This window comes from Fibrella rubiginis (assembly GCF_017353185.1).
Lineage (GTDB): Bacteria > Bacteroidota > Bacteroidia > Cytophagales > Spirosomataceae > Fibrella > Fibrella rubiginis.
This window is the reverse complement of record NZ_JAFMYV010000015.1, coordinates 1-57,671: the sequence shown is the minus strand read 5'-3', so window position 1 is coordinate 57,671 and position 57,671 is coordinate 1. Positions and strand designations below refer to the sequence as shown.

38 protein-coding genes and 1 pseudogene (1 of these 39 running past the window's edge) are annotated in these 57,671 nt (G+C 56.0%); 26 read left to right on the top strand and 13 right to left on the bottom strand.

What is annotated here, in order from left to right:
• Together J2I47_RS23415 and J2I47_RS23410 are read left to right on the top strand one after the other, a co-directional pair.
• Positions 1 to 2,198, top strand: the 3' portion of a protein-coding gene (locus J2I47_RS23415; RefSeq protein WP_207367050.1) for a SusC/RagA family TonB-linked outer membrane protein. 1,039 nt of this gene lie to the left of the window's left edge; only the last 2,198 of its 3,237 coding nucleotides appear in the window; its start codon lies off the left edge, out of view; it ends in the stop codon at positions 2,196 to 2,198.
• A 13-nt stretch (positions 2,199 to 2,211) separates the two neighbouring features.
• Positions 2,212 to 4,071, top strand: coding sequence for a RagB/SusD family nutrient uptake outer membrane protein (locus J2I47_RS23410; RefSeq protein ID WP_207367049.1), 1,860 nt, complete (start codon positions 2,212 to 2,214; stop codon positions 4,069 to 4,071).
• A gap of 95 nt (positions 4,072 to 4,166) precedes the next feature.
• Here the strand turns inward: J2I47_RS23410 and J2I47_RS23405 are convergent, their stop codons facing one another.
• Complete coding sequence (locus J2I47_RS23405; RefSeq protein ID WP_207367048.1) at positions 4,167 to 5,489, bottom strand: PQQ-dependent sugar dehydrogenase; 1,323 nt, start codon at positions 5,487 to 5,489, stop codon at positions 4,167 to 4,169.
• A gap of 295 nt (positions 5,490 to 5,784) precedes the next feature.
• Complete coding sequence (locus J2I47_RS23400) at positions 5,785 to 7,545, bottom strand: sugar-binding protein (protein WP_207367047.1); 1,761 nt, start codon at positions 7,543 to 7,545, stop codon at positions 5,785 to 5,787.
• 357 nt (positions 7,546 to 7,902) lie between these two features.
• On the opposite strand from J2I47_RS23400, the gene J2I47_RS23395 reads away from it, so the two are divergent.
• The 15 genes from J2I47_RS23395 (at position 7,903) to J2I47_RS23325 (ending at position 34,331) form a co-directional block, all read left to right on the top strand.
• Entirely contained in the window at positions 7,903 to 9,000 is a 1,098-nt protein-coding gene (locus J2I47_RS23395) for an AAA family ATPase (RefSeq protein WP_207367046.1), read from the top strand.
• Positions 8,997 to 9,587, top strand: a complete 591-nt coding sequence (locus J2I47_RS23390) for a hypothetical protein (protein ID WP_207367045.1) — start codon at positions 8,997 to 8,999, stop codon at positions 9,585 to 9,587. Before J2I47_RS23395 ends, J2I47_RS23390 begins: the two co-directional genes overlap by 4 nt.
• Positions 9,588 to 9,737: 150 nt before the next feature.
• The gene (locus J2I47_RS23385) at positions 9,738 to 10,451 is read left to right on the top strand and encodes an SdrD B-like domain-containing protein (protein ID WP_207367044.1); all 714 of its coding nucleotides are present in this window, start codon (positions 9,738 to 9,740) and stop codon (positions 10,449 to 10,451) included.
• 287 nt (positions 10,452 to 10,738) lie between these two features.
• Positions 10,739 to 11,263, top strand: a complete 525-nt coding sequence (locus J2I47_RS23380) for a hypothetical protein (RefSeq protein WP_207367043.1) — start codon at positions 10,739 to 10,741, stop codon at positions 11,261 to 11,263.
• 3 nt (positions 11,264 to 11,266) lie between these two features.
• On the top strand, positions 11,267 to 11,836 hold the full coding sequence (locus tag J2I47_RS23375; protein WP_207367042.1) for a phage tail protein: 570 nt from the start codon (positions 11,267 to 11,269) through the stop codon (positions 11,834 to 11,836).
• Between the two features lie 12 nt (positions 11,837 to 11,848).
• Positions 11,849 to 12,382 (top strand): phage tail protein, encoded by a 534-nt coding sequence (locus tag J2I47_RS23370; RefSeq protein WP_207367041.1) that lies wholly within the window; start codon positions 11,849 to 11,851, stop codon positions 12,380 to 12,382.
• 14 nt (positions 12,383 to 12,396) lie between these two features.
• Entirely contained in the window at positions 12,397 to 12,927 is a 531-nt protein-coding gene (locus J2I47_RS23365; RefSeq protein ID WP_229374901.1) for a phage tail protein, read from the top strand.
• A gap of 119 nt (positions 12,928 to 13,046) precedes the next feature.
• A complete protein-coding gene (locus J2I47_RS23360; RefSeq protein ID WP_207367040.1) occupies positions 13,047 to 14,177 on the top strand; it encodes an ABC transporter substrate-binding protein in 1,131 nt (376 codons plus the stop codon).
• 4 nt (positions 14,178 to 14,181) lie between these two features.
• Complete coding sequence (locus J2I47_RS23355) at positions 14,182 to 16,317, top strand: DUF8696 domain-containing protein (protein ID WP_207367039.1); 2,136 nt, start codon at positions 14,182 to 14,184, stop codon at positions 16,315 to 16,317.
• Positions 16,254 to 18,419, top strand: a complete 2,166-nt coding sequence (locus J2I47_RS26910; RefSeq protein WP_207367038.1) for a T9SS type A sorting domain-containing protein — start codon at positions 16,254 to 16,256, stop codon at positions 18,417 to 18,419. Before J2I47_RS23355 ends, J2I47_RS26910 begins: the two co-directional genes overlap by 64 nt.
• A gap of 164 nt (positions 18,420 to 18,583) precedes the next feature.
• On the top strand, positions 18,584 to 19,366 hold the full coding sequence (locus J2I47_RS23345) for a helix-turn-helix transcriptional regulator (RefSeq protein ID WP_207367037.1): 783 nt from the start codon (positions 18,584 to 18,586) through the stop codon (positions 19,364 to 19,366).
• A gap of 106 nt (positions 19,367 to 19,472) precedes the next feature.
• Complete coding sequence (locus tag J2I47_RS23340) at positions 19,473 to 26,027, top strand: immunoglobulin domain-containing protein (protein WP_207367036.1); 6,555 nt, start codon at positions 19,473 to 19,475, stop codon at positions 26,025 to 26,027.
• A 141-nt stretch (positions 26,028 to 26,168) separates the two neighbouring features.
• Positions 26,169 to 28,037 (top strand): helix-turn-helix domain-containing protein, encoded by a 1,869-nt coding sequence (locus J2I47_RS23335; protein ID WP_207367035.1) that lies wholly within the window; start codon positions 26,169 to 26,171, stop codon positions 28,035 to 28,037.
• A 118-nt stretch (positions 28,038 to 28,155) separates the two neighbouring features.
• Entirely contained in the window at positions 28,156 to 32,868 is a 4,713-nt protein-coding gene (locus tag J2I47_RS23330) for a choice-of-anchor Q domain-containing protein (RefSeq protein ID WP_207367034.1), read from the top strand.
• Positions 32,869 to 32,885: 17 nt separating this feature from the next.
• Positions 32,886 to 34,331 carry a beta strand repeat-containing protein gene (locus J2I47_RS23325; protein ID WP_207367033.1) on the top strand — a complete coding sequence of 482 codons (1,446 nt, stop codon included), beginning with the start codon at positions 32,886 to 32,888 and terminating at the stop codon, positions 34,329 to 34,331.
• Positions 34,332 to 34,426: 95 nt separating this feature from the next.
• Here the strand turns inward: J2I47_RS23325 and J2I47_RS23320 are convergent, their stop codons facing one another.
• Complete coding sequence (locus J2I47_RS23320; RefSeq protein ID WP_207367032.1) at positions 34,427 to 34,717, bottom strand: YtxH domain-containing protein; 291 nt, start codon at positions 34,715 to 34,717, stop codon at positions 34,427 to 34,429.
• Between the two features lie 165 nt (positions 34,718 to 34,882).
• Here J2I47_RS23320 and J2I47_RS23315 point away from each other — a divergent pair, with 165 nt between their 5' ends.
• Together J2I47_RS23315 and J2I47_RS23310 are read left to right on the top strand one after the other, a co-directional pair.
• Complete coding sequence (locus tag J2I47_RS23315) at positions 34,883 to 35,920, top strand: aminopeptidase (protein ID WP_207367031.1); 1,038 nt, start codon at positions 34,883 to 34,885, stop codon at positions 35,918 to 35,920.
• A 13-nt stretch (positions 35,921 to 35,933) separates the two neighbouring features.
• Positions 35,934 to 36,719 carry a DUF3108 domain-containing protein gene (locus tag J2I47_RS23310; protein WP_207367030.1) on the top strand — a complete coding sequence of 262 codons (786 nt, stop codon included), beginning with the start codon at positions 35,934 to 35,936 and terminating at the stop codon, positions 36,717 to 36,719.
• On the opposite strand, the gene J2I47_RS23305 is transcribed toward J2I47_RS23310, so the two are convergent.
• Both J2I47_RS23305 and dnaA read right to left on the bottom strand, forming a co-directional pair.
• Positions 36,676 to 37,713 (bottom strand): GNAT family N-acetyltransferase, encoded by a 1,038-nt coding sequence (locus J2I47_RS23305; RefSeq protein WP_207367029.1) that lies wholly within the window; start codon positions 37,711 to 37,713, stop codon positions 36,676 to 36,678. The two genes, J2I47_RS23310 and J2I47_RS23305, sit on opposite strands and share 44 nt — an antisense overlap.
• Before the next feature lie 49 nt (positions 37,714 to 37,762).
• Positions 37,763 to 39,172: a chromosomal replication initiator protein DnaA gene (gene dnaA / locus J2I47_RS23300; RefSeq protein ID WP_207367128.1), complete on the bottom strand. Its 1,410-nt coding sequence runs from the start codon at positions 39,170 to 39,172 to the stop codon at positions 37,763 to 37,765.
• 149 nt (positions 39,173 to 39,321) lie between these two features.
• Between dnaA and J2I47_RS23295 the strand changes: the two genes are divergently transcribed.
• A complete protein-coding gene (locus J2I47_RS23295; protein ID WP_207367028.1) occupies positions 39,322 to 40,647 on the top strand; it encodes a methylmalonyl-CoA mutase family protein in 1,326 nt (441 codons plus the stop codon).
• 60 nt (positions 40,648 to 40,707) lie between these two features.
• Here the strand turns inward: J2I47_RS23295 and J2I47_RS23290 are convergent, their stop codons facing one another.
• A complete protein-coding gene (locus tag J2I47_RS23290; RefSeq protein WP_229374900.1) occupies positions 40,708 to 43,146 on the bottom strand; it encodes a TonB-dependent receptor in 2,439 nt (812 codons plus the stop codon).
• Between the two features lie 239 nt (positions 43,147 to 43,385).
• Here J2I47_RS23290 and scpA point away from each other — a divergent pair, with 239 nt between their 5' ends.
• Entirely contained in the window at positions 43,386 to 45,518 is a 2,133-nt protein-coding gene (scpA, locus tag J2I47_RS23285) for a methylmalonyl-CoA mutase (RefSeq protein WP_207367026.1), read from the top strand.
• Positions 45,519 to 45,534: 16 nt separating this feature from the next.
• Here scpA and J2I47_RS23280 read toward each other — a convergent pair whose 3' ends face one another.
• Positions 45,535 to 46,629 (bottom strand): glycoside hydrolase family 130 protein, encoded by a 1,095-nt coding sequence (locus J2I47_RS23280; RefSeq protein WP_207367025.1) that lies wholly within the window; start codon positions 46,627 to 46,629, stop codon positions 45,535 to 45,537.
• Between the two features lie 337 nt (positions 46,630 to 46,966).
• Between J2I47_RS23280 and J2I47_RS23275 the strand changes: the two genes are divergently transcribed.
• Complete coding sequence (locus J2I47_RS23275) at positions 46,967 to 47,479, top strand: DUF4890 domain-containing protein (RefSeq protein WP_207367024.1); 513 nt, start codon at positions 46,967 to 46,969, stop codon at positions 47,477 to 47,479.
• Positions 47,480 to 47,560: 81 nt separating this feature from the next.
• Here J2I47_RS23275 and J2I47_RS23270 read toward each other — a convergent pair whose 3' ends face one another.
• Positions 47,561 to 48,772 (bottom strand): sensor histidine kinase, encoded by a 1,212-nt coding sequence (locus J2I47_RS23270; RefSeq protein ID WP_207367023.1) that lies wholly within the window; start codon positions 48,770 to 48,772, stop codon positions 47,561 to 47,563.
• 136 nt (positions 48,773 to 48,908) lie between these two features.
• Positions 48,909 to 51,122 (bottom strand): tetratricopeptide repeat protein, encoded by a 2,214-nt coding sequence (locus J2I47_RS23265; protein WP_207367022.1) that lies wholly within the window; start codon positions 51,120 to 51,122, stop codon positions 48,909 to 48,911.
• A 116-nt stretch (positions 51,123 to 51,238) separates the two neighbouring features.
• Between J2I47_RS23265 and J2I47_RS23260 the strand changes: the two genes are divergently transcribed.
• Positions 51,239 to 52,126, top strand: a complete 888-nt coding sequence (locus tag J2I47_RS23260) for a DNA/RNA non-specific endonuclease (RefSeq protein ID WP_207367021.1) — start codon at positions 51,239 to 51,241, stop codon at positions 52,124 to 52,126.
• 79 nt (positions 52,127 to 52,205) lie between these two features.
• Here the strand turns inward: J2I47_RS23260 and lysM are convergent, their stop codons facing one another.
• Positions 52,206 to 52,673, bottom strand: coding sequence for a peptidoglycan-binding protein LysM (lysM, locus tag J2I47_RS23255; protein ID WP_207367020.1), 468 nt, complete (start codon positions 52,671 to 52,673; stop codon positions 52,206 to 52,208).
• A 228-nt stretch (positions 52,674 to 52,901) separates the two neighbouring features.
• Here lysM and J2I47_RS23250 point away from each other — a divergent pair, with 228 nt between their 5' ends.
• The 3 genes from J2I47_RS23250 (at position 52,902) to J2I47_RS23240 (ending at position 55,813) form a co-directional block, all read left to right on the top strand.
• Positions 52,902 to 54,257 carry an SGNH/GDSL hydrolase family protein gene (locus tag J2I47_RS23250; protein WP_207367019.1) on the top strand — a complete coding sequence of 452 codons (1,356 nt, stop codon included), beginning with the start codon at positions 52,902 to 52,904 and terminating at the stop codon, positions 54,255 to 54,257.
• 100 nt (positions 54,258 to 54,357) lie between these two features.
• Positions 54,358 to 55,167, top strand: a complete 810-nt coding sequence (locus tag J2I47_RS23245; protein ID WP_207367018.1) for a porin family protein — start codon at positions 54,358 to 54,360, stop codon at positions 55,165 to 55,167.
• Positions 55,168 to 55,387: 220 nt separating this feature from the next.
• The gene (locus J2I47_RS23240; RefSeq protein ID WP_207367017.1) at positions 55,388 to 55,813 is read left to right on the top strand and encodes a LytR/AlgR family response regulator transcription factor; all 426 of its coding nucleotides are present in this window, start codon (positions 55,388 to 55,390) and stop codon (positions 55,811 to 55,813) included.
• Positions 55,814 to 55,822: 9 nt separating this feature from the next.
• Here J2I47_RS23240 and J2I47_RS23235 read toward each other — a convergent pair whose 3' ends face one another.
• The 3 genes and pseudogenes from J2I47_RS23235 to J2I47_RS26690 form a co-directional block, all read right to left on the bottom strand.
• Positions 55,823 to 57,106: a hypothetical protein gene (locus tag J2I47_RS23235; RefSeq protein ID WP_229374899.1), complete on the bottom strand. Its 1,284-nt coding sequence runs from the start codon at positions 57,104 to 57,106 to the stop codon at positions 55,823 to 55,825.
• 177 nt (positions 57,107 to 57,283) lie between these two features.
• Positions 57,284 to 57,412, bottom strand: a pseudogene (locus tag J2I47_RS27060) (hypothetical protein); the annotation flags it as partial.
• Between the two features lie 34 nt (positions 57,413 to 57,446).
• On the bottom strand, positions 57,447 to 57,671 hold a 225-nt coding region (locus J2I47_RS26690; protein WP_229374897.1), incomplete at its 5' end, for a hypothetical protein.

Genomic DNA, 57,671 nt, shown 5'->3' with positions numbered 1-57,671 from the left:
ACCCCAACACCGACTGGTATAAGTCGACGCTGAAGACATGGTCACCTCAGTCGCGCCATAACCTGCAACTGCAGGGTGGTACGGATGATTTCAAGTACATCGCGTCGCTGGGGTATCAGAATCAGGATGCCTTCTATAAGAACTCGGCTACGGGTTACCAGCAGTATGACCTGCGCATCAACCTGGACGGTAACATCAACAAATACCTCCACGTGGCAATGGGCATATTGGGCCGCGAAGAATACCGGTATTATCCTACGCGGGGTGCTGGGGCCATTTTCAGGATGCAGATGCGCGGCAAGCCGAATCAGCCTGCTTTCTGGCCCGACGGCCGGCCTGGTCCGGATATTGAAAACGGCGAAAACCCGGTGGTCATCACCACCAACGCCACGGGCTATGACCGCGACAAGCGCGACTACATTCAGACCAATGGACAACTGGACCTGAAGATTCCGGGTGTGGAAGGCCTTAAGATTTCGGCTACGGCGGCCATTGACAAGCTAAACCAGAACAACAAACGCTGGGAAACACCCTGGACGCTCTACGAACGCGGCACGGGCGTAGATGCCAACGGCAATCCCAACCTGGTGGCCAGTGTACGCGGCCCGGCCGAACCCCGCCTCACCTTGGGCAACAATACACAACTCAACATTTTGCTGGGGGCCGTGGGTACCTACGAGCGCAAAATTGGTGATCATGGCCTGACCGTACTGGCGGGGGTAAACCGCGAGACCATCACGGGCGACAACTTTAATGCGTTCCGTCGGTATTTCATCTCGCCTGCTATTGATCAGTTGTTTGCCGGGGGTGACCTGAGCAAAGACAACGGCGGCGGGGCCTACAACCGGGCGCGTCTGAACTACTTTGGCCGACTTGCCTACAACTACAAAGACAAGTACCTGGTTGAGTTGCTGGGTCGCTACGATGGCTCCGACATTTTCCCGGCGGCTACGCGCTACGGTTTCTTCCCCGGCATCATGGCGGGTTGGGTTATTTCCGAAGAAAACTTCTACAAAGGGGCTACGCCAGTGGTCAATTTCCTGAAGCTGCGGGCATCGTATGGGCAGTTGGGTAATGACCAGATCTATTTCCCCGGTACCACCACCCTGGCCACCTACCAGTACCTGGCCACCTACGGGTTCAACACCTACATCATTAACGATGCGCAGCAGAAGACGCTATCGGAGAGCCGGATTCCTAACACCAGCATTACCTGGGAAGTGGCCAACAACGCCGACATCGGTCTGGAAGGGCAGTTGTTTAACGGCAAAATCAGCTTTGAATTCGACTACTTCAACAACCTGCGGACGTCGATTCTGTATCCCCGTAACGCCTCGGTACCCCGCACCACAGGGTTGACCCTGCCCCCGGAGAACATCGGCAAAGTGCGTAACAGCGGCTTCGACGGACAGATCAATTACAACGGTCAGGCCGGCGGCGTCAAGTTTACGGTAGGCATCAACGGCGGCTACGCCCAGAACAAGATCATCTTCTGGGATGAGGCCCCCGGCGCGCCTGAGTGGCAGCGCACCACAGGTCGTCCCATCAACTCGTATCAGGCCTACCAGTACGACGGCGTATTTGCTACCCAGGCCGACATCGACGCCAAAACGCTCGACTATTCAGCTATTGTGAAAACGCTCCGCCCCGGCGATATGAAGTATAAGGACATCAACGGCGACGGTAAGATCACACCCGACGATCAGGTACGTGGTAACCGCACCAACCTGCCCCTGTTCCAGGGTGGGGTCAACCTGCGGGCCACCTACAGCAACTTCGACCTGTCAATCCTGTTCCAAGGGTCGGCAGGGGCGCAGCAGTATATCAGCCTGGGTGAGTCGGGCAACATCGGCAACTACCTCCAGGAGATCTATTTCGACCGCTGGACGGTAGACAACCCCAGCAGTGTACACCCCCGCATTGCCAACCGCAGTGACCAGTATTTCTCTAGCAACAATACCTACTGGCTGCGTTCGGCAGACTACATCCGGCTCAAAAACTTCGAATTGGGCTACACCATCCCGGAAGCCATTGGCCGGAAAGTGGGCGTCAGCAGTCTGCGGCTCTACGTCAGCGCGCTCAACGCCCTGACGCTGGTAAACAAACTCGGTTCGTATGACCCCGAAGCCGACAACGCCACCGGCCAATATTACCCGCAGTCGCGTATCGTAAACGGTGGTTTGTCACTTCGTTTTTAATTCAGCACTCAACATGACACGAAATTTTAAAACCGTCAGCCTTACCCTTCTTTTTGCCTCGGCAATTGTGATGAGTTGTAAGGACGAATTTGTGAATACCCAGCCGCTGGATCAGGTGGCGGGCACGGCCGTCTGGTCAGATGCCTCCCTGGCCGAGGCGTTTGTCACGGGCATCTATGCCGGTTTGGGGCAGGGTGGTTTCAACGAGCAGCAGCTTGCTTCGCTCACCGACGAAACCATCTTTACCCACCCTGGCCGGGGTATCACCACCATTACAGAATCGCGCTCAAACCCGGCCGACCCCGGCTGGATCAACGAGACGATCAACTGGAATAACATGTACCTGCGTATCCGGGCGGCCAACGTGGCGCTGGATAACCTGGCCAAACCGGGCTTCACCAACACCAAGAACATGGTGGAAAAGCTGACAGGCGAAACCAAATTTCTGCGCGCCTATTATTACCAGCAGTTGATCCGCTACTACGGGGGGGTACCCATCGTCGATAAGTCCTACAACCTGGGCGAGGCCGATTATACCCTGCCGCGCAACACCATGGAGCAGTGCATCAACTTTATCGTGAAAGACTGCGACGAAGCCGCTGCGCTGCTCAAGGGCATGTCGATGCCAAAAGGCAGGGCTACGGAAGCCGCTGCCCTGGCCCTGAAATCGCGGGTGCTGACCTATGCCGCCAGTGATTTGTATGACGTGCCTACGGCCAAAGCCAAGTCGACAACCCATGCAGCCTTTGCTAACCCCGAACTACTGGGCTACGTGAGCGGCAGCCGGACAGACCGTTGGCAAAAGGCCAAAGACGCGGCCAAAGCCGTGCTGGATCTGACGAACTACGGTTCGCAGTTGAACCTGTCGGCCCCGGTGGCCCCGGCGGCAGGCACCCAGAACTACATGAACATTGCCCTGGCCCGTAACGGTGGGGAGAAAGACCTGATTTTCACCCGGTCGTTTATCAACGGCAAGCAGGAAGCGGGTGGACAGCAGGGCCTGTTCAACGGTCCCAACGGTTACCACAACTGGGCGGGCAACACGCCTATTTCGCTGCTGGTAGATGACTACGAAATGATGGACGGGTCGAAGTTTAGCTGGAGTGATCCGGCCAAAGCCACCACGCCCTACGCCAACCGCGATCCTCGGCTGTACGGTTCTATTCTGTATGACGGTGCCCCCTGGAAACCCCGCACGGCCGACGTGGCCGCCAAAGACCCCGTCAACCAGATCCAGACGGGTCAGTATGAAGTAACAGGCGCTAACGGCAAGGTATCGGTAGCGGGTCTGGACACCCGTAAGAGCACGGTAGAAGACTGGAACGGTAGCTACACGGGCTATTACATGCGCAAATTTGTTGACCCAGACCCAGCTATTGTAGACCAGAACACGTACCAGCAGATTCCCTGGCCGTTCTTGCGCTATACCGAGGCTGTGTTCAACTATGCCGAGGCGTGCATTGAGTTGGGGCAGGATGCCGAAGCTAAAGCCTGGCTGAACAAAATCCGTTTCCGCGCCGGCATGCCCGCCCTCACCGAAACCGGAGCCGCCCTGCGCGAACGCTATCGCAACGAACGGCGGATTGAGATGGTGTTTGAAGAGCAGCGTTACCACGATGCCCGCCGCTGGATGATTGCCCCCGCCACGCTGGGTCGTCAGGCCAACACCATCAGCATCACGGGCACGCTGAAACCTGGCAAGTCGGTATCGCTCTACCGCTATGACCCCACCAGCTACGATTACACCTACCGGGTGGTGAACATCGATCCCGGCAAGGAAAACCGCGCCTGGCTCGACAAGATGTATTACCTGCCCATCAGCCGCGACGAGATCAACCGTAACGCCAAGCTGATTCAGAATCCGGGCTATTAAGGCGTTTAGTGTTTACAGTTTATAAGTTGGGGTTGGTTGATGCAAGCATGATGCTTGCATCAACCAACCCCAACTTATAAATACCAGCTGAACAATTACTTCCCCGTTACGCGCCAGATGCGGTTACCCGAATCATCGGCCACGAGCAGCGAGCCGTCGGGGAGCATAGTCGTGCCAACGGGACGCCCGTAGACGTCGTTGTCGCCCGTTTTAGCGACGAACCCCGTCAGAAAATCTTCAGGTTTGCCGGGCTTGCCGTTGGCGAAAGGCACAAAAACAACTTTGTAGCCAGCCAATTGCGACCGGTTCCACGAGCCATGCTGCCCCACAAAAGCGCCACTGCGATAACGTTCCGGAAAGCCTTTGCCTCCCGCCTTCTGGTCATAAAAAGCCAGACCCAATGAGGCCGTATGCGCACCCAGCGGCACGTCGGGAATGATGGCTTTGGCTACCGACGAGGGGCTTTCGCCGGCGCGGCGCGGGTCTTCGTTTTGGCCGTAATAGCTGTAAGGCCAGCCGTAGAAACCGCCTTCTTTCACGCTCGTCAGGTAGTCGGGCACAAGGCCATCACCGAGTTCATCGCGCTCATTCACCGCCGTGTACAATGTCTGTGTGCCCGGCAGCCAGGCCATGCCCACAGGATTACGCAGGCCGCTGGCATAGACGCGTTCGCCCGTACCATCGGGGTTGATCTCCAAGATGTTAGCCCGACGCTTTTCGTGTTCGATACCATGTTCGGCCACGTTACTGCCCGACCCCACCGACACATAGATCTTTTTGCCATCGGGGCTAGCCAGCAGGTTGCGTGTCCAGTGGTTGTTGTAGCCACCAGCGGGGAGTTTCAGGATCGTGTCGGCCCCAGCGCGGAGCTTGGTGTCGCCGGTTTTGTAGGGGAAACGCAGCAGTGCATCGGTGTCGCCCACATAGAAGTAATCGCCTAAGACGAGCATACCAAAGGGCTGATTCAGGTTTTCGACCAGCACCGTACGTACGTCGGGTTTGCCGTCGGCGTTGGTGTCGCGCAGGAGCGTAATGCGGTTGGCACTAGCGTCGAACCGTTGCGAACCCGCCTGCCCGATCACCTTCGTTATGGCTTTGGCAACCCCTTTTTTCTCCGTGTTTGATTCAGCAACCAACACGTCGCCGTTAGGAGCCACGTAGGCCCAGCGGGGGTTAATCAGGTCGCGGGCGTACTCGCTCACCACAAAACCAGCCGGGGCTGTGGGCATTTGCCCGTCGGACCAACCCACCACTTTGCTGAATTTTACCGCCGATTTAGTACTGTAGGGCGCAGGTAAATCCAGCTCACCAATGGCAGTCTGCACCCTGGCAGGGCGACTATTTGTATTCTGTTTTTTCGAGCAACCCAGCAGCGAAAGGCCACAAAGGCTCATTAGGGCTATTTTTTGGATGTTCATGGATACCGCGTTTACCGTTTTCTATACGCTATAAAACGCATAGCATCGCCTTTGGTTAACATGAATTGAGTGGCGGATTGCTAGAGTGAAGTTGGCTTGGTCGCTTTGGTGGCTTCGCGCTCTAGGCCCTTCGACTAGGCGTCCCCGACAGGCTCAGGGTGACAGGAAACTAGAATTAACTTACCTGAATTGAATTAGGTGGGCTGTCACCCTGAGCCTGTCGAAGGGCACGTAGCGCGAAGCCAACAAAGCGCGAAGCCAACAAAGCGCGAAGCTACACCCACCTCATTCCCCACTACTTCAACACCAGCCTCGACCAGGTATAGGGCGCCAGATCGCGATTGCCGGAAATAGATTCGGTATACGTGGTGGAAGCGTCATCGTTGGTCAGGCCCAGGGTGTAGCCAATGCGGACGCCGGAAGCGGGTTTGCCACCCAGCAGCTTCCACGGAATAGCCATTTCTACATCATAACCATCGGCGCGTTTTTTCGTGGCTTTCCTGATACCGTCGGTGGTGCCGTCGTAGGCTACCCAGCTCCCTTTTGAGCCTTCCTGCACCAGCAACCGCCCGTCTGACGTCACATGAACGGCAAAGATCGAACGCGTCAACGCCTCCGCCGATTTGTTGGTGGCATCGAGAGCTACCCAGATGCCGTCGTCGTCCAGCGGCGAAGGCGAGTTGGCCACCATGGTTTTGTCGTTGACGGTGGCACCCACAAACAGGAATTCGTCACTGTAGGCAAAGCCGCCCCGGAGTTGCGCCGGGCCTTTACCACCCACAAAAACGGGCAACGTAGCTGGCCAGTTGTCATTGCTGAGGTCGCCGTCCACGGCCACGGTACGTACCGGAGCGGTTTGGTCGGGGATGACGTAGCCCTTAATCATCCATACTTCAGTGCTGGTATCAGCGTAGGAGTTGGTGGTCGTGAGGGCAATGACGGTGTTGTCGGTCAACACACTCAGCGAGTTCCAGAGGCCGCTTTTGTTTGCTTTTATGGTAAACGGTTCAGACCCCCGGCTGAAATTCCGGGCCTCAGTATCGCCCACGTACACCAGCATCCGCGACACGCCAATGTCGTTACTGACCCGCCCTTCGGTGCTTTGGCAACTCAGGATTGTTTCCCCACCCGTAAGCTGACGCAGGTAGGGCGCTCCGGCATAAATCGGGTCGGCAATAACCTCGCTCAGGGCGTAGTTGCGGTTGGTGCCGTTACCACTGACGGGGCCACTTTTCCAGTTGTCGGCCAGCGCATTACGGATGATGTAGGGTTTGAACGTCGTCTGGAAATTGTCTTCAATGGAAAAAGCAACCTCACCCTTGTCTTTCAGCAACACCGGCACGGGCATACCGTCGCGCCGACCGGCCCGGAACGACACGATTTCAGGCGTGGTGGTCCACGTCAGGCCCCCGTCCGTTGAGCGCATGAGCGAAATATTCTGCTCGTCGGAGGTGGTGTAGATGCCCTCATTGGAGAAGTAAAGGCCGATTTCGCCCGATGGCAACTGGATGGCGGCAGGTTCCCAGCAGCCGTTCTCGAAGGTGTTTCCTGCTTCATAAACGAGCCGGGCATCTTTCCAGGTCAGGCCGCCATCGTAGCTTTTGATGGTTCTGATACCAAACCGGTTGGCCCCATTGTTGGCCTTAGGGCGGGGATTATACGACACCAGCAGCGAATGGTCGGCCAGTTCCAGGATGTCGGGTACGGTCATGGCTACGCCCGGCTCGGCCCGCGCCACCACTACCCGTCCACCCCATGACTGCCCGCCGTCGGTGCTGCTAACAGCCTCAATGGTGCCGTTGGCTTCATAGACGCAGATCAGCGACTTGTCGAACCGCTGAATGAGCCGGGCATAGCCGTTGTAGCCTACTACTCCACCCGACACGGGTGCAATTTTCCGCAGGGTGCTGTAATCCCAGGCAATACGGCTACCATCTACGGCGGGTTTAGCCCGGAACGTCTCGGTAGTATCGACTACGGCGATCACGGGATCAGCTTTGGAGCAAGCCAACAGTGTCAGCAGCGAGGCCACACACAGGATAAGAGTTCGATTCATAACAACAGAGTCTACACCCATAAAGTAGAACCCTGCGATTTATAGCCCTTACTAGTGCGTATTTATTAAACCGGTTTTTATGCTATTGGAATTACCTCAGTCTGACAAACTGCATAATTCAATCGCCGGACTGTCTGCGTAGCCGGGCCGCGTAGCGGTCAGATGTTTGTAGCAAGGTGAGGTTTGGAAGAATCATAGCGTGCCGTAGGTACGCGACCGCAGAACATCGTTGTGGCGTACCTACGGTACGCTGTGATTCTTCCAAGCCTCACCTTGCTACAAACATTTGACCGCTACGCGGCCTGCCGGGCGAACGAAAATCCGTAGTATTGCGCCACAACCGACTGCCAACCAACCATGCTCAAGCGCGTTTCGATCCAGAACTTCAAGAGCCTTAAAGACGTCACGCTCGACCTCCAGAAAGTCAATCTCCTCATCGGTCCCAATAACTCCGGCAAGACGAATTTTTTGAAGGCGTTAGAGTTTTTCAATAAAGTTGTTTTACAAAATCCTTCACTGTCAGAACACCAAACCTTAAGCTATAGCTTTTTACGATCTTCAAGCTACATTTCTTTGGAGCTCACGTATAGTAGAGACAATGAGTCTATTCTTTTTGGTCGCAGAATATCTTTTCAGAATAACGATGATAAGCAGTCCTACCAAACAATAATAAAAGACGGAATTGAAATTAGTAGAGACAACAACGGGTATCCTGGTATCAGCTATCTACGAAGACAATTTGGGAATTTTTTGATTTATAAACCAGATCCAAATAAATTAACTGTTCCAGGTCCCGTCGGGAAAGAAACAGAAACAGTTAATTATGATGCTTCTGATCTTGTGAATTTTTTAGATTTAATGCTTGGAAAATATCGTCGTACTACATTTAGCCAAATTGAAAAAGATTTACAGAAATGCATTCCAGAATTCACCGAAATTAACTTAGATAATAGTAATGTAACAGAAGACTTAATAAAATTTCATGGAAAAGACAAAGCATTTAAGCGAATTGGGCTTACAAATGAGAAGCAAAATGTAACATACTGGGCTGACGAACTCTCAGAAGGGACACTGTACTTTCTTGCCCTACTTTGCATCATCAACCAACCCAATCCACCTAAACTGCTTCTGCTTGAAGAGCCAGAAAAAGGCATTCACCCACGCCGGATTGAAGAGATCATCAACTTTATTTTTGGGTTGGCCGAAGAAAAAGACATTCAGGTAATTATGACCACGCACAGCCCTATTGTGGTCGATATGTTCAAGGACATGCCCGAATCAGTGTTCGTGTTTGATAAAGATGACGAGGGTGCCACTCATGTCAAGAACCTACAAAAAGATATTATTGAGCCGGAAACCGCTGAAAGCGAACGGTTAGGCATCGACCCACCACAGTACCTTAATGGCTTGGGGCAGGCGTGGAAAGTTGGATTAATTGGCGGCGTTCCCCGATGAATAAATTAGTCATCTTTGGCATTCTGTGTGAAGACAAAGCACATCGTAATTTTATTCATCATTATCTAACCGCTTGCTTTCCAGACACATTCCTGGAAAACGAAGCGTTTGGTTGGCAAATTCGTGCTTCTAATGCAAAGGAAGTTGATGATTCAATCTCTGATGCCACCCGTCTTGGCTTTACTAAATATCAACTCGACGTATTGATTGTTGGACGTGATGCTGACACAACTCAGCCCAAGCGTATTGACGAGTTGAAAATAAAACACGATGCAGCTTGTGGAGGGCATCCAAAAGTTGTGTTTATGATACCCGTTCAATGTATAGAGCATTGGTTACTGTACATAAAGAATCATCAGGAAAATCCTTCTTCTACTAAGAATCAAACGTTAGAGACAATCATCAGAAGAGAATGTAAAAGGCTGGTATATGGTGAAATAAAAAAGCCAGATCATCAGGTAGAAATAGCCAGTAGCTTATTAATCGGCTTTGATTCTGATTGGCTGGAACAACGCTCTGAAAGTTTCAAGAAATTTCACAATCAGGTAAAGGCCTTTCTCGCCAGCTACGCCGATTCAAACCTATAAGGTTGAAAGAAACCTTATAGGTTTACCCCCTTCATAGCCCACTCCTGAGTATTTTTCTGTACGCAAGCAACCTGTCAGCCTTTGTGGCCGTACTGGGTTTGACCCTGGAAAACGCGTCGTTTTCCAAACCTTCTCAAACCACTTACTACCATGAAAAAAGTACACTTGATTGGTGCGGCAGCGGCACTCCTACTGCTCAACGGCTGTAGCAACACCGACGTGGCTCCCCCCGCTCAATACGGCACCATCGGCGATAAAGTATGGATCGATGCCAACGGCAATGGACAGCAGGATGCGGGAGAGCAGGGCGCTACGGGCGTAAAAGTGATCCTCTACGATGGCAGCGGCACCCGCAAATTAGACAGTACCACTACGTCGGCGGCGGGCCTCTACACCTACGACAAGCTGACTTCTGGCAACTATAAATTACAGTTTGTGACCCCTTCAGGCATGGTGTCGACCCTGGCAGGTACGGGTAGCGGCCTCACCGACAGTGACGCCGATAAGCTGGGCTGGACCCGCACCGTCACCATCGACGTATCGAAGTCCCTTACCGACACGCTGCATGTGAACACAGCGCTGGATGCCGGGTTCCGGCCGCAGACCAGTTATGCAAAAGATGTAAACCCTATTCTGGTGGCTAGTTGCTCATTCTGCCATTCTGCAACCAGCGGTCCGGCCTATGCCGCACGGGTGAAACACGTGAACAATTACGCCAATGCCAAAGCCATTGGCCCGTTTATCCTAAATCGGGTTAGCCGGGCGCAGGGGGCAGCGGGCATGATGCCATTCAATGGTACCCGCCTGTCGGAAGAGAAGATTGCCGTGATAAAACGATGGGTTGATGACGGGCTGGGCGAATAGCTGTAGCTGAAAGATCGGGTGTAGAAAACGCTCCTTACTGCGGTGAGGGGCGTTTTTTTATGCACTATCGGTCAGGTTTCTTCACTGGTTGTATACTGTTTTTTTGATACCCTCCACCTCCAGAAACAACAGAAACTAACTATAATATAGTCTCTCAACTAAGTATACTTACCCCTCAGTAAATACTATTGAATTACCCATAACAATGCCCGAACATTATAGCCGCACTTAGCCCGAGTAATTGGCTGATAACGTATTATCAACTAGTCGCTACACCCAACCACTGCATGCAGAGACGTTTATTTATCACAAAAACACTCGCGGGTTTATTGCTCCCTCTACTGCCAGGTTCGGTATTGGGTAAGCCACACCCGGAGACTGTCCCGGCAGCGGCTCAGGCTCAGCTTGTCCGGGTAGTAGATCAGCTCGGTACGCTGGAGCAGCTTCAACTCGACTACGTATACAGCCCCGGACACACGTCACTGGCCACACTTGCCAATCTGGTCCAGGCCGATTTTACTCAGCTGACCAGCGCTGCCAGTATACCTGTCGTATTCGATACCGAGAAACTCTTTACCGATTCACCCTCAGCCCGGTTTGGGTCGTTTGCCCATACTTTCCTGCTGGGTGAGTTAGTAGTACGTTGCCGCGTAATGGCTCGTGTGGGCCTGCCCGATGCGCCGCTCCAACGCCGTAGCCAACTGCTGGGTACGTTGGGCGTAGTAACCATCCACGACGACGCGCTGACCCACCAGAACCTGGCGGGCAAGGTGCTGCACGAAACCGTTCTCACCACCCACCAATCCGCCTGAATCATGGAGAATACGTTTTCAGGAGCCACCCCCTACGTAGGTGAAATTCGGCTTGTGGGCCTCAATTTCGCTATTAACGGCTGGGCCATCTGCAACGGTCAGCTGCTACCCATTTCCGAATACGAAACCCTGTTTAACCTCATCGGCACCACCTACGGCGGCGACGGGCAAAACACCTTCGGTATTCCCGATTTGCAGGGGCGTGTACCCATCCACATGGGGCAGGGGGCGGGTTTACCCAACTACACCATTGGCGAGATGAGCGGAACGTTCGAGCGAACGCTGACGACACAGCAACTGCCTGCCCATACACATTCATACACCTACCAACCGCTGGCGCAACTGGGGGCAGGCACAACCAACAACCCCGAAAACGGCTTCTTCGCGGCGGGCGCGGGTCGGGGCGGGCAGTTCTACCAACCACTCGCCAACGCCAATACGCAGATGGCCAACGTCACAACGCTCGCCCAATCAACAAGCGTGGGCGGCAATCAGCCCATCCAGATTGCCCAGCCCTATCTGGTGATGAACTACGTCATTTCGCTGTTTGGCATCTTCCCATCACCAACCTAACCCTGCACCTCTATGGAACCTTTTGTTAGCGAAATTGGCCTGTTTGGCTTCAACTTTGCTCCCACAGGCTGGGCGCGGTGCTTCGGGCAACTGCTGCCTATTTCGCAAAATACAGCCCTGTTCTCGCTGCTCGGTACGAACTACGGCGGCGACGGCAAATCGACTTTTGGCCTGCCCGATTTACAGGGGCGTATACCCATCGGGTATGGGCAGGGGCCGGGCCTTCCCGATTTCTTTCTTGGCGAAGAAGGTGGTTCGGAAACCATCACACTGCTCGAATCACAGATGCCTGCCCATACGCACGGCGGCGGCCCTACACTCACGCAGGCCGCCTCGACTACCAACGCCTCCACCGGCGACCCCACCGGGGCCGTACCAGCCGCCGCAGCCGCCAACCGCTACGCCACCACCACCGACGCACTCATGGCGCAATATCCGTTAACGCTTCAGGCAGCGGGTGGGACCCAACCCGTCAGCGTAATGCAGCCGTATCTGACCATTAACTATTGTATCGCCCTGCAGGGCATTTTCCCGCCTCGCAGTTAACTCTACCATTTACTATGGCAGCTTTATTCGGACAGACCCCCCTCTTAGCTGAAATGATGTGGTTCTCGTTCAACTTCGCCCCCAAAAATTGGGCGCAGTGCAACGGGCAGTTGCTACCCATCGCGCAGAATCAGGCTTTGTTCTCGCTGTTGGGCACGACCTACGGCGGCAATGGTACAGTCAACTTCGCCCTGCCCGACCTGCGCGGGCGGGCAGCGATGGGCGAAGGCAACGGACACACCCTGGGCGAACGGGCAGGTTCCGCCACGCAGACACTATCGGTGCAACAGATCCCGCAACACACGCATCAGCTCACGTTCAGGCCACCGGCAAATAAAACCGCCGCCAACAGCAACAGCCCCACCAACAACTACCCGGCCCCCGGTGGCAGCTACGGCACGAGCGGGAACACTAATATGGGTGTCAGCGCGACCAATACCCAAACGGCCAGTGCCGGAGGTAGCCAACCGTTCCCGGTCATGCAACCGTACCTCGTCCTCAACTGCTGCATCGCGTTATCAGGCGTTTTCCCAAGTAGAACTTAAAAAAGTAGGCAGTGTGCAGTGGCAGTAGGCAGTGCGCTGCCAAACAATAACCTTGTGCCTTAGCAGCGCACTGCCTACTGCCACTGCACACTGCCTATTACACACTGCCTACTCAAACTATGACCATCGGCCTTCTTCTTCCTCAATCATCGCTCTACCCCACGTTGCCATTCGACCTTGTGGAGGGGTTGCGGGCGGGCTTAGATGAGGTTAGTTTGGCCGATACGAAACTGGTATTGGAAGGCATCGACTACGGCACCAACCCCGCCAATGTGCAGACGAAAGCGCAGAAGCTCCTGCTACAGGAAGGGGCCGACGTCGTGGTTGGGATGGTGAGCAAACGGGTGGGCGACGCGCTGGCACCGATGTTCGCAACGGCCAACCGGCTGCTATTGGTACTGGATGTGATCGGCGAATTCTTTTCGGGGCAGCCTTCCGCGAGCGAAGCGCCCACGTCGCATGTCTATTACCACTCCTTGCAGACCTGCGCGGGTACGTGGCTCGCCGGACGTGATGCCGCCGCACTGGGACCGGTGATTCAGACTGCTTCGTACTATGATTCCGGGTACTTGCAGGGCTATGCGGTGTCGCAGGGCGTGGCAGCGGGGGGCAGCACAATGGGGCAGTGGGCTATTTCACCACTGAAGACCGCCGATTTCACGCTGGCGCAACTTCAAACGGGGCTTGAGCAGGACGCGGGCAACAGCATCGTGGCCCTTTACACCGCCGATATGGCCGAGCAATTTTTTGCCGGGTACGTGGCTCTGCCGCCGCACCGGGACGTACCCATATGGGGGGGGCCATTGCTGCTGGAAGAGCAGACCCTGGCGAAGGTGCCTTACCAGACCGAGGGCATTCGTGGGTATGTTGCCTGGTCGCAGACGCTGGACAATCCACTCAATCAGCGGTTTCAGGAAGCTCTTCGCCGACGCGGACGGCACCCGAACCTATTCTCGCTGCTGGCTTATGAAGCCGCTTCTATCCTGCTGACCTATCTGGCTGACCTCTCGGCCATTGACCAACTCGCTACCAGTTCGTTCGATAGCCCACGCGGCACTATCACCATGAACGCAACCACCCACTACACAAGCGGCCCGCTATACGAAGCCACTGTTTTGGCCTCCGACACGGGTCATTGCCGCTTACACCCCGGCGCACCAGTCTCAACAAACGACCCTATCGACCACCTGCTCGCACAGGGGCAACTCAACACCTACGCCAACTGGTTCAACACGTATTTGTGCATTTAAGGATATGAAACAGCTATACAAACTCTTCCTTCTTACCCTGACGCTTAGCCCACTGCTCAGCTGGGGGCAAACTACGCTGGGGCCGGGCGACGTGGTGTTCGTGGCCTTCAACATCTCCGACGACCGGGGACTGGGGCCAACCAACCCGGTCGGGCCGACGAGCGTGCCCATTACGCCAGGGTCGATACAGGACGATCAGTTTCAGTTTATGCTGCTGAAGAAGGTCACGGCCAATACCAAAATATACTTCACCGACTACGGCTGGAAAACCAGTGGCGGATTCCAGCCTTCGTGGACAGCCGGTCCGCAAAACAACGGTAGTGGCACCGGCTCGGCCGACGACGGTATCATTAGCTGGACGACCTCGACGAGCCTCGCGGCGGGAACGGTAGTGCGTATCACCTGCAAATACACCCTCTCGGCCAGCATCGGGACGGTTACGGGCGAAGAAAAAATTACGCCCTTCAACACCTCGCCCGCTGGTACGGGGCCGTACTGGCTAAACATGACCGAGTCACCTGACCCGGCACCTGGCACCGTCACCAACGGCGATGAACTGTTTGCCTACCAGGCAACCTCGGCGCGGGCGGCGAACCCCATCGTTTTGACGGGCGTGCGATTTATCGGGCTGTGGGCACCCACGACGGGTACCGAATTTAACCCGGCAGTGTCGGATTTCCCTACTTCGCTGACGGCCAACGGCATGAACGCCGCCATCGAGGTAAACCACTACCAATACCCGGCGGCGGCCAAATATGACTGCGCCGCACCGGGCAACATTTCGACGGGCTTCCCGCGCCCGCTTCGCAACGCCATCATGACGAAAGCCAAGTGGACGGTGCCGAACCTGGGTACGTCGTGCGAAGGCTTTTTTTACGACCCCACAACCAACTACGGTTGCCCACAAACATCGCTGGCGGGCTTCCTGCCCAGCACCTGCACCTTCACGGTATTGGAACTGATCATTGTGCAGCAACCTGTTAGTAAAGTGGTTTGCGCCGACCAGACGGCGACGTTCTCGGTGTCGGCGACCAACGCGACCAACTACCAATGGCAATCGTCGCCCACCGGCAGCACGTGGACGAACGTGAGCAACGGGCCGGTGTATAGCGGCGCCACGTCGGCCACGCTGACGGTGCTAAACCCGACAGGCCTGAACGGCACGTTTTACCGGGTAATCGCCTCCGAAACCACCGAACCGGCCTCGGCCACCTCCAACGGCGCGGCTACCCTGACCGTAAACCCCCTGCCGACCGTTACACTTCAGGCCCCGAACGTGTGTACGCCTGCCTCGGCCACGCTCACGGCCACCAGCGGGCTGGTTAGCTACACTTACACCGGGTCAAATGGATTCAGCAGCACCGGTACATCGAACACGACACAGGTAGCGGGGCTTACGGCGGGTCCGTATAGCTTTACGGTAAAGGCCGTCAACAGCAACGGGTGCAGCAACACGGCAACGGCTTCGCTAACAGTTAGCGACCCACTACCCCTGACGCTTGCCACTCCGGCAGTCTGTGAAGGCAGCGCACTTACGCTCACGGCGTCGAGCGGTTTTAGCAGCTACACCTACACTGGTTCAAACGGGTTTACCAGCACCGGAACGGCGAGCAGCACACAGGTAACGGGGCTGGCGGCGAATACATATAGCTTCTCGGTAGCGGGTACGTCGCCCGGTGGTTGCCGCAGCACGGCCACCGCGTCGGCTACGGTGAACCCTTTGCCAACGGTCACGCTGGCGGGTACAGTTGTGTGTGGCACGGGCGTAAGTTTGACGGCGACGGGCGGGCTGTCAAGTTACACCTTTGTCGGGCCGGGCGGGATTACGGCTGTGGGTACGTCGAATACCACTACGCTGACAGGCATTCCGTCGGGTACGTACACCTTCACGGTCATTGCGGCCAATAGTAGTGGCTGCATATCGAGCGCGACGGTCTCGATCAATGCCCAGATTCCCACTCCCAGCATTACGACCAATCCCAATACGACCACGCTCTGCGCGGGTGCCAACCTCCGGCTGATCGGGGCGGGGGGGCTGGCTTCAGGTGGTCGGGGCCGAACGGTTTTAGCAGCGCCGTGTCGAACCCCCTGCTGGTCAACTTACAACCCGTTGACAGCGGGATCTATTCGCTCACCGTGACGGCCACCAGCGGCTGTACATCAACAACCAGCGTGGCTATCACGGTCGAATCGGTAACGGCCACCGTCTCGGCCAGTCCTTCTACCACGCTGACCTGCAACGTACCTAGTTTGACGCTCACGGCCTCCGGAGCTAGCAGCTACAGCTTTGCCGGGCCGGGTGGATTCAGCCAGACGAACGCAACAGGTATTGTAGCGGTAAACGTGGCGGGGACGTATTCGGTGACGGTCGCCAACGCAGCGGGTTGCTTCAGCGTCACGACCATTGTCATCAGCAGCGACCAGACCGCCCCAGCCAGTGTGGCCCTCACGTCGAGCCTGTCGGGTGTTGTTGGACCTAACATCATCAACTGCGCCATACCCAGCTTGACGCTCACCGCCTCGGCTACGCCCACCAGCACACAATCGGCGAGCCTGACGTATGTATTCAAAGGTCCGTCTGGTACGCTGCCCGGTACGGGTACTGAGCGCATCATCTCAGCAGGGGGTGTTTATTCGGTTATCGTGACGGGGGCGAATGGCTGCACGGCGATGGCCACCAAAACGATTTTTGAAAGTACAACCGCCCCAACGGGTGTAACCTTAACACCCACCCCAAGCAGTACGTTGACGTGTGCGCAAACTAGCCTGACACTTAACGCCTCGGCCACCGGCGATGGACTAACCTATTTCATTTATGGCACGACCACGTTTCCTGCTACGAACGGTCCTCAGCGCGTCATCACCGTGCCCGAAACCTATACGGTGATTGTGTACGGCAGTAATGGCTGCTCAGCGTTTGCTACGACGACAATTAGCCAGAACACCATCACACCCACGGCCAGCCTAATCTCTTCGACAGGTAGCCTGACCTTCTGCGCTAACTCGTCGCTGACGCTTGTGGCCGGCACCGGAGCTACCTACCGCTTCAGCAGCGGGGCTACCCAACTCGGCGGCAGCACGGGCAACACCGCCACGGTCAACACGACAGGTACGTATTCGGTGACGGTGACAGCGACCAACGGTTGCACAAACACGGCCAGCATCTCGGTGAGCACAGTGGCCGTAACGAGTGTGACCAACTCGCTACCCGCTTCGGTCAGCGTCTGCGAAGGCAGCACACCCTCGGGCCTGACAATCACCGCCACGGGAGCTAATCTGACCTACCAGTGGTTCAAAAACAGCTCCGCTTTAACAGGCCAAACCACGCCCGTACTGACCTTCACCGCGGCCACCCCCGCCGACGCAGGTAGCTACTACCTGGTTGTATCAGGAGCCTGCGGTACGGTCAGCAGCAATACGATGGTACTCACCGTTCGGCCCCGCCCGGCGGCCCCGGCCCTCTCGCCTGTCAGCCGCACGGCCGTAGCTGCGCCCGCCGCTACCATTCCGCTGCCGCAGTTTGTGATAGCTACGGGTACGCTGAGTTTCTCAGGCGCTAATGGCCTGCTCAACCCACCCAATGCCGACATTTCGGTGGTCGGTGTGTTCAGTTTCTCGGTGACGCAGACCGACGGGTTCGGCTGCACCAGCCCGGCTACGCTCTTCAGCCTGACGGTGCTCTCGCCCCTGCCCCCCGCCAGCCAGACCCTTTGCCGGGGTAACCGCGTGGTGATGAACGTCTTCCCGACAGGGACGCGCTATGAGTGGTACAAAAACGGCCAGACGGCCGCCAACAAACTCACAGACGTGGCAGGGGTACAACTGGGCACCACCACAGCCAGCCTCACGCTGGTGAGTGTGCAGACCAACGCCACCTACTATGCCAAGACCTTCGCCGCCAACGGCTCTTTCACCTGGTCGGGTCCATTTGCCGTGGTACTGGGTAACTGCCCGAACGGGCGGGTGGGGACTACTGAACCCGTGCTAGCCATACAGGTACGTGTGGCGCCCAACCCCCTGGTGGCTAATACCCTACGGGCCACCATCACCGGTGCGGGCGGCCAAGCCCTGACCCTGCGCCTTCTTGATGTGCAGGGCAAAGCGGTGATGCAGCAGCAGTGGCAAGAAGCCGCTGACGAGCAGTTTGTTGAGTGGAACGTGAGTCAGCAGCCGGCCGGTACGTTCCTACTGCGGGCCACTACGGATCGCCAAAGCCAGACTGTTAAGGTGATGAAAGAGTAAGGTTGGCAGGCGTGTGTGGAGTCCAATAACCAACACAGCCGTCTAGCCAATCAACTGCCCCACTAAAAAAGGCGTTGAGGTAAGCCATTCACTTACCTCAACGCCTTTTTTAGTGGGGCAGCGGCTTTCGGCATTAACTTGCCTGCCACTGCCGTAACTTCTTCATGCTACCATCCGTTCGTGCCCGGCTTCGCCAGTCGTTTCAGCGACATTGTGCTGAGTTGCCGGTTCCCAATTACAAACGCTACATCGACTCCATCGAGCAAATCCTGTCGCTGCCGGGGCTGGATCAGGTAGTGTACATGGTCTGCGATAACCTGAACTATCAGATACTTTATGCCAGCGACAGTACGAACCTCTTCGGGTTTGCTACCAACGGCGAAGCGTCGCCCGGCCCCGCCGACGTAGCCCGCTACCATTCTCTGCTGACTACCGATCACGCCGACTACTCCTTTTTGGCCGATTCGTGGCATTTATCCCTCCACGACCGCCTGCCGCAGGAGCAACGCGTGAACAGTCAGGCGGTCCATTGCGGCATGAAATTCAGCCGCCCCGACGGTCGAACGGGTCGATTGCTGGCCGTGTCACATTTCGTGGAGCCCGATGCCAACAACCTGCCGCGCATTGTGCTGGTGATTATGCAGGACGTGGCGCACCTCATTAAAGGCGATCACTACTGGATGCGGGCGACCTTCGGCGAGCAGAACGAACGGGTGTTCTGTTACTTGTCGCATCAACGCGAAGCTTTGGAAATTGACATTCTATCTGTTCGGGAAAAAGAGGTATTGCGGTGCCTGCACAAGGGAAAGGACTCAAAAGAGATTGCTCAACAGCTTGGCATCACCGTCGAGACTGTGCAGAAGCACCGCCGCAACATGCTCGCCCGCACGGGTGCCCGCGACACTACGGCCTTGCTGCAACTGGCGATCTGGTGCTCGTTGTTATGAGTAAATGACCAAGTATTTATTGGATGGTATTCGACTACCCATGCCGGGTATTGACTAAGGGGTAGGTGCTAATTTCCTTTGTTTTCGTAACCTACTCATTCACTGAATGCCATCATTCTTTACCCTCCTGCCAGGCAGTCGGTTCAGCCTGCGTTTTTGTTTCTCATTTCTCTTCGGTGTCGCCGGCTGGTTATGGCCTTCACTGGCGAACGGACAAACAATCCGGTACGTCTCGACGACCGGCACCCACACGGACCCTGCTTCGGCCACAACCTCGTGGGCGAGCAGCACCACTGATTTACAGGGAGCGATCGACGCCAGTTTGGCGGGCGATGCCGTCTGGGTGGCAGCCGGTACGTACAAGCCCGGTGGCTCGGCCAATCTCGACAAGACCATCAGTTTCGCGCTGAAAAACGGTGTAATGGTGCTGGGAGGTTTTCCAGCCACGGGGTCACCCACGCTGGCGCAGCGCAACCCGCGCACTCACCTGACGACCCTCAGCGGGGACCTCGACAACGACGGTACGTTGGCGGGCAACAGCTACCATATATTCTTCCTGCCAGGTAGTCTGGGGCTGAATACTTCGGCTCAACTCGATGGGTTCGAGTTGACGGGCGGCAACGCGGCCAACCTTGCCCTCATTAACACCGAGATTCAGGCAGTACAGGGCGGAGCTGTGTACATAGAGTCTGGCAGCCCAGTGTTTCAAAACTGCGTGTTTCGGGGCAACAGCGCGGGGGGCTGCGGTATATACGGTTGCTACGGCTATGGCGGAGCCATCAGTAACGATGGCGGTTCGCCGGGCTTCATCAACTGCAGCTTCACGGGCAACAGCGCATTCGGCAACGGTGGGCAGGGCGGAGTCGTGTATTCGGTGAACGGCTCGCCGGGCTTCACCAACTGTTCGTTCCAAGGCAATTCGGCCGGCAATGCTGGCGGGGTATACTACGAATCGAGCGTACCAATTCGGTTCATGAACTGCTCGTTTCAGGGTAACAGCTCGGTGAACGATGGATTTGTGGGCGTGACCAACTCCATGAACTGGCCCAACAACGGGGCCTCAATCACCAACAGCGTGTTCTGGAACAACGGCGGGAGCCGGGCTTTCACGTATTACGATGCCGCCCAGCCGGTGTTGAGCCACAGCCTGCTCGAAGCGTGGTCGGATGTCTTTTTCGGCCCCGGCATTCGCTACGCGCCCGTTTCGCCGTTTGTCAGCACCACGGCGACCTCGTTGAATCCCTGTTCGGAAGCCATCAACAACGCCGACGTTGCCTCCTACACGGCCCTTTTTGGCAGTATGGCCAACGCCCCTCAAACCGATGAATTGGGCAACGCACGCTTCCGTAGCGGCACACTCGACATGGGTGCGCGGCAGTACGACGGCTCATTGACCGACCTGCTCACCCTCGTGAGTCAGCCACCCGCCAGTACAGTCGTGACGGTGAACACCGCCGTCACGGCAACCTTCAGCGTGACGAGTGCGGGGGCGATTAGTTTTCAATGGTATAAAGACAACGTACCGATAGCTGGTCAAACGTCGGGTACGTTAGCGTTGTCGAGCGCAGCTCTTGCCGATGCGGGCCGGTACGTCGCTGTGGCCAGTTCCAGTGGTGGCTGTAGCCTCACCAGCACGGCGTTTCAGCTAAGCGTATTACCGGTTTATTCCCTTACGGTGAACGTCACGGCCAACCCCTCGCTGACCGTTACGCAGGGCGCGACCACCACGCTCACGGCTTCCGGCGCAGGCAGTTATGTATGGAGTACGGGCTTTGTGGGTAATCCGTTAATTGTGCCAGTCAACGCCACCACGGTCTTCTCGGTGTCGGGCCTGACGGGTATTAACGGCGGCATCACAAGCGTGACAATCACGACGGTGCCGGTGGTCTGCCGCCCAACCCTTTACGTAACCGAGAACGGGGCCGGTGCACAGACCGGGGCCGATTGGAACAATGCCCTCGCCGGGCGCAACCTGCAATTGGCCATCAATACGGCGCAGGGGTGCGGTGGGCAGGTGTGGGTGGCATCGGGGACGTATAAACCCACGCAGGACGCTAACCGAGCCGTTAGCTTTTCGATGAAACCCGGCGTGGCGATTTATGGTGGCTTTGCAGGGAATGAAACATCGCTATTGCAACGACCAGTACCCAACCCCAACTCTGGACAACCGTCCAGTTCGACGCTGTCGGGCGATATCGGTACGGTGGGTACGTCAGCAGACAATAGTTTCCACGTCATTTACAATACCCCCGGCCTTACTGCTTCGTCGCTGCTCGACGGATTTGTCGTGACGGGGGGGCAGGCCGACGTATTTGGCGGGGGTATGTTCAACAATGGTGTTGGCGCAGGGCAAATGTGTAGCCCGATGGTGCGGAACTGTTCGTTCGTCGACAACCGGGCCACCTATGGCGGCGGGGTCTGGAATCAGGGCAGCAACGGCGGTACGTCGAGTCCGCGGTTCGAGAACACGTCCTTCGAGCGGAACGTGGCCACGGCTCTCGGCGGGGCGTTTTACAACCAGCCCGACCCCAATGGCACTACGAGCGGCACGTTGGTCAACTGCGGCTTTGTGGGCAACTCGGCACCCGATGGCGGAGCCATCTACAACAACGGATACGGCGGCGGACGAGCCCTGCCGCTGCTCGTCAACTGTGCGTTTATTAACAACACCGCCACGCGGGGCGCGGCTATGTTCAACATCGGCTTCACCAATGGGCGGGCTGTGCCCACGGTGGTGAACGGCTCCTTCTACGGCAATACGGCGACGGGCAGCGGCGGGGCTATTTTCAACAACCCGATTAGCGGAATCGCCGGTACGGTGCTGACCAACTGCGTGTTTTGGAACAACGGGGCGGGGACAGCCCTTACGCCGGCTTCGACGTTTACGGCCAACACCTCATTGCTCGAAGCGAACATAGCGGGCGGTGCAGGCAATCTAGTGGCGGGTACGTCACCGTTTTCCGGCACAGGAACCGGAACGTCGGCTACCGTCGCGCTCAACCCCTGCTCTCCAGCCATCGGAACGGGTGATGTAGCGTCTTACAACGCGGCCGGTGGCCCCGGCACTGATCTGGTAGGGGCGGCCCGGCTTCGCGGCGGCGTGCTCGACATGGGTGCGCAGCAGTTTGCCGGTACGTTAGGTACGTTGGTGACGATCACGAGTCAGCCGCCTAGTAGCCTGACGCTCAATGCGGGCGACGACGTGAGCGTCCCCGTCAGCGCGACGAGCAGCGCGGCCCTCACATACCAGTGGTACAGGAATGGGGCTGTGCTATCTGGTCAATTGTCGGCAACGCTGTCGATTCCCAATGCCCAAACGGCCGATTCGGGTACGTATGTGGTGAGCGTGTCGGCCACGGATGGGTGCAGCACCACCAGTACGGCCCTGCAACTGACCGTCGCCCCCTCCGACCGACCAGTGCTGTCTATCATGGCCACACCCTCGGCCATCGTTACGGCGGGCGTGACAGTCACGCTCACGGCGTCGGGGGCTACGAGCTACACCTGGGCCAACGGTACGCAGGGCAACACAGTGGTGTTCACGCCTACGGCCACCACGGTCATTTCGGTAACGGGCACCAACGCCCTCGGCTTTACGGGTACGCGGAGTGTTACAGTGACGGTGACGGCCATTCCCTGCCAGTCGGTGCTGTACGTGACCCAAACCGGCGCGGGGGCGCAAACGGGTAACAGCTGGGGTAACGCCGTCGCCGGGCGTAATCTGCAACTGGCAATTAACGCGGGAATCGGTTGCGGGGCGCAGGTATGGGTAGCGGCGGGCCGGTACGTTCCTACGCAGGACGGCAACCGGGCCCTCAGTTTCTCGATGCAACCCGGCGTGAAGATCTACGGCGGCTTCGTGGGAAACGAAACGACGCTCAGCCAACGGCCCGCCCTGAACCCGACACTGGGTCAGGTGAGCAGCAGTACATTATCCGGAGAAATTGGCGATCCCGAGAGCACCACCGACAACAGCTACCACGTCATTCTGAACGGCAACGGCATCACCAATACGGACATCCTCGACGGGTTTGTGGTAAGTGGCGGCTACGCGACCGATGCAGGCGGGGGCATGTATAACAACGCCAACCAGGTTACACTCAGCAATGCGCGGTGGGTATGCAGCCCAACAATACGCAATGTACTGTTTACTAACAACTTCGCGCCGCTTGGCGGGGCCATCTACAACGATTCGCGGGTACAGGGGCGTACCAATCCGTACCTCGAAAACACGGCGTTCGTGAGCAATACGGCCACGCTTGGCGGAGCGATTATGAACCACACCTTCAACTATGGCAACGCTAACTGGCGGGCCGTTAACTGTCGTTTTGAGCGAAATACGGCGTCACAGGGTGGGGCTATCTACAGCAACGGCGACGCGGGTGGAGAGGCTAACTTCATGGTTGCCAATGGCGTTTTCGTGAGCAATAGTGCCACACAGGGTGGTGTGGCCTACAACTACGCCCGGCTCGTAGGTGGAGTGTCGCCATCGTTCGTGAACTGTTCGTTTTGGGGCAATAGCAGCGTGAATTTTAACGACCAGTCGGTGCCGCCGTTCTTTACGCCGGGCACAACGTTGCCTGTTTTCAGCAATAGCGTTTTTTGGGGAAATGCAGCAGCTGGTACGTTCGTCTCATTGGGGCAGGCCCCTACCGTCAACAACTGCGCACTCGAACCGGGCACAAACGGCTTCAACGGTACGGGCAACGTGTTTGAAACTAGCAACCCATTCAGGAGCAGTACCAGCCTTCAGCTCAACCCCTGCGCCCAGGCCATCGACCTCGCCGACCCCAACGCGTACACCCTTGTTGGTGGACCAGCAACCGACGCAGCAGGCCAGCCGCGCACGTTTGGTAGCGGCCTCGATGCCGGGGCGGTCGAGTTGCAACTGCCCGCCAGCGTAACGGCCACTCTGACCGCCTCGAGCACAGTTGTTTGCGTTGGGCAGTCTGTCACGCTCACGGCCACGGGTGCGGGTGGAATCAGTCCATACCAGTATAATTTCAGTACGGGTAGTTCGGCCACCAGCACGACCGTTGTGATGCCGGCAGTGGGTGCGAATCCCTACTCGGTCACCGTGACGGATACCAACGGGTGCCGGGCTACGGCTCAAACGAGCGTGTCGGCGGTGACTAGTCCGGCCGTCAGCCTGAGCGCGTCGGGTACGTTGACCTGCGGCCAAACGTCGGTGACGCTTACGGCCACAGCATCGGGCGTAACGGGCTATAGGTTGAGCAACGGGCAAACCAACAGCACGGGTACGTTCGTAGTGAGTGCGCCGGGTACGTATACCGTCACGGTATCGGGCGTGGGTGGTTGCACCAGCACGGCGGTTACGACGGTCGAAAGCAACACCACCGCTCCCACAAATGTTAGCCTCACAGCTATGCCATCCGGTACGTTGACCTGCGCGCAAACGAGTTTAACGCTCTCGGCTACACCAACGGGCAGCTTCACCTATGCCTTCAGCAACGGGGCTACGCAGATTGGCGGCAGCGCAGGCAACACCGCCACGGTAAACGCCACAGGTACGTATTCGGTCACGGTGACGGGGGCAAATGGCTGCACGAGTACGGCTTCGATCTCTGTTAGCACCGTTGCGGTAACAACCCTAACCAACGCCCTGCCCGCTTCGGTCAGCGTTTGCGAAGGCAGCACGCCATCGGCCCTGCCCGTTGCAGCAACGGGGACGAACCTAACCTACCAGTGGTACAAAGGTGCTTCGGCCTTAACCGGCAAAACGAGTAACGTCCTCACCTTCACCGCCGCCAACCCTGCCGACGCGGGCAACTACTACGCCGTGGTGTCGGGGGCTTGTGGCAGTGTCAGCAGCAACACGATGGTACTGACCGTACGGCCCCGGCCCGCCGCGCCCGCCTTGGCTCCCGTGAGCCGCACGGTAGCGGCGGCACCTGCCCCAGCAACGGTTTCGCTGACGCAGTATGTCGTAGCCACGGGTACGTTGAGTTTCTCCAACGCGAGCGGTTGGCTCAATCCGCCGAATGCGTCGATTGCCTCAGCGGGTATGTTCAGTTTCTCGGTGACGCAGACCGACGGGTTCGGCTGCACCAGCCCGGCTACGCCCTTCAGCCTGACGGTGCTCTCACCCCTGCCCCCCACCAGCCAGACCCTCTGCCGGGGTAGTCAGCTAGTGCTGAGTGTGCCGCCCAATGGGGTGCGCTATGAGTGGTACAAAAACGGGCAGACGGCGGCCAACAAGCTCCTCGACGTAGTCGGCGTACAGCGGGGCACCACCACGGCCAGCCTCACGCTGGTGAGTGTGCAGACCAATGCCAGCTTCTACTGCAAAGTCTTCGCCGCCGACGGCAGCTTCACCTGGTCAGGGCCGTTTGCCGTGGTACTGGGCAACTGCGGCGGTCGGGTGGGAAGGGCGGAAGACACCCCGCCATTAGCTATCATCTTAGCCCCTAACCCGCTGGAGAATAACCAGTTACGCGCCACAGTGGGGGGCGCAGGCGGCCAACCGCTGACAGTACAACTCTTTGACGGGCAGGGCCTTGAGGTGGACCACCAAAGCTGGTCAAGTGCCGCTGCCGAGCAGGGTGTTGACTGGAGCCTGGCCAGCCAGCCCGCTGGCCTCTATCTGCTGCGGGCGGTGAGCAATGGCCGGCAACAGAGCGTTAAGGTGATTAAGCCCTAGGTATAACGAGCCACCGCTAAGTAAAAATTCCAGGTAACAGACTAATAAGTAGGTAGGTTGTAAGTTTAATGTTACCCACGCTGTGATCGTACAACTGATTCGAGTCTGTTAACAACCTAATGACCACTTCCGACAACGGAAATGATCACCGACAATACCTTACTGAACCGGTTCAACCACCGGCTCGACCAACAACTCGACAAGGCCACGCTCTCTATCGACGGGCTGTGCCACGACCTGGGCGTGAGCCGCTCCACGCTGGCACGGGTCGTGAAAGAGCAAACGGGTCTTTCGCTGGCGATATACATCCGGCAATACCGCCTCCAAACGGCCCAAACGCTGCTGGAGACGACCGACCTGCGCGTGACCGAAATCGCCGACCGGGTGGGCTTCGCTACCTCGCAGGACCTCAGCCGCTACTTCGCTAACTGGCAGGGCAGCACACCCACCGAGTACCGAAAGCAGCGGCTGTTAGCTACTCCTGCGCCCACACCGGAGCCGGTTCTGTCGACGCCGCTCACGACGCCTGCCCCCACCGTCCCGGTGCCGGTGTCTCACCGCTGGCCGAAGCGATGGCTGGCCCTGGGGGTGCTGGTGCTGGGGTTGGCGGGCGCGGGCAGTTGGTGGGCCACCCGCCCGTCACAAGCGACGCAGCCTGTGGCGGTAGCCGTGCTACCGTTTGAGAACCTCGGCCCGGTCAGCAGCCAATATTATACCGAGGGGGTGATGGAGCAGATTCATGGCCTACTGACCTACGTGGACGGGCTGCGGGTCATTTCGCGCACCTCGGCATCCCGCTTCACGCCCAACAGCCAGCCCCTCGACCAGATTGCGCGCCAGTTGGGTGTAACGTATCTGCTCACGGGGCAGGTGCACCAGCAGACACAGCGCGTGAAGGTGTCGGTGGAACTGGTGCTGGCCGCCGACAACCGAACCGTGTGGAGCAACAGCTACGAGGGGCAACCCCACGACTTGTTTGGGTTTATGAGCCAGACCGCCCACCAGATTGCCGCCGAATTGGGCCAACAGTTGAGCCAGCATACCCGCCAGAAAATAACGCAGGCCCCCACTCAGCATACCGAAGCCTACAACCAGTACCTGAAAGGGCAGTATTTGCTGCGCGACCGTACCGAACCCGGTCTGCGCGAGAGCGTTCGCCGGTTCGATAAGGCGATTGCGCTCGACAGCACCTTTGCCGAGGCCTGGGCCAGCCGGGGAGAAGCCTACTATTTGTATGGCATAGAAGGGTACGGGCCTACGCCGGTCTATTGGAAAAAGGCAGAAAAGGACGTGCTTACGGCTATCCGGTTTAATGCCGAAAGTGGTATGGCGTATGCTATCTTAGCCAACCTCTACCACGACCAGAACAAGTGGGAACAATCCCTGACGACGTATCGTATCGCGTTGAAATACCAACCCAGCGACGCGCTCATCAACTATTGGTATAGCCTTAGTCTGCGGTCGATAGGGCAAACCGAAAACGCCTTACAGTACAGCACCAAAGCCATCGATGTAGACCCGCTGCACCCGGTGATTCTGATGGGCCACATTGGCAACCTGGTGGCCGCTCACCGCATGACCGAAGCGCGGGCCGCTCTGGCCGAAGGGCAACGGTTGCACAGCCGGTTTGCCGCCCTATACTGGATGAGGGGTGTCTACTACATCAACCTGCGGCAATATGGTCCCGCCCTTCATGCTTTCGAGCAGGGGCATCAGCTTAATTCGGCCACCACTGCTTACCCATCCATGATCGCCTATTGCTATGGGCGGCTGGGCCAATCGGCACGGGCGCAGGCTTGCCTGGATAGCCTGCCCGATACGCCCGACGAGTACGCCAATCGGGCCACCACCTACGCTGGGCTGGGCGACACCGACCGATGTTTGGCCTACCTCGAACGCGGAGCCAACGGCGGCCAGCTGCCTTACTACCTCAAGGTGTCGCCCCTGTTCGCGTTTCTGCACGGCAACCCCCGTTTCGAGGCGGTGTTGCGGCGCGTCGGGCTGCTTTGACCAAATACTACACAAGTTGACCAGCTATTACACAAGATTGACCAACTATCACACAGCCGTTGGCAGGCTGCTGTAGAGCTTTGCCCCACCCCCAACGCCCCATGAACCTTTCACACCTATGCGCCCCCTTCGTTACCTCCTCCGCTGGCTGGCCCCTGCGCTATTCCTGTTGCTGACCTCGCCTGTAGTCCTGGCTGGCCCAACCCCGGCCCCGCCCGCGCCGCACAGCCCCCTGCGCCAGCACATCATCGACAAATTAAGGACGCAGCCTACGCTCAACGTCGAGTTGTTTGTGATGAGCCAATGTCCCTTTGGCGTGCAGGCCGAAACCGCCCTGATACCCCTGCTCGACGAATTTGGCAGCCGCCTCCATTTCCAGCTTTACTACATCGTGGCCCCGGCGGCACCAAGCAGCTTGCAACCCTACCGCAGTTTGCACGGGCCAACGGAGGTGGCCGAAAACGTACGGCAGTTAGTGATTGCCGACCGATTCCCAGCCCGGTGGCTGGCTTACCTCGCGGCGCGGGCCACCAACTACCAGACCGACGACTGGCAACAGGCCGCCCGGCAAGTGGGCCTCGACGTGGCCGAGGTAACGCAGTTGACCCAACAGGAGACGGCGCAGGACCGGCTGGCGAGGCACAGCCAGCAAACCCAGGCCCGGCAGGTACGTAGTTCGCCCAGCCTGTTTCTGGATGGCGAACGCTACGACGGCAACCTGCTGCCCCCCACAAACCGGCAACTCACCCAAACCGGTCTGGCCTGCACCACTGATGCCAATTGCGACGACAGCAACGCCTGTACGACCGACCAATGCACCAACGGCCAATGCGTCAATACGCCCCGCACCTGCGACGACAACAACCGCTGTACCACTGACTATTGCGACAGGGCTGCGGGGGGATGTGTATATGTACCGAAAAACTGCGATGACAATAACCCCGGCACGCTCGATGCCTGCGCCCCGGCGAGTGGCGGCTGTATCAACACGCCCATTACCCGGGTGCACGTCAATCAGGCAGTGGGGAGCAGTGGTGACGGCAGCACCTGGGGGCAGGCGTTCAAAACGCTGACCGAAGGCCTCGCGGCGGCCAACACCTACGCCAGCATCACCGAAATCTGGGTGGCCGCCGGGACCTACAAACCCACCACCACGACCGGCCCCGACAGCCGTACCATCAGCTTTTCGATGAAAAACGGCGTAGCCATCTACGGCGGCTTCGTAGGCAACGAAACGGCCCTGAGCCAACGCCCCGCGATAAACCCTGTTTTGGGAAACCCCAGCAGCAGCACGCTCAGTGGCGACATCGGCACGGCGGGCAACAACACCGACAACTCCTACCACGTCATCAGCAACCCGGCGGGGCTGACCAATACGGCCCTGCTCGATGGTTTTGTGGTTACGGGGGGGAACGCCAATGGGGGTGGGAACACTAACGGCGGTGGGGTCTATAACGACGACGGCTATAGGTCGGTGTGCAGCCCCAGTTTCCAAAACTGCTCGCTGATCGGCAATACGGCTTTATCAGGCGGGGCGATGTTCAACAATGGGTTTTCCGGCGTATCGAGTCCGGTACTGACCAACTGTGTGCTGCAAAGCAATACGGCTACCAGCGAAGGCGGGGCTATGTTCAACGATGGGTTTTTCGGCGTATCGAGTCCGGTGCTGATTAACTGCTCACTGCAAGACAATACGGCAAGATTATGCGGGGCGATGCTCAACAATGGGACTTGGGGCGTATCGAGTCCGGTGCTGACCAACTGCGCCTTCCAAGCCAATTCGGCGACCCAACGAGGCGGCGCACTCTACAACGTTGGGACTGATGGTCAATCGTATCCAGTGCTGACCAACTGCTCGTTGCAAAGCAATACGGCTCCCACCGGCGGGGCGATGTACAACGTTGCGAGTGGTGGTCAATCGAGACCGGTGCTGACCAACTGTATCCTGTGGAACAACGGAGGTGGCAACACGGTCTTCAATGATAATGCTGTAGGAGCCTCGGCCACCTACAGTCTGTTCGATAACGCGACCAACGTGAACATCAGCGGGCCGGGTAACCTCACTACAGCTACCTCGCCCTTTGCCAGCACCGCCACGGTGGCTCTGGCTGTCGTCTCCCCAGCCATCAACGCAGGCAACCCCGCCAGCCAGACGGCGGCCACTGGCCCCTACTCAGCTGCGGCCCTGCCTGCTACCGATTTGGCGGGCAACCCCCGCATCGCGCAAGGGCGTGTAGACATGGGCGCGGTAGAATACCAATGCACCTTCCCTACGCGCTTGTACGTGGCCGCCAGCCAGACGACCCCCGATGGCGACGGGCTAACGTGGGCGACGGCCTTCAAAGACCTCCAAAACGCGCTGACCTATCCCTGCTCGCAAAGCCTGACCGAAATCTGGGTGGCGGCCGGGACGTACAAGCCCACCACCACAACCGGCCCCGACAGCCGTACCATCAGCTTTTCGATGAAAAACGGCGTAGCCATCTACGGCGGCTTCGTAGGCAACGAAACGGCTCTGAGCCAACGCCCCGCGATAAACCCTGTTTCGGGAAATCCCAGCAGCAGCACGCTCAGTGGCGACATCGGCACGGCGGGCAACAACACCGACAACTCCTACCACGTCATCAACAACAGCAATAGCGGCCTGACTAGTACCGCCGTGCTGGATGGCTTTGTCATTACGGGCGGTGCGGCTACCTCCCGCATTATTCCAGGCGTCAACGGTGTGGGAGGAAGTAATTCTGGTGGTGGGCTTTTGTTGAATAATGCTGGCTCCCCGGTTGTGACGAACTGCCTGTTCACTGCTAATAATGCAGAAAATGGAGGGGGTATATATACTTATGCCTCCTCTCCTTCTATCAATAACTGTAGCTTCCTGACTAATGCGGCTTCTTTATTTGGCGGGGTCATCTTTAACCTTGGCAACCTCACGCTGACCAACTGTAGCTTTCAGGGCAATTCGACCTCTCGACATGGCGGGGCCATTTTCAATCAGAGTAACACCATCCTCACGCTGACCAACTGTAGCTTCCTCAGCAATATAGCTTCTTCTGACGGCGGGGCCATTTTCAATCAGAGTAGCAGCAGCCCCGCGCTGACCAACTGTAGCTTTCAGAGCAATTCGGCTTCTTCCAACGGCGGGGCCATCTACAACACCAGCAGCATCGGAACGCCGACCGGCCCCACGCTGACCAACTGTATGCTATGGGGCAATGGGGGCAGCAACACCATCTTCAACAACAACAACAGTACCCTCACGGCCAGCTACTCACTGTTTGACAACACCGTCACGGGCTATACTGGCTCTAACAATTTGACAACCAGCACGTCGCCCTTTGCCAGCACGGCAACGGTCGCCTTAGCGGTAGGTTCACCAGCCATCAACGCGGGCAACCCCGCCAGCCAGACTGTCGCTACCGGCCCCTACTCAGCTACGGCCCTGCCTGCTACCGATTTGGCAGGCAACCCCCGCATCGTCCGGGGTCAGGTCGATATGGGCGCGGTGGAGTATCAGGGGCCGTTTAGCCTCACGCTGCTCACAAGTGCTGCGCCCAACCCCGTTTGCGCGGGTAGCTCGGTGGGGCTGTCCGTAACGGCTTCGGGCGGAGTTTCGCCTTATAGCTACACCTGGGTGGCCCCGGCGGGCATAACCCTGTCAGGTACGTCTACCTCGGCGGTGTCAGCCTCGGCGGGAGCAGGCGTGTCGGGGGTGCAGACGCTGACCATCACGGTGGCCGATGCCCTCAGTCCCATGCCGATAGTCAGTACCAGTCTGGTGAGTGTGACGGTCAATACTCCGCCTGCGGCTACGCTCAGCCCGGCCAGTGTGTCGGTCTGCTCCCCCAACAACGTCACGCTCACGGCGGCAGCGGGTGGCACCACCTACGCCTTCAGCGGGCCGGGCCTGAGCCAGAGCGGCAGCAGCAACACGGCGTTTGTCTCGCGGTCAGGTACATATACGGTGGTGGTCACGGGCAGCAATGGCTGCACGGCCACGGGTACATCGTCGGTGACGATCAACCCCCTGCCATCGGCACCCACGCTTGCGCCGGGGGCTTCCTTCACCACGCTGGTCAACAACACACCCTTCAATCTGACGAGCCTGGTCGTGGCCGCTACGCCACCCAACACGCTCACCTTCCGGGGGGCGTTGGGCCTGGTCAGCCCGCCACTGGCCGATATCAGCACTGTCGGGGTGCAAACCTTCTCGGCCATCCAGACCTCGCCACAAGGCTGTGCCAGCCCGGCGGTGGTCTTCAGCCTGACGGTGCTCTCACCCCTACCCCCCACCAGCCAGACCCTTTGCCGGGGCAGTCAGGTGGTGATGAACGTCTTTCCGACAGGCACCCGCTACGAGTGGTACAAAAACGGGCAGACGGCGGCCAACAAGCTCCTCGACGTAGTCGGCGTACAGCGGGGCACCGCCACGGCCAGCCTCACGCTGGTGAGTGCGCAGACCAATGCCAGCTTCTACTGCAAAGTCTTCGCCGCCGACGGCAGCTTCACCTGGTCAGGGCCGTTTGCCGTGGTACTGGGCAACTGCGGCGGTCGGGTGGGAAGGGCGGAAGACACCCCGCCATTAACTATCATTCTGACTCCTAACCCACTGGAAGACAACCAACTACAGGCTACCATCACCGGTGCGGAAGGACAAGCACTAACCGTGCAGTTAGTAGATATGCAAGGCCGAACAGTTCGTCAGCAGGCATGGCAACATACCGCTCAGAAACAATCGGTTGTATGGATGGTCAGCGACCTCACTACCGGAGTATATTTACTTCAAGCAACCACTAGCAAGCAGTCTCAACGTGCTAGAGTACTTAAACCCTGATCTCACTATTCGTCTCTATGAAACGTACTATTCTCACAGGTCTGGCACTGGTTGCTTTTGCGGCTACGTTGCAGGCTCAGAATACATCGACAGTTAGTCAAAACGGTAATGGTCAGTCGAACGCTATTACGCAGACAGGCAGCAATAACGAGAGCATTGTCCGGCAGCTAACCGGCACGGGCAGCCCCGCCAACACGGGCAACGTGGCCACGGTGACGCAAAACGCCACCTCTACCCTACCGACCAAAAACCAGGCCTTCATCGACCAGATCAACGGAGCCGACTATAACCAGGCCATAATTAGTCAAACGGTCGGATCGGGCAACAGAGCCACCATTGAGCAGAAGGGGGGCAACGGTTTCCGTAGCGGCGGTACCAGTCTCTATGTACCTGGTTCGCCGGTGCCTACGGCTGGTAACTATGCTACCATCACCGAAACGGGTGCGGGGAATAACCAGACGAGCATCCAACAAAACGCAGGTGCACTGGGTGGCAGTGGCGCCAACTACGCCAATATCAGACAGATAGGGAATGCCAATTTGGGCACAGCCATTGAGCAGTCGAACAAGTCAATGGGCAACCAGGCATCCATTGTGCAGGGGGGTTCGGCAGGCGGGGCCACAGGCAACACAGCCGTTGTGCTGCAAAACAACGATAGCCAGAATAACCTGGCTCGTGTTGCTCAGGAGGGTGCCAACAAAAACGCCGACGTACAACAGGCTTTCATTAGTAGTAACAACGTGATTCAGGTAGATCAGTTGGGCGCTAATGGCTTTGCCACCGTCTATCAAACTGACAACGCCGATCATAATCAGGCCACGGTTAGCCAGGTAAGTACGTCTAATGGCGGAAGCAGCGCTACTATCTATCAAACCAACGTCAGCGCCTATAACATCGCTTCTGTTGAACAACAGGGCACGACCGACGCTGCGTTGATCAATCAGTCGGAACAGTCGAAAAATAACACCGCCGCCATTACGCAGGGGGCAACTGGCAACAACAACGTAGGCGTAATTACGCAAACCTACGCCTATGACGGAGCGGGGAGCACCATGACCACGGGGTCGGGTAGCACGGCCACCATTAACCAAAACCTGACAACAGGTAGCACCATTGGCAATCAGGCCGAAGTGACGCAGGGCTTCGCGGGCGGCATCTCGACGGTGTCGGGCAACCCGGTTATCAGCGATGACAACGTAGCAACCGTCGGGCAGGAAAATGATGTAAACGTGGCGAAACTACAGCAGGGCGGCGTAGGCAACACGGCCACCGTAACGCAACGTGGCTATAGCACACTCAAAGGCGTTAACGCCGGTATGGTTGTCAATGATGTGGCCGGGCAGCTGGGCAACATCAACACGCTGACCGTTAACCAAACAGGTACATTACTCAATCCCGCCACTGCAAATGCCACCCAAATCGGCATCGGCAACAACGGCACCATCACACAGACGTCAAATTAAAGTTTAAGGTCTAAGGTTTAAAGTCCAAGGTTGCTTCGCGCTCGGATACACCGCACACGAAGCAACCTTGGACTTTAAGCGTTAGACCTTAAACTTTAAACCTTAGACTCTAACCCGTCCGGCTTCTTGCCGAGCACGTCGTTGATGGCCTGTTCGGCGTTGGGGAAGTTGGCTTTTAACAGATCGGCCAGTTGTGATTTCAGCTTCTCAAAATATTCCGGAGCATTGTCCATGGCGCCTTCGGCTTCGGTCTTGAACTGATTACCCTTCTCTTTCAGGTCGGTCATCAGCTTTTCACCCTCTTCGGTTTGCAGGTATTTATTGAGCGCCACCCCGGCAGCAGCACCAAGTATAAACGTGGCTAAGTGTTTTGCATTGACAGCCATTGTAGTATGTCGTTTAGTGAAGCACGAACGTACGGAAAAAGAATGAGTGAATGAGCGAATTAGTAAATGGGCACCTGGCTTGGACCGGGGCGCACAGGCTGCTGCGCGGGCGTTATTTGTGCCGCTTCCAAGCTAGTCGCTTATTCACCCATTAAATTCGCCGCCATGAAACGGCGAATCTTTCTGGGGTTATTGGTGGTGTTAGTGGGTATAGGGATTTGGCAGCGCGATGTGGTCAGCTACGGCTATATGCTGGTGAAAGGGCAGTTTACTATGCTCTACGAAGCCCGCCCCGTACCGGATGTACTGGCTGACAAAACCGTGCCCGACTCCGTGAAAACGCGTATCCGGCTCATACAGGCCATTAAACAGTATGCCGTCGATTCGCTGGGGCTAAACCAGTTCAAGAATTTCACGACATATTACGACCAGACCGGCAAGCCACTAACCTACATGCTCATTGCCTCGGACCGGTACGCGCTCAGGCCCCTGATGCACAACTACCCCATTGTTGGGGCTTTTCCCTATCAGGGCTTTTTTGGCCTCGACAACGCCAAACGGGCCGACTCCCTGTTGCGGCTGCAGGGCTACGACACCCAGATTCACCTGGGCGCGGCCTACTCTACACTGGGCTTTTTTAAGGACCCAATCCTGTCGAGCTTCCTGAAATACAGTGAGGGGCGGCTGGCCGAACTGATCATTCACGAAATGACCCACGGTACGCTGTTCATAAAAAGTAGCCTCGAGTACAACGAAAACCTGGCAAATTTCGTAGGTGACTACGGCGCCGACCGTTACATGGCCCAGAAGTATGGTCGCGGGTCGGAACAGTACCGCGACTATGTGGCGAGTAACGTGTACTACGAACACTATAACGATCATATCTTGCGGGGCACCAAAAAACTCGACTCGCTCTATTCGTCGTTTAAACCCTCTATGGCGGCCGCTGTCAAAGATTCATTGAAATGGACACTGGTTGGTCAGATTATTGCCTCGGAAGATACACTGTCGGGCTCACCTGCCAACGGTAAAGCGGCAAAGCGGGTCCTGCCTAAAAAAGACTTACCAAACAATGCCTATTTCGTTGGGTTTCTGACGTATAATAAACAGCAGAACCGGTTTAAAACAGAGTTTGTTAACCAATTTGGCAGTGATTTCCCGCGTTATCTGGCGCATCTTAAACAAACCTATCCTTCTCTGTAACGGATTGATTGCCATGAAAAAAGCTGGTATCGTTCTGAGTATCGTTCTCACGCTGGTCGGTTTTCGGGCCGCTGATTCGTACCGACGGGTGGTCAACACCAGTTTCGGTCCGGGTGAGCATATTGAGTACCGCGTCCATTACGGATTCATCAACGCTGCCGAAGCCCGCGTCGACGTGGCGCCATCCTTATACACCGTCAACGGCAGACCCTGTTACCAGGTTAATGTATTTGGCCGCACCACCGGCGCTTTCGACATGGTAAAGCGCGTACGCGACACCTGGCGGTCATACATCGACACCGCGGCCATTTTACCGCAGAAGTTCTATACGAATATTCAGGAAAGCAGCTACCGGAAGGAGGAAAATATGACCTTCAACCACGCCAACAACACAGTGAAGGCCGAAGAGCGCACGGAAAAAGACCTTTTCAAAGTGCCCGACAATGTGCACGACTTTGTGAGCAGCTACTATTTTCTGCGCACGGTTGATTTCAACCGCATGGGCATGGGACAGATCATTGAGCTACCCACTTTCTACGACGACACGGTCTACAACCTGAAAGTACAGTACCGGGGCAAGGAGAAAATCAAGACCAAGTTTGGTCAGGTAAACGCCATTAAGCTGAGCCCTATTATGGCCACCAACAATTTCTTCAAAGGGCAGGACGCCCTGCTGGTCTGGGTATCAGACGATATGAACAAGGTACCCCTCAAAGTGCAGGTCGAGCTTACCATTGGTTCGCTCGATATGGACATTAAGTCTGTTTCAGGCCTGAAACAGCCGATCCGAGCCAACTGAGCAGTTGTTGAATCCGTCGCTCCAGCCACGTTAACCGGTTCCAATTCAAGACTATGTAGGCTTGTGGTAGGGCACCGAAACTTTCATAGAACGATACTACACCCGGTTTTTCCGGACTTTCGAAATCGAAGAGCAACGGCTGACCCGTTGCTTTTTTTATGGCTCTGGCCACAGCCTCATCCAGCAAAATAGTGCGCGCATTAAGGCGACGGCCCTCGTGGTTGGCAGCGTTGAAGAGATAAATGACCCGCCCGTTTGCCTGCACAAATATGGCGCCTGCCACGGGCTTGCCCGCCACGCAGGTATAGCGCAAGGTTATTAATCCACGCTGCTGGAGTTCGGCAAATACTCCGCGAAACAACTCATAGGCCCACTCACCCACCCCAATCGATTCGGCGTGATTTTTTCGGAACAAATCCAGTAACGGCTCTATATTTTCGGAGTCAATTACCTGCCAGTCAGCCACTTCACCTGTCCTTTTTGCTGCTCGGCGCAGGTTCATTTGCCGGTCAGGGGTATAGCGGGCGTGTAGATGAGTGTAGGCCCTGGGTTGGTGCGGCGGCAGGCTCAGCGCATCGGTCAGGGGCAACACGTGGGTAACTAAGGCACGCTGGTTGATCCAGCCTGGCAGCGTAGGCACCGGTTCTGTCAGCAGCAAATTCAGGCTCGACGCATACCGGTATCGCTTACCCAATGCTGCCAGAAAGGGTGTGGGATCGAGCGCCTGGGGAGAGAAAATGGCCAGAAACTGGCAAAACAGCGGTTGGTAGATTACCCACCGGCCCCATCGTTTGCGCAACGGCACAGGCAGCACAGCAGCGTAGTTGTCGCTCAATTCATGCTCAACTACCAATCCTACCCAGCGCCAGCCCGGTGCATGGGTCACAGCATCCAGATACCAGGTGTGCCCGTATACTAAGGCGTTGTGTGCTCCATCTATGCAACGGTTCCAGGCAGCGTCGTTAATCTGTTGGCGGGTTAAAAAGCGCAGCATTGGAGGTCGAGGGCTGGGCGCCTGAGTGGCCGCGTCGCTGGCCGTGTGCTTACTTGAAATAGCCCTTCAGCTTGGCTATCTCTTCACGGATTTCAGCCTTTTCCTTAATCAGGTCGTTGACCAGTTGAATGGCGTGGATAACGGTGCTGTGGTCGCGCCCGCCGAAGTGGTAGCCGATGGATTTCAACGATAGCTCGGTCATTTCTTTGGCCAGATACATGGCCACCTGACGCGGATGCACTACCTCGCGTTTCCGGCTTTTCGACTTTAAATCGGCAATGGTAACGTTGTAGAAATCGGCTACCATCTCCTGCACCGTGTCGATGGTGATTTCCTTTTCGTCATTCACCACAATGTTGCGCAGGGTCATCTTGGCCAGTTCGAGGTCAATGTCGCGGCGGTTGAGCGAGGCCTGCGCCATAAGCGATACCACCACGCCCTCCAGCTCGCGCACGTTGGTGTTGATGCTGTGGGCCAGGTACTCGATCACGCTGTCGTCGATATACACGCCTTCGGCCACTAATTTTTTCTGAATAATGGCGATACGCGTCTCTAAGTCAGGCGTTTGCAGGTCGGTGGTGAGGCCCCACTTGAAGCGCGACAACAGCCGGTCATCCAGGCCGCCAAGGGCGGTGGGCGGCCTGTCGGAGGTCATGATGATCTGCTTACCTGACTGATGGAGGTGATTGAAGATGTGGAAGAAGATATCCTGCGTCTTCTCTTTTTTCTGCAAAAACTGCACGTCGTCGATCACCAGCACATCGACCTGCATGTAGAACTGGTTGAAATCGCGGAGCGAATCGGACTTGATGGCGTTCAGAAACTGGTTGGTAAACTTCTCCGACGTTACGTACAGGACGAATTTGTCCTGGTTGTTATTCTTAACGAAGTTGCCAATAGCCTGCACCAGGTGGGTCTTGCCCAGGCCCACGCCGCCGTAAATCATCAACGGGTTGAACGAGGTTAGCCCCGGCCGCGATGCCACCGCATGACCGGCGTTGCGGGCCAACCGGTTGCAATCGCCTTCCACGTAGTTGTCGAAGGTGTATGACGGGTTGAGGTACGAATCGAGGGTGAGCGAATCGAGATCTTTTAACTGAAACGGCGACCGCAAAATATCGGGGCTGACGTTGTCCGGTTTCGACGATTGTGGATTTTTGGTAGTGGGCATATTTACCGCGATAGGGCGGTTCTGGGCATTACCCTGGTCCACTACAATAGAGTATTCAAGCTGCCCGTCGCGGCCAATGGCATAGTCGAGGGCTTTACGCAGCGCGTGCACAAAATTCTCTTCGAGCCACTCATAAAAGAACTCACTGGGCACCTGAATGGTGAGCACACTACCCTGCATCCGAACAGGCACAATTGGCTCGAACCAGGTTTTATAACTGGCTTCGGGCACAATTTCCTGAAGAACGCGGAGGCAGTTATTCCAAACGGTCTGTACTTCGCGTTGCATGGAGCCTATGGGTGCAGAGGGGGTCACTTTATTCAGGTCAAGAGCGGCTACGGTTGCCAAAAAGGGAGACAAAAGTAGCATAATTTATGAATTGTGAGCTGAGAAAAAAGAGGTTGTACCTTTAACCGGTCAACGATGCTTTATTACCCATGCCCACCTCTTTTTCAGCCCAGTTTTCTTCCGCCACCTACGCCGATTGGCGGGCTCAGGTTCAGAAAGACCTGAAAGACGCCAACGTCTACGAAAGCCTGCGCTGGTACACGCCCGAAGGCTTCGCCGCCGAACCGTATTACACCGCCGAGCAGGTTTCCAATCTACCCCTGGCCCAGATTCAGGCCGCTCAAAAAAGCACCCCTGGCTGGCTTAACGCGCCTTTTTACACTATTACAGACGAAAAAACGGATAACGCTACCCTACACGATGCCCTGACTGGAGGGGCCGAAGCGCTGATGCTCCAACTCCCGGCCAACGCTAATCTGGCGCACCTGCTGGCGGGTATAAAGCTAAGCGACACGCCCGTTTTTTTTCACGTCGACGGTGACGTACTGGTGTTCCTCGAGCGGCTGCGGCAACTGGCTCCCTACAAGCTTCGGGGCGGCATTATGAGCCACCATGCCAGCCTGACCCAGGCTATCCACCTCACCGCCGACTCGCCCCTGTTCCGCACCATCACAATCGATGGTGGACTATTCCATAACGCCGGCGCTACCGCTACGCAGGAGCTGGCGTTTACACTGGCCCAACTCGCCGACGTGTATGATACACTGACAGGCAGCGGGTTATCAATCGATCAGGTCGCCTCAAAAACAACGGTTTCGATGGCCGTTGGTACCAGCTATTTCATGGAAATCGCCAAACTTCGCGCCCTGCGGGTGTTGTGGCAGCAGTTTATAGAACACTATCCAACGGTTAACTATCCTGGTAAGCCTGCCCAGCACCTCTTTCTTCACACTACTACGTCTCCTTTCCACGAATCGACAGCCACGCTCTATACAAACCTGCTCCGGGCTACAACCGAGGCTATGGCGGCAGTCGTTGGCGGTTGCCACGCACTGACAGTCAGACCGTACGATGCCGTTATGGATTCACAGAGCGAATTCAGTCAACGCATTGCCCGCAACGTATCGGTGTTACTGAAAGCCGAAAGCTACCTCGACAAAGTAGCCGACCCGTCGGCGGGAAGTTATTACGTCGAGAGCCTGACCCACCAACTTACCGAAGCCGCCTGGGCGTTGTTTTTGCAGGTGGAAAGCCTGGGAGGCTACGCCAATGCAGAGGCCTTTATTCGCGCCGAACTGGCCGCATCTTACCAGGCTACCATTCAGTCTGTTACCGATGGCAAAGTATTGGTTGGCGTGACCAGATTCAGGCACGATGAAGCCGGTGAAACGAAACCCATAAGTCGGAATGCCGGCCAGTCTGAAGGAGAACTTACAGGGTTAGCCGCTCATCGGCTGGCGGAGTCATTTGAATAAAGAGCCTAACCATTCCGTTCACCTTCATCAACTTACCTCAGCCAGCTTGTCGGGTATGCTTCACAGCCGCAGCCCCACTGATACGTAGCCGGTGCGGCCGTCGGCGGGGAGGATGCCAGGGCCGGGGTAACCACCCGCCCGGCGGGTGAAGTACCGTTCGTCGGTGAGGTTATTGACACCAGTCCGAAGGGTATAGCGTTTCCACAACGTCAGCGAAGCCGATACATCGAAGACGCGGTAGGCGGGAATAACACCCGTTTGGGCGTTGGCCGAAGGTGTTTCGGTGTTGTTGGCATCGCTGTAAGCCCGACCAACGCGGTTCATCAGGGCCGTAAATGTAAAGGTCTTCCGGGTGTAGTTCAGGCCAAATCGACCAATGAACGTGGGGGCGTTTTCAACGTACTTGTCTCGGAGGTTGGTTTCGCTGGCCTGCCCGTTGCTTACGGTCGCCACGCGGAAATCACGGTAGCGGGCATCGGTGAAGCCTAGCGAGCTAAACAGGCTTACATGACCAAACCCGGCCCGACTAACCCGCGATTGACCCAAAATAGCCAGCAGTGGGTCGAACTCCACATAGGCTTCCACACCCTGACTTACGCTCCGGCCAATATTGGTGCGGAGTTGATAGACCCGCCCAGCTTCGTTGAGCAATGAGAGCGTGCCGATGCGGTCGTTGTAGTTGACCCGGAAATAGTTGACATCAAAATTGAGGTAGTTACGTACCCGGCCGCGCAGACCCAGGTCGAAGCTGTAGCCGCGTGCGTCGCGCAGGGTTGGGTCAACCACAAAGTCGGTGACAGCAGCGGGTGTCAGATCCGAGAACAGCACGGGGCGGTAGGCCTGCGACGCGTTAGCGTAAAGCGCAATCGTCTCGCTGAATTTGTATTCGGTGCCAATGCCCGCCAGCACAAACCGGCGCGTACTTTGCTGCGACACCAGGCCAGGTACGTTGCTGGCCGACAGGCTCAGCCGTCCATCGATGGCGTTGCTGAGTGTTTCGATCCGCAGGCCGGGCGTCATTGTCCAGCGGGGGCTCAGGCGGAACAGGTTCTCGGCAAAGGCGGCTACGTTTGTCACCCGCAGACTTAAGTCGCGGGGGAAGGCGTCAGCTTGCAGGTTAAGATTGAACTCAGTGCCAGTGTCACCCCGGCCTTGTTGTTGGCGTTGGGTATGGCCGTTGAAGTATTTGAGACCTGTTGCCAGCGTATGTTCCTGCCCAAATAACCGGTAGCGCGACAGCAGGCGCAGTTCACTACCCCAGTTTCGGTAGGTGTCGCGGTCAATTTGGCGTGGTTGGCCACTGCCAGCAGCCGTCAGGTTGTCGGGTGTGGTAATGGCCTGTGTAAAACCGATGCTGTTACGCTCGCTCACAAGGCCATGAACGGTGGCCGTGAGACGGGTTTTATCAGAGAAAGCGTATTCGGCAGTGAATGTCGGCACGGTCCAGGGGGTACTCAACCAGTTGCGGGAGCGGCTACTTTGGCGGGCATTTTGGGCAAACTGCACGTCGGTGAGGCCGCCCGGCTGTTGGCTTTCGTTATAGAGCCGCGACACCTCCAGCCCCAGTTTTAGCCGGTTCGTAACGGCATACGACAGGGCTGCATACCCATTGAAAATGGAATAACGGCTGTTGTCACGCCAGCCATCGGCACGGCGATAGTGGGCGTAGGCGTTGTATTGCCACCGCCCCACGGTGCCGCTTACCCGATTATAGGTCGAAAACAGCCCGTAGGTACCCACCGACTGCTGCGTCTCGAACCGGATTGGCTTGTCGGTCGCGGGGCCTTTCAACTCGTAATTCAGCAGCCCACCAAACTGCGGACCATATTGCAGTGAGGCCCCGCCCCGCACCAGTTCAATGCGCTCAACGGCCTCCATCGGCGGGTTGTAGTAGGCTTCGGGATAGCCAAACGGATCGGAACTGATATCGACGCCGTTTTGCCGCACGTTGAATTCCCACGACCGGTTTGGACTTAATCCCCGCACCGACACGCCCACCTGCATGCCCGAGCCGTCGTTTTCCCACACCATTACGCCCGGCGTTTTGCTGAACACCTGCCGACTGTTGTTCGTCACCAGGTTCGCGTCGAGGGCATCCAGGTTAATTACGTCTGTTTTCTTTCCGGCATAAATGGCAGTAGCGCCAACGTCGGGCAGGGTTTCGCGTTCGCGCAGGCCTTTTGCCGCCACGATGCTGACTTCAGCCAACTGCTGCACGTCTTCCTGAACAGTCAGCGTCAGCGTGGCCGTTTCGGCCCGGCGAACACTCACCGTCTGTGTCTGCGGTTGCACGCCTATACCCGACGCTTCCACCACATACTCACCGGAAGGCAGGTCCCGAAAGGCAAAATAACCTCGTTCGTCGGTGGTCAGGCGGCGCACCGTACCGCGTAAACGTACCTGCAGGCCACCGGCGGGCTTTCCGTTCGCATCGACCACGTAGCCTTGCAAACCGCCTTTATCGAGTGGGTCAGTGTCATCAAGGACCCATGTACGCATTGTATGTACCGGTTTGGCAAGCAATGCGGGTTGTTGCATGAACAGCACCAATAGAAGCAGGAGAGCGGCAGTCGAACGTTGTTGCATTATTTAGATTCTTTTTAAACAGCGCAAAAGTAATGACCACAAGCATAGCACAATCACTCTATTTAGATTTTTTCTAAACAATCATATTTGCGTCCTATTCTGTTATTTTGATATGCGGGCGCAGCTAGTCTATTCGTGCGTCAGCCAACAACATGCGTCCCAACTTCTCCACTGTACCTGCCTACCCAACCCCGACGGCCCCTGTTGCCCAACCAGGTAAGTCCTACACCACCTCGGAAGGCATCCGGCTAAAACCGCGTTTTTCGGAGGCAGATATACCTGTCAGTCTGGCTGGTTCGCAGGCGGGTATTCCGCCGTATCTGCGTGGGCCGTATTCGAGCATGTATGTGCGCCAACCGTGGACAATCCGGCAATATGCGGGGTTCTCCACGGCCGAGGCATCAAACGCGTTCTACCGGCGCAACCTGGCCGGTGGTCAGAAAGGACTATCGGTGGCGTTTGATCTGGCCACGCACCGGGGCTACGATTCCGACCATCCGCGTGTGGTAGGCGACGTAGGCAAGGCCGGTGTAGCCATCGACTCAGTGGAGGATATGAAGATCCTGTTCGACCAGATTCCGCTCGATCAGATGTCGGTATCCATGACCATGAACGGGGCCGTATTGCCTATCATGGCGTTCTACATCGTAGCGGCTGAAGAACAGGGTGTTTCACCGGAGAAGCTATCTGGCACGATCCAGAACGACATTCTGAAGGAGTTCATGGTGCGCAACACCTACATCTACCCCCCTGCCCCGTCGATGCGGATTATTGGGGATATTTTCGCGTACACCAGCCAGCACATGCCGAAGTTTAACAGCATCAGCATCAGCGGCTATCACATGCACGAGGCTGGTGCACCCGCCCACCTCGAACTGGCCTACACCCTTGCCGACGGGCTGGAATACATCCGTACGGGGCTGGCAGCGGGTATGACTATTGATCAGTTTGCACCGCGCCTGTCGTTTTTCTGGGGTATTGGCATGAACCACTTCATGGAGATTGCCAAGCTGCGGGCGGGGCGGCAGCTTTGGGCTACACTGGTACAACAGTTTAGCCCAAAGAACGCCAAATCACTGGCCCTGCGCACCCATTGCCAAACGTCGGGCTATAGCTTAACTGAGCAGGACCCATTCAACAACGTGGCCCGCACCACCATCGAGGCCCTGGCGGCGGTGCTGGGCGGTACCCAAAGCCTCCACACCAATTCCCTCGACGAAGCCATTGCCCTCCCCACCGATTTTTCGGCCCGTATTGCCCGTAATACCCAGTTATATCTACAACATGAAACCAACGTTACCCGCGCCATTGACCCCTGGGGCGGCTCCTACTACGTGGAATACCTGACGCAGGAACTTGTCGAAAAAGCCACTGCACTGATTGACGAAGTGGAAGCACTCGGTGGCATGACAAAGGCCATTGACACGGGTCTTCCCAAGCTCCGTATTGAAGAAGCCGCCGCCCGCAAGCAGGCCCGCATAGACGGGGGGAAAGACGTGGTTGTGGGCGTAAACCGCTACACACTGGCTACACCCACCGAGATTGAGCTGCTCGAAGTAGACAATCAGGCTGTGCGCGAAAGCCAGGTTCAGCGACTGGCGCAGATAAAGCAAACACGCGATCAGGCAGCGGTAGAGAAGGCATTACAGGCGTTGACGGCAGCGGCGCAGTACCCCACCGAAACGTCAAACCTCCTTGCCCTCGCTATCACGGCTGCCCGGCACCGTGCCACGCTGGGCGAAATTTCAGATGCTATGGAAAAAGCCTTTGGCCGCCACAAAGCCACTATCCGGTCTGTATCGGGGGTGTATTCGGCGGAGGTATCGGATGATGAAAACTTCCGTATTGCCCGCGAAATGACCAATCGGTTTGCCGCTGAAGAAGGTCGCCGTCCCCGAATTCTGGTGGCCAAGATGGGGCAGGACGGCCACGACCGGGGCGCCAAAATCATTGCTACGAGCTTTGCCGACCTGGGTTTCGATGTCGATATGGGTCCGCTGTTTCAGACCCCCGCCGAAGTGGCCCGGCAGGCAGCCGAAAACGACGTGCACATCGTGGGCGTGTCGAGCCTGGCGGCGGGTCATAAAACGCTGGTACCGCAGTTAATTCAGGAATTAAGAGCCATCGGCCGCGACGACATCATGGTCATTGCCGGCGGTGTGATACCCGCCGCCGACTACCAGTATCTCTTCGACGCGGGCGTAAAAGGCGTTTTCGGCCCCGGCACGGTTATTTCCATTGCCGCCCAGAAAATCCTGGCCGAGTTGATGGCAGAAGGAGTGTAGCCTCGGCTACTGATAACTACTCGGTAATGGCCAAACCAACAAACGAATCGGCGGTGCCGTAGTAGAGAAACCACTTGTTTTTGAAATAGACCAGACCCTCAGCAAAGGTGGTGCCTGCTCGGTACTGACCCGTTACTTCGTGAAACAGCGTTGGCCGTACAAACGGCGTCTCTGAACGGGTAACCACATTGCGGAGATTACGGGGGTCAAACACCACGTGGCCTACTGAATACGTACCCTGTGGCAGGTCTTTGCTGCTCGTACCGGCGCGGTCACTGTTTTTACCGTTGTACAGCAGCGTCACGCCCTCATCCGTGATAATAGCTGGCGGACCACATTCGGTCAGACTACTATCAAATTTACCAGATCGGGGTTGAATTAAATAGCTCAACTTTTTCGACGAATCTATTTCAGGATACCAGTCATATAAATTTTCAGACCAGGCTAGATTTACGCCCAGTTCGCCCCAATACATCCAATATTTACCCTTTATTTTTGCCGCTACGAAACTATTACCAACTCGTTTCGTAATAATTGAACCTGACTTACTATTTGTATTTTTAAATAGCCCATCATAGGCTTTATAAAAAGCGGGTCCTTTTTTGGTCCAGTGCAACAGATCGCGGGAAAAGGCGATAGAAAGGCGCGGATTTTTGTAGTTCCAGGCGGTATAGGCCATTACATACGTGCCGTCTTCGGTTACCACCACGCGTGGGTCTTCGCAACCACCCGGCGTATCAAATTGGGCAAAATCGTCCTTGTCAGGATAAAGAACGGGGGTCGGGTATTTTTTGAAGTGAATGCCATCGGTGCTTTCGGCAAGGCCAATCCGTGACGTTCGGCCACCCAGATGCGCTTTTGGATTGTCTTCACACCGATACAGCAGCATCACTTTACCGTCTTTCACAATGGCCGCCGGATTAAATACATCGGCTTTCTGCCAGCGCACCAGTTGATTCGTGGTTGGCGAAATAAACGTGAAGCTTGAATCAGCTTGTAGTATTGGGTTTTCAGCCGGTTTCACAAATTTCTCGTATTGAATAGCAGGAAATTTACCGGTCTTACAACTGACCGATAAACAAATAAGCAAAAGAATAAATGATTGCTTCATACCACGTATACTAGTCAGGGAAGATCGCATTTAATGAATAAAATTAGGTTGGTGAGAGAAGGAATGCAGAAAATAGAATTACTCAAACTTCAGTGTTATTTTTGACGAGCGAATCATAAATCCACTATGGAATCTCTTACGCCTGGTGCAGGCCTCATCTTTTGGCAAATTATTATTGTTGCCTTCGCGCTGTTTATACTGGGAGCCGTGGTAAAATGGGCAATTCGGCAATACAGATCCTAGCCTTAATCAGGCTCTAATCCACGCTTAACGGGCTTCTAATGCAACGTGTGGTGCATTGGCACATCTTTACGGCATTACTAACCAGGATGCACTAATGAACCCGAAACGAATACTGGGTGGCCTGCTATTGACCGCCGCAACCCTTTCAACAACCAGTCTGCTGGCCCAGACAGCGCCTGCGGCTACCCCACCCGCCTCTACCGCTCCCGCCGATCAGGGTCGGGTAAATCGCATGAACCGGCGGGGCAACATGAATGCTATGGGCGGCATGAAAGGCAATTATAAAGCGGCCGACCCCGCCACCCGCGCCCAACGAATGACCGACCGCCTCACTAGGCAATTGGGCCTCGACGATGCCACTTCAAAGAAAGTATATGAAGCAGCACTGAGCCGTGATCAGCAGGTGGATGCCATTCAGAAAAGCACCGACGACAACCGCACTAAAAACCAAAAGTTGAAAGCCAACGCCGACCAGTTTAAAACGATTATGCAGGGCATCCTGACCGCCGATCAGTTCACGAAATTTCAGGCCATGCGCCAGCACGGTGGCCGTGGTAAGGGTGGCAATAAACACGATGACGACCCAGGAACGAATCAGACTAACTAAACAGGTTGTTCTCTTTCTTCATCAAAACGCCCCGGCTAACAGTAGCCGGGGCGTTTTGATGAAGAAAGAAGCCAGTTAAGGTTACCGGATTGGCCAACGCATGATGAAGGTGGCCCCTTCGCCGGGTTTACCGTGGGCCTCAATGGTGCCACTGTGGTTTTGCATTACGCGCTGACAAATAGCCAAGCCAATACCCGTCCCCGAGTAGGTAGTGCGCCCATGAAGTCGCTGAAAAAGACCCAGTACCCGCTTATTGTATACCGGGTCGAACCCGATGCCATTGTCGCTGATGGTTAGCTGATGCATGGGATCTTCGCCAACCGTGACCTGTTCGTAGTTCAGCTGAATCAGAGGCGGTTTGGCCGCATCACTGTATTTCAGAGCATTGTTAAGCATGTTTTCAAACAACTGCCGGAACATGAAGCCTACAACGGGTAAAGTGGGTAGCGGACCAGACTCGATAACGGCCTGTTTTTGGGTAATTTCATCACGCAAATCGCCTGTTACGTCGGTTAGTAACTGCGCCAGATCGGTGGGTTGCGGCGGGTTAACGTCCTCATTCAGATGCGCGAAGGCAATCAGGTCGCGAATGAGGGCCTGCATACGTTCGGTAGCCACCACCGAACGGCGGAAAAACTCCCGCCCCTGTTCGGTCAGGTTATCAGCCTGACCAGCCAGGATCATTTCGTTGAATGTCTTGATCTTCCGCAACGGCTCCTGAAGATCATGACTAGCCATGTACGTAAATGCATTCAGTTCGTTGTTGCGCCGCTCCAGTTCACGATTTTTGGCTTCCAGCTGCCGGTTCAACGTTAGCAATTCGGCCTCCTGCTGTTGCTGCTTGGTGATGTTCATGTCGATGCCGAACACCCCAACAGGCTGCTCCTGCTCATTCCGGATGATACGCCCGATGGTATGAATAAAAATCTCACGGCCAAACTTGTCATACCGCCGGTATTTCATCTCCACATTCTCACCAGCCAGCGCCTGATTAATAGCCGATTGTAGGATTGGCAGATCGTCGAGGTGAGTCGATTGAGCTACGCTGTCCAGGTTTACTTCCATCTCGTCGGGTTCGTAGCCCCAGAACACGTACATCTCCGGACTCCAGTGAATCGTAGTGTCGCCAAAATACCATTCCCAACTGGCCATACCTGCCATGCGTTGTGCCTGACTCAGCTGGGCTTCTCGTAAAAGCAACCGCTCCCGAACCGACCGCTGCCTACCCGGCCGGGGTAACAATATACCGTTTCGATCAACAGAAGGCAATTGATTATCAGCGGATTGGCTCATCGAGAAGACAGTTGTGAAGAAGTACAAATGTGCGGATAGGCACACGTAAAAGTAGACATTCTCAATGGATTGTATGTAAAAACAAGAAGGCCGCTTTATAAAGCGGCCTTCTCATTAGTATGTAACGCGGTGACAATCAGTTTTTCGTAATTACCGAGTCGGGTAGGAACCGGACATCCAGACCGGTTGCTTTTTTCAACGCGGCGAAGTTATTCTTGCCATCCTGATAAGCCGGGTTCACTTCCATCGACTTATTGTAATAGTACGACGCCAGTGGGTATTTGCCTTCGTTCTGATAGATCACACCAAGGTTGTTATAAGCCGGCGCGTAGGACGATGCCGCCCGAATGGTCTGCTTGTAGTAATACTTGGCCGAGTCGACGTTGGGGGTAATGCGCTGAAACACATAGGCCATCGAGAAATACGATTCCCCGAAGTTGGGGTATATCCGGCACGACTCCTGCAGGTGATCCAGGGCCCAGCGGGCATATTTTCCGGCCTCCTTGTTGTATTCGGGTAACATGGCCTGGTATTTCTTCACCGAATCGGGTTTGGTACGGTAGCGGGCCATACGCGTATTGGCCGTGTCGATAAGGGCGCGCTCCTTCAGGCCTTTTTCAATCCACTCATTCGCTACGTGGCGCTGCACCTGACAACTCGTACCCGCGTAGGGCAGTGCCGAATTAAAGAGCACAAAATTATTTTCCCAGTCAGGGTTACGCGTCACGGTTTTGAACGAATACAGTCCCGTTGTGATACCAATCACCAGGGCCAGGGGAGCGTAGTTCATTACCCGCGCCAACACCGGTTTTGGCGTTAGTAGCGACGTGCCTGTTGCTGGCGTTTCAGTTTCCTGGTCAGTGAGCTTACCAGTTGCTTCTTTCGACCAGCCCATGCGTTCGGCCAGTGCCTGCACGGCCCAAACCAGCACGAAGGCAAAGCCCATGACCGAGGCATACAGGAACCGTTCGGCCAGAATACCGCCCCGACTGGCAATAAAGCCCAAGCCCGGCATCATGGTAACAAAGAACCAGAACAAGCCAAAACCCCAGAGCGAACGACGACGGAAGCCAATCCACGACAGTATAACCATACCCACCAGGGCCACAAAGCCCAGCCACGTCATCACATCGCCGGTGCCGCCAGTAGGAATCACATTGTACGAATAGTCATACACCAGGGGATGCGGGAACACCAGAAGCCGCAGGTAATACAGGAAGAACTTGAACATAGTCGAGGTCTTCGTATTCAGGATGGCATAGGGGTAGTTGGCCCAGTCGGTGGGAGGATTGCCACCCAGTGTGCCAATCATCTGCTTCTTCTGGTAGAAAAAGAGGGCCGTAATGATCAGCAAGGGCCACAGGCTCACCAGCGACCGAAACACGTTGCGCTTGCCGAACCAGTACTGCATAGCCGGAATCAGGGCCAGACTCACCAGCGATGACTCTTTCGACAGAAAGGCAAAATACAGCGCCGCGCATGACAGGCCCACCCATGTTGTAGACAAGGCGCCCATCACCAGCACGCCAATGATACCCCCCACCGTTGGGCCAAACGAGTTGACCAGCAGGCTGCTGCCAATGACCCAGCCACCCACCACGTTGAACACCGTGAGCAGACCGCCCAGGGCCCAGTCGGTTTTGCGGCCTTCGTACCAGAACTTCGTGTTCGATTCCAGCTGCTTCCAGTAGGTAAGCAGCATAAGCGAGATAAACAGGAAGCTCAGCAGCTCGTCGCGGCCTTTGATATTGGCCACAATCTCGGTATGTACGGGATGGGTGATAAAGACCAATCCCACTAAAAATGCCACTACAACCTTACCGGGCAGCCATTTTTGCAACAACGCCCCTATGCTCACGCCAGTAAGGCCGTAGAGTACAGCGTTGATCATGTGGCTATATTCCGGGTGTTTATCGCCGAAATATTCTTGCTCCAGCGCAAACGTAATCAGCGATAGTGGCCTGTAGTAGCCCAGCGAAATGTTGCTGAAGTGCCAGAATTCAGTGCGCATGAGGTCATTGATACCCTTCAGCCCCTGTTTCACAAACAAATTTTGTCCAATAGCGGCAATGTCGTCAAGCGCGTACTGATGGCCGAAGGTGTTCACATACAGCAGTAAGCCAATGGCCCCCAGCGCAACCAAGGGCCACCAGGCAGTGGGTGTGTAGGGTAGTGGCAGATCTGACTCTGCGGGGGTAGCGGGCCGGGCGGATGACGGAAGTGGCTGACTACGAGCAGGCTGTGACCGAACAGGCGAAGTTGCGGTGGGGCGTTGGCCTGCCACGGGTGCCGTGGGCTGCGCAAGGCCATAGCCAGGGCGTTGCGGCACCGGCGGTTTTTTCTTACTCATACGATATGGGTCGTATTATGGGTTTTCGGCCAACTAAAGCCATTTTTGGGTATTCGGTACGTTTTACGGGTAAAGAAAATCAGGGTACACTTATTCTAAAGTAAAGTTCTACAAGTATGGCAACAAAATCAACGTTCGTTCATGGCTGGTTGACCCGGCTACCCCTCACGGTGCTGTTGGTAGGTGCACTCAGCGGGTGCTTACGGCCACCAATGCCCAGCAAGCCACCGGTCGAAGCGGGTAAATCAATCTCATTCGTTAGCGAACACCTGACCCTGGGCAATCCCAGTGAGGCGGCACAAACTGACCCTAACAACTACCTGCTCACCAAGCCGCAATTTGCGCTTTGTTTCAACAAAAGCCGGGGCATTGCCAACTGGGTGAGCTGGCATTTGAGCCTCGACTGGCGGGGCAACGCCGCCCGCACCAAAAGCTTCCGACCCGACCCCGACCTGCCCGCTGGTTTCTCTACCATCAAAACAGCTGACTATGAGCGAACTGGCTTCGACCGGGGGCACCTCTGTCCATCTGACGACCGCGACAAGAGCCCAACCGATAACGCCGCCACGTTCGTTCTATCAAACGTCGTGCCGCAAGCACCGCTCCACAACCGCGAAACCTGGAAATACTTAGAAGAATACGCCCGTAAACTGGTTGATCAGGGCAACGAAGTCTACATCACAGCAGGAGCAACGGGCGTAGGCGGCACAGGCGAACAAGGCGACGCCACCAGCATTGCCGGCGGACGGGTAACAGTGCCCGCCGCCCTCTGGAAAGTATTGCTGGTGCTACCCAATGGTACCGACGACATCAACCGTATTGGCCCCAATACTCAGGTGATAGCTGTTTATATCCCCAACACTCAGGCAGCGGCCAGCCAACCCTGGCAGAGTTATAAGCTCACCGTCAATGACCTGGAGCAAAAAACAGGTTACCGTTTTTTCACCAACCTCTCCCCCGATCTACAGCGGGCTCTGAAAAATCAGGGCATTGGCAGCAACTAGCGTATGCCTGTTAGAGAACCTATAAAAAAGCCTGTTCCGGTACCGGAACAGGCTTTTTTATGCGCTGAAACGCCAGGTTTTATAACGCAGGAATGCGCAGCACCTGACCAGGATAGATCAGATCGGGGCTTTTCAGCATTGGTTTGTTCGCTTCGAAAATGACGCCGTACTTCATAGGGTCACCATATACTTTCTTCGAGATGGCCGACAGCGTGTCACCCGACTCCACGGTATGGTAGGTGGCTTCTGGCTCTGGATTGTCCACTACCAGTTGGTTGTCTACTACGGTTACGCCTTCCACATTACCCACGGCAAGGGCAATTTTCTCGGCATCTTCCTGCCTGGCCACCTGCCCCTCCAGCGTTACGGTGTCGCCTTTGGTTTTAATGGTCAGCTTCTGGAACGCCAGGCCCAGTTGCTTCACGTGGTTGAGCAGCGCACTGGCTTTCAGCGGTTCAGGATCGGCGGCGGGTGTGTTGGCGGCAGGCGCATCGTCCTTGCCGAAAATCTTTTCACCAACGCCTTTGAAAAAGTTTAGTAGGCCCATGTTTTGAAACAAGTTGTTTAGTTGTGCATCATATACTGACAATGCAAGCAAAGTGTTTTTACGATTGAAACCAAACGGAATCTTTAGAACACCTGGTCCAACCCCGCATTTGCACCAGTAGATAGCATTGTGGGTAGTAGATAACTAAATCTCAATATTATCTAGTCTTACTATGGTTAACCATATCAGCATACCTTTGTGCGTTTTTTCATTTTGTAAAATCTAACTATGCAATCTAAACAGTACTCTATCTATCGGTGGAGCATCCTGGTGAGCCTGTTGGTGGGTACAGCGGGCTGCTTCAACAACGAAGAAGCTCAACGTGTTGATCCAATCTCGCCTGGCACCGCCGATTTCACGCGTTACGTGGCCGTCGGTAATTCGCTCACCGCTGGCTTCATGGATGGTGGCCTCTACCGCGACGGCCAGTTGAATTCATACCCTTACATATTGTCGCAACAGTTTCGGCTGGTGGGAGGACGCGGCTTTATCCAGCCGCTGTTCAGCACTGATCAGGCTAATGGTACGGGCTATTTAAAGCTGACGTCGTTACCAACGGCTACCAACCCACTGCCTACTATCGTACCAGTGGCCCCGCAGGCCGTACGCGGGCTGTTGAACAACCGGCCCCTATACACCAAGTTTACGGGCACTAACAACAACCTCGGCGTACCGGGTATTCGCATGGGCGATATTCAGACACCGGGCTACGGCTCCCCACAGGGCAACCCCTACTTCGAGCGGCTACTTCCCGACGGTACCCCCCTCCGCACTTACCTGCAATATGTGAGCGACAACCTGACGGGGGCTACATTTTTCTCGTGCTTCATGGGTAATAATGATGCCCTGGGCTATGCTACTTCGGGTGGGGTGGTACCCTTTACGCCAACGCCGCTTTTTACCACAAACTACAACGCCCTGCTCGACGTGCTTACTGCCAGCGGTCGCAAGGGTGTGGTCATTGGTATTCCTAAAGTTACTACCGCCCCGTTCTTCCAGGTGGTTACACTTGCGCAGGTACTGGCAGGTGTGAATGCAGCTGTACAGAAGGCCAACCCTGGCGCACCGGCCATTCCGGCGCTGGTGATTGAGTCTCCACTGGCTACTGGTGGTATTCGGGCTACTAAAGCAGGTGATCTGCTGCTGCTCAGCCAACAGGCAGATTACGCCACTATCGGCAGCACGGCCGTGGGTACTAAAAAAGGTCCCTACGGTCTTTCGGCCCTGAATCCCTTGAGCAACGCTTCGGTACTGGACGCTGAAGAAGTAGCCGCCCTGAGCGCTAAGATTGATGAGTACAACGCTATCCTGAAAGCGCAGGCCGACAGCCGTACGCTGGCTTACGTTGATCTGACCGCGCTCAATACACAGCTTTCAGCAACGGGCGGTTATGTACAGAATGGCCTGGCGTTCTCGTCCAACTACGTTTCGGGCGGTGTATTTGGCCTTGATGGCATTCACTTTACCGCTGCTGGCTACGCCTTGCTGGCCAACGAAATTCTAAAGAGCATCGGCACAACATACAAGGCCAGCATCCCCGCTGTGGATCCCACACGCTACCGCAAAGTGCTTGTTCAACCTTAAAACAGACACTGGACGTTGGATGCCAGATCTTGGATAAGACTGGTCTGAATGCAATTTTTTGTCCAAAATCTGGCGTCCATTCTTCAGCACCCCTATACACATGAATCAAAAATCATACATACTGGCCGGGTTGTTACTGGTTTCTGGTGCCGCAATGGCTCAGCTGCCCACCCGCCTTACGGAGTTTGGCCTGAAAGGCGGTGTCACTTTCGTAAACGGCTACACCACCATTCCAGCGCAGCCGACAAGTATTGTCGGCGTTCAGGTGCCGCAACTTGATAACAAGAACAACGGCATTGGCACGGGCTATTCGGTGGGCGCATTTGTGCGGTTTAACAAGTACAACCGCAAAGGCTACGTACAGGTCGAGCTAACCTACAACCGATACCTGTTGAAGCAGAAGACAAACCTTACGCTCGACGTAAATGCTAATCCGGCCCTGGCCGCCCGCCTGCCGCTGACCTTTGCACCCGGCCTGCTCAACGCCACTGTCGACGCCACGTCGGAGTCGGTGATTGAATCGTACAACGTACCCGTGCTTTTTGGTCGCCGGCTGTTCAACAATAAGCTCCGGGCCTATATTGGACCTACGCTGCTGTTTGTAAACAAATCATCGGCCACACGCACCACGCAAGGACAGATTAACCCCAATACGGCCATTGGTTTCAGCGCGGCGGTGCCCATCCCGGCCACTACCGAAACCACTAATCTGCTTAGCCCACGCGAGGCTGCCAATTTGCAGGTAAAACGGGTTACCTGGGCCCTGGAAGCTGGTTTGGGCATTTCGCCACTGCCATTTCTGGATGTTGACATCCGCTACGCTGTACCAGCTGGCGGCGTTTACAAAGACACCAATATCAAAGGTTACCTCGGTATTGCCACACTGACCGCCGGCGTCAAGCTGCCGTAGAACAGGATTGTAAAGTGGGCCATAAAAAAAGCCGCTCCTGATCTCAGGAGCGGCTTTTTTTATGGCCCACTTTACAATCCTGTTGCCTCACATTAACGCTTCATCCCCCCTAATTGCCGGTTGATGGGCTGTTTGTGCATTTTCGGCGTGTGGTAGGTTTCGGAGACATAAGGGTGTCGATAGCTTTACAACATCGTCTTGCTAAACAGCTACCCCGATTATGATCTACGCTTGCTACGCCCCCATTGCCTCGCCGCAGCCTGTTCGGCCCACCGTTAGCCCGGTTATCAGGCAGCAGTTGGAACTCCCCTTCCGCAACCGGACCATCACCATCGCCACCGCCGATATTGTCTGGCTGGAAGGGGCCAGTAACTACACGTTTATTCATACACGTGACAAGCAGCGGTATCTGGTCTCAAAGAACCTGAAGCGCCTCGAAGAAGCTTTAATAGACCCCGCCTTTTGCCGCGTTCACAAATCGGCAGTAGTAAATCTGGCCTACCTCTACTACGCCAATTATGGCCTGGAGGCACATCTACGTCTGAAAAACGATGAGTTGATCACGATTTCGCGCCGACGTATTTCGTCCGTACGTCGGCACGTACACACTCATCAACGGTTAGTCGCCACCAGCGACTCAAATTAACGTAACGACCTAGGGATTTTTTAGCATGTCATCTTCTAGGGACACGATCACGGCGTTATTGCCTCCACCGCTGTTCGCTTTATTGTAGTAGTTACCCGAGAATTCACCATCCTGATACGATTTTCCAATGGCAAGCTTAAAGCTCAAACGTACTGGGTTACCCACATTTACCGGTGTACGACGCACTGGTACCTGATCAAGGGGATACGCATTTCGGATGGCTGCAATTACGTTGGTGAGTTTATTAATCCCCTTCCTGTTTTCGGCTTCATCACTGCCGTCGCCAGCTACCATGGGCTGAGCCATAAGGAAGACGGTACCATCGTACTTGAAGAAATTCAAACCGTGACCAATGCAATCCTGCTCTGTTTGAGAATTGATGCCCACTTCCTGTGCGGCCCATTTATCAGCAGCTCGATCGCCAAGGGTTAGGTTCACCGTAAGGTTGTGGTCAAAGTTGGCATCATCGTTTAGCTTCATTCCTTTTATCCATTCTGGCAGTAGCAGCCGAGCTCCGGTGGTGCCGCATGCTGGTGAATTGGCAACATGTACATGTGGAAACTCACCCATCAAATTCCAGAGCGGATTAACATCGTGAGCGGCCCAGTATGCTTTTTCTATAAACTCTTTCAGGCTCAAATGACGATGATAATACCATAATCGCCAAGCTGGGAAAGGGTAACCCATGGGAGGGGAACTAGCTTGAGGAGTGGGAGGCATAATGGCATCCCATGATGACCATGAACTGGCAGCATAGTTATTATAGGCTGGCAAGCTATTATTAAACCAAACCTTAAGGCGCTCACGGTATTTAATTAGGGAAGGTAGAGACCAGTCAAACTCTACATCACGCTCACCACTCGAGGCATCCACTCCAATATAGTTTCGGGTGCCGTAATTGGTTTCTACCTGTTTAGAATTCGCTAAACTAAAACCGATGAGATTATTGCGATAACTGGCATTGTCGTTGAGGTGATTAGCCACTACCCGAATAAACGCTACAGCTCTATTGACACTTTCTTGATGGTCTAACGAGAAGCATACTTTCTGATCCTGATAATAAGGATGACCATAATTATCAACCACATAACCTGCCTCTGGAAACCAGATTTTGTTGCCGATCCGGTTACCATCCAGTCCAACACGCACCATGAGTTTCATGTTTTTGGCAAGTGCGTAGTTAAGTTCTGTATCTAGTCGAGTCCAGTCATAAGACCCATCTGACCGCTGAACATCCGCCCAATCGATAGTAACTTGTACGCAGTTAAGACCGGCCCCGATAGCAGCGTCCAAATACCGTTTGCCTAACGGATCGCTGCTGTTGGCCTGCCCAATGCTCTGTATACCCAACCAGCGACTTGTGGCCAGATTATACGTCGGTTGGTCTGCACTGGGAGGTGTAATATCCCTTTGTGATACGTTAATGGTCCAGGTTATCCCTCCCCCACTCACCGTTACCGTAGCCGCCCGGCTAGCGCTACTGCTGTTGGCGGTGGCCGTAAGGATGAAACTGCCATTGCCACTACCCCCCGCAGCACTGGCCGTTAGCCAGCCACTAGCGGGCAGCCCGCTTACACTCCAGCTCACGTTGCTGCCCACACTAATCACCTGGCTGTTGGCACTGCTGCTCCAGCTAAGCTGACTGGGGGTGACCTCCAGCTGTGCCGACGGCGGCGGAAGGGGCGTAACGGTGAGCGTGACCTGCACCGCCGTGCAACTGCCACAGCTGGTGCACTCCACCTGGTAGGTTGTCGTGGTCGCTGGGCTCACACTCAGGCTGCTCCCTGTGCCCACCACGCTGCCCCCGGTCTTCCAAGTGTACACCGCCCCGCTGCCCCCACCACTGACTGCCAGTGTA

Bases quoted from the DNA above. Each gene is read 5' to 3' on its own strand.
- J2I47_RS23340 (WP_207367036.1), top strand. From the start codon at position 19,473: ATGCCATCATTCTTTACCCTCCTGCCAGGCAGTCGGTTCAGCCTGCGT.
- J2I47_RS23245 (WP_207367018.1), top strand. From the start codon at position 54,358: ATGAATCAAAAATCATACATACTGGCCGGGTTGTTACTGGTTTCTGGT.
- J2I47_RS23290 (WP_229374900.1), bottom strand. From the start codon at position 43,146: ATGCGTACATGGGTCCTTGATGACACTGACCCACTCGATAAAGGCGGT.
- J2I47_RS23370 (WP_207367041.1), top strand. From the start codon at position 11,849: ATGGAACCTTTTGTTAGCGAAATTGGCCTGTTTGGCTTCAACTTTGCT.
- J2I47_RS23405 (WP_207367048.1), bottom strand. From the start codon at position 5,489: ATGAACATCCAAAAAATAGCCCTAATGAGCCTTTGTGGCCTTTCGCTG.
- J2I47_RS23325 (WP_207367033.1), top strand. From the start codon at position 32,886: ATGAAACGTACTATTCTCACAGGTCTGGCACTGGTTGCTTTTGCGGCT.
- lysM (WP_207367020.1), bottom strand. From the start codon at position 52,673: ATGGGCCTACTAAACTTTTTCAAAGGCGTTGGTGAAAAGATTTTCGGC.
- scpA (WP_207367026.1), top strand. From the start codon at position 43,386: ATGCGTCCCAACTTCTCCACTGTACCTGCCTACCCAACCCCGACGGCC.
- J2I47_RS23295 (WP_207367028.1), top strand. From the start codon at position 39,322: ATGCCCACCTCTTTTTCAGCCCAGTTTTCTTCCGCCACCTACGCCGAT.
- J2I47_RS23375 (WP_207367042.1), top strand. From the start codon at position 11,267: ATGGAGAATACGTTTTCAGGAGCCACCCCCTACGTAGGTGAAATTCGG.
- J2I47_RS23275 (WP_207367024.1), top strand. From the start codon at position 46,967: ATGAACCCGAAACGAATACTGGGTGGCCTGCTATTGACCGCCGCAACC.
- J2I47_RS23355 (WP_207367039.1), top strand. From the start codon at position 14,182: ATGAAACAGCTATACAAACTCTTCCTTCTTACCCTGACGCTTAGCCCA.
- J2I47_RS23250 (WP_207367019.1), top strand. From the start codon at position 52,902: ATGCAATCTAAACAGTACTCTATCTATCGGTGGAGCATCCTGGTGAGC.
- dnaA (WP_207367128.1), bottom strand. From the start codon at position 39,172: ATGCAACGCGAAGTACAGACCGTTTGGAATAACTGCCTCCGCGTTCTT.
- J2I47_RS23395 (WP_207367046.1), top strand. From the start codon at position 7,903: ATGCTCAAGCGCGTTTCGATCCAGAACTTCAAGAGCCTTAAAGACGTC.
- J2I47_RS23240 (WP_207367017.1), top strand. From the start codon at position 55,388: ATGATCTACGCTTGCTACGCCCCCATTGCCTCGCCGCAGCCTGTTCGG.
- J2I47_RS23330 (WP_207367034.1), top strand. From the start codon at position 28,156: ATGCGCCCCCTTCGTTACCTCCTCCGCTGGCTGGCCCCTGCGCTATTC.
- J2I47_RS23270 (WP_207367023.1), bottom strand. From the start codon at position 48,772: ATGAGCCAATCCGCTGATAATCAATTGCCTTCTGTTGATCGAAACGGT.
- J2I47_RS23310 (WP_207367030.1), top strand. From the start codon at position 35,934: ATGAAAAAAGCTGGTATCGTTCTGAGTATCGTTCTCACGCTGGTCGGT.
- J2I47_RS23305 (WP_207367029.1), bottom strand. From the start codon at position 37,713: ATGCTGCGCTTTTTAACCCGCCAACAGATTAACGACGCTGCCTGGAAC.
- J2I47_RS23390 (WP_207367045.1), top strand. From the start codon at position 8,997: ATGAATAAATTAGTCATCTTTGGCATTCTGTGTGAAGACAAAGCACAT.
- J2I47_RS23320 (WP_207367032.1), bottom strand. From the start codon at position 34,717: ATGGCTGTCAATGCAAAACACTTAGCCACGTTTATACTTGGTGCTGCT.
- J2I47_RS23365 (WP_229374901.1), top strand. From the start codon at position 12,397: ATGGCAGCTTTATTCGGACAGACCCCCCTCTTAGCTGAAATGATGTGG.
- J2I47_RS23265 (WP_207367022.1), bottom strand. From the start codon at position 51,122: ATGAGTAAGAAAAAACCGCCGGTGCCGCAACGCCCTGGCTATGGCCTT.
- J2I47_RS23385 (WP_207367044.1), top strand. From the start codon at position 9,738: ATGAAAAAAGTACACTTGATTGGTGCGGCAGCGGCACTCCTACTGCTC.
- J2I47_RS23400 (WP_207367047.1), bottom strand. From the start codon at position 7,545: ATGAATCGAACTCTTATCCTGTGTGTGGCCTCGCTGCTGACACTGTTG.
- J2I47_RS23315 (WP_207367031.1), top strand. From the start codon at position 34,883: ATGAAACGGCGAATCTTTCTGGGGTTATTGGTGGTGTTAGTGGGTATA.
- J2I47_RS23380 (WP_207367043.1), top strand. From the start codon at position 10,739: ATGCAGAGACGTTTATTTATCACAAAAACACTCGCGGGTTTATTGCTC.
- J2I47_RS23335 (WP_207367035.1), top strand. From the start codon at position 26,169: ATGATCACCGACAATACCTTACTGAACCGGTTCAACCACCGGCTCGAC.
- J2I47_RS23260 (WP_207367021.1), top strand. From the start codon at position 51,239: ATGGCAACAAAATCAACGTTCGTTCATGGCTGGTTGACCCGGCTACCC.
- J2I47_RS23410 (WP_207367049.1), top strand. From the start codon at position 2,212: ATGACACGAAATTTTAAAACCGTCAGCCTTACCCTTCTTTTTGCCTCG.
- J2I47_RS23280 (WP_207367025.1), bottom strand. From the start codon at position 46,629: ATGAAGCAATCATTTATTCTTTTGCTTATTTGTTTATCGGTCAGTTGT.
- J2I47_RS23360 (WP_207367040.1), top strand. From the start codon at position 13,047: ATGACCATCGGCCTTCTTCTTCCTCAATCATCGCTCTACCCCACGTTG.
- J2I47_RS23345 (WP_207367037.1), top strand. From the start codon at position 18,584: ATGCTACCATCCGTTCGTGCCCGGCTTCGCCAGTCGTTTCAGCGACAT.